This window comes from Kitasatospora sp. NPDC054939, from assembly GCF_053610105.1.
On the sequence record NZ_JBSGXP010000061.1, the window covers coordinates 1 to 45,699 of the forward strand.

General features: G+C 74.9%; 37 protein-coding genes, 1 tRNA gene and 1 pseudogene. 24 read left to right on the plus strand and 15 right to left on the minus strand.

Features of this window, described 5'->3' with window-relative positions:
* Positions 1-26 precede the first annotated feature (26 nt).
* Together ACWGB8_RS19015 and malQ are read right to left on the minus strand one after the other, a co-directional pair.
* Complete coding sequence (locus tag ACWGB8_RS19015; protein WP_452214660.1) at positions 27-254, minus strand: hypothetical protein; 228 nt, start codon at positions 252-254, stop codon at positions 27-29.
* A 10-nt stretch (positions 255-264) separates the two neighbouring features.
* Positions 265-2,451, minus strand: coding sequence for a 4-alpha-glucanotransferase (gene malQ, locus ACWGB8_RS19020; protein ID WP_452214661.1), 2,187 nt, complete (start codon positions 2,449-2,451; stop codon positions 265-267).
* Positions 2,452-2,797: 346 nt separating this feature from the next.
* Between malQ and ACWGB8_RS19025 the strand changes: the two genes are divergently transcribed.
* Positions 2,798-6,685, plus strand: a complete 3,888-nt coding sequence (locus tag ACWGB8_RS19025) for a beta-N-acetylglucosaminidase domain-containing protein (RefSeq protein ID WP_452214662.1) — start codon at positions 2,798-2,800, stop codon at positions 6,683-6,685.
* Positions 6,686-6,935: 250 nt separating this feature from the next.
* Here ACWGB8_RS19025 and ACWGB8_RS19030 read toward each other — a convergent pair.
* Positions 6,936-7,445: pseudogene (locus ACWGB8_RS19030) on the minus strand (HNH endonuclease); the annotation flags it as partial.
* Between the two features lie 460 nt (positions 7,446-7,905).
* Between ACWGB8_RS19030 and ACWGB8_RS19035 the strand changes: the two are divergent.
* The 9 genes from ACWGB8_RS19035 (at position 7,906) to ACWGB8_RS19075 (ending at position 19,199) form a co-directional block, all read left to right on the plus strand.
* The gene (locus ACWGB8_RS19035) at positions 7,906-9,123 is read left to right on the plus strand and encodes a mechanosensitive ion channel family protein (protein WP_452214663.1); all 1,218 of its coding nucleotides are present in this window, start codon (positions 7,906-7,908) and stop codon (positions 9,121-9,123) included.
* A 222-nt stretch (positions 9,124-9,345) separates the two neighbouring features.
* A complete protein-coding gene (locus ACWGB8_RS19040) occupies positions 9,346-10,536 on the plus strand; it encodes an ROK family transcriptional regulator (protein ID WP_452214664.1) in 1,191 nt (396 codons plus the stop codon).
* Positions 10,537-10,745: 209 nt separating this feature from the next.
* Positions 10,746-12,101 carry an ABC transporter substrate-binding protein gene (locus ACWGB8_RS19045; protein WP_452214665.1) on the plus strand — a complete coding sequence of 452 codons (1,356 nt, stop codon included), beginning with the start codon at positions 10,746-10,748 and terminating at the stop codon, positions 12,099-12,101.
* A gap of 31 nt (positions 12,102-12,132) precedes the next feature.
* Positions 12,133-13,134 (plus strand): carbohydrate ABC transporter permease, encoded by a 1,002-nt coding sequence (locus ACWGB8_RS19050; RefSeq protein WP_452214666.1) that lies wholly within the window; start codon positions 12,133-12,135, stop codon positions 13,132-13,134.
* 21 nt (positions 13,135-13,155) lie between these two features.
* Entirely contained in the window at positions 13,156-14,070 is a 915-nt protein-coding gene (locus ACWGB8_RS19055) for a carbohydrate ABC transporter permease (protein WP_452214667.1), read from the plus strand.
* A complete protein-coding gene (locus tag ACWGB8_RS19060) occupies positions 14,070-15,404 on the plus strand; it encodes a 6-phospho-beta-glucosidase (protein WP_452214668.1) in 1,335 nt (444 codons plus the stop codon). The genes ACWGB8_RS19055 and ACWGB8_RS19060 overlap by 1 nt, the downstream gene beginning before the upstream one ends.
* A gap of 177 nt (positions 15,405-15,581) precedes the next feature.
* Positions 15,582-16,604, plus strand: a complete 1,023-nt coding sequence (locus tag ACWGB8_RS19065) for an N-acetylglucosamine kinase (protein WP_452214669.1) — start codon at positions 15,582-15,584, stop codon at positions 16,602-16,604.
* A gap of 125 nt (positions 16,605-16,729) precedes the next feature.
* Positions 16,730-18,031 (plus strand): MFS transporter, encoded by a 1,302-nt coding sequence (locus ACWGB8_RS19070; protein WP_452214670.1) that lies wholly within the window; start codon positions 16,730-16,732, stop codon positions 18,029-18,031.
* Between the two features lie 28 nt (positions 18,032-18,059).
* Positions 18,060-19,199, plus strand: coding sequence for an ADP-ribosylglycohydrolase family protein (locus ACWGB8_RS19075; RefSeq protein ID WP_452214671.1), 1,140 nt, complete (start codon positions 18,060-18,062; stop codon positions 19,197-19,199).
* 56 nt (positions 19,200-19,255) lie between these two features.
* Here ACWGB8_RS19075 and ACWGB8_RS19080 read toward each other — a convergent pair whose 3' ends face one another.
* On the minus strand, positions 19,256-19,843 hold the full coding sequence (locus ACWGB8_RS19080) for a TetR/AcrR family transcriptional regulator (RefSeq protein ID WP_452214672.1): 588 nt from the start codon (positions 19,841-19,843) through the stop codon (positions 19,256-19,258).
* Positions 19,844-19,902: 59 nt separating this feature from the next.
* Here ACWGB8_RS19080 and ACWGB8_RS19085 point away from each other — a divergent pair, with 59 nt between their 5' ends.
* Together ACWGB8_RS19085 and ACWGB8_RS19090 are read left to right on the plus strand one after the other, a co-directional pair.
* Entirely contained in the window at positions 19,903-20,658 is a 756-nt protein-coding gene (locus ACWGB8_RS19085; RefSeq protein ID WP_452214673.1) for an alpha/beta fold hydrolase, read from the plus strand.
* The gene (locus ACWGB8_RS19090) at positions 20,658-21,137 is read left to right on the plus strand and encodes an SRPBCC family protein (protein ID WP_452214674.1); all 480 of its coding nucleotides are present in this window, start codon (positions 20,658-20,660) and stop codon (positions 21,135-21,137) included. Before ACWGB8_RS19085 ends, ACWGB8_RS19090 begins: the two co-directional genes overlap by 1 nt.
* Positions 21,138-21,207: 70 nt before the next feature.
* Here the strand turns inward: ACWGB8_RS19090 and ACWGB8_RS19095 are convergent, their stop codons facing one another.
* The 3 genes from ACWGB8_RS19095 to ACWGB8_RS19105 all read right to left on the minus strand — a co-directional run bounded on the left by ACWGB8_RS19095 (position 21,208) and on the right by ACWGB8_RS19105 (position 23,038).
* Positions 21,208-21,948, minus strand: a complete 741-nt coding sequence (locus tag ACWGB8_RS19095; protein WP_452214694.1) for a DUF305 domain-containing protein — start codon at positions 21,946-21,948, stop codon at positions 21,208-21,210.
* A gap of 104 nt (positions 21,949-22,052) precedes the next feature.
* The gene (locus ACWGB8_RS19100; RefSeq protein ID WP_452214675.1) at positions 22,053-22,508 is read right to left on the minus strand and encodes a DUF6153 family protein; all 456 of its coding nucleotides are present in this window, start codon (positions 22,506-22,508) and stop codon (positions 22,053-22,055) included.
* A 53-nt stretch (positions 22,509-22,561) separates the two neighbouring features.
* Positions 22,562-23,038, minus strand: coding sequence for a hypothetical protein (locus ACWGB8_RS19105; protein ID WP_452214676.1), 477 nt, complete (start codon positions 23,036-23,038; stop codon positions 22,562-22,564).
* Between the two features lie 56 nt (positions 23,039-23,094).
* Here ACWGB8_RS19105 and ACWGB8_RS19110 point away from each other — a divergent pair, with 56 nt between their 5' ends.
* Positions 23,095-23,322 (plus strand): hypothetical protein, encoded by a 228-nt coding sequence (locus ACWGB8_RS19110; RefSeq protein ID WP_452214677.1) that lies wholly within the window; start codon positions 23,095-23,097, stop codon positions 23,320-23,322.
* A gap of 105 nt (positions 23,323-23,427) precedes the next feature.
* Here ACWGB8_RS19110 and ACWGB8_RS19115 read toward each other — a convergent pair.
* Positions 23,428-23,511: transfer RNA gene (locus tag ACWGB8_RS19115), tRNA-Leu, on the minus strand.
* Between the two features lie 86 nt (positions 23,512-23,597).
* Entirely contained in the window at positions 23,598-24,557 is a 960-nt protein-coding gene (locus ACWGB8_RS19120) for a GlxA family transcriptional regulator (RefSeq protein ID WP_452214695.1), read from the minus strand.
* A 93-nt stretch (positions 24,558-24,650) separates the two neighbouring features.
* Here ACWGB8_RS19120 and ACWGB8_RS19125 point away from each other — a divergent pair, with 93 nt between their 5' ends.
* Positions 24,651-25,247, plus strand: a complete 597-nt coding sequence (locus tag ACWGB8_RS19125; RefSeq protein ID WP_452214678.1) for a cysteine hydrolase family protein — start codon at positions 24,651-24,653, stop codon at positions 25,245-25,247.
* A 134-nt stretch (positions 25,248-25,381) separates the two neighbouring features.
* On the opposite strand, the gene ACWGB8_RS19130 is transcribed toward ACWGB8_RS19125, so the two are convergent.
* The 3 genes from ACWGB8_RS19130 to ACWGB8_RS19140 form a co-directional block, all read right to left on the minus strand.
* The gene (locus ACWGB8_RS19130) at positions 25,382-26,743 is read right to left on the minus strand and encodes a hypothetical protein (RefSeq protein WP_452214679.1); all 1,362 of its coding nucleotides are present in this window, start codon (positions 26,741-26,743) and stop codon (positions 25,382-25,384) included.
* A 215-nt stretch (positions 26,744-26,958) separates the two neighbouring features.
* Positions 26,959-27,474: a DinB family protein gene (locus ACWGB8_RS19135; RefSeq protein WP_452214680.1), complete on the minus strand. Its 516-nt coding sequence runs from the start codon at positions 27,472-27,474 to the stop codon at positions 26,959-26,961.
* Between the two features lie 79 nt (positions 27,475-27,553).
* Positions 27,554-28,129 carry a nucleosidase gene (locus tag ACWGB8_RS19140; protein WP_452214681.1) on the minus strand — a complete coding sequence of 192 codons (576 nt, stop codon included), beginning with the start codon at positions 28,127-28,129 and terminating at the stop codon, positions 27,554-27,556.
* 440 nt (positions 28,130-28,569) lie between these two features.
* Between ACWGB8_RS19140 and ACWGB8_RS19145 the strand changes: the two genes are divergently transcribed.
* The 10 genes from ACWGB8_RS19145 to ACWGB8_RS19190 all read left to right on the plus strand — a co-directional run bounded on the left by ACWGB8_RS19145 (position 28,570) and on the right by ACWGB8_RS19190 (position 42,238).
* On the plus strand, positions 28,570-30,045 hold the full coding sequence (locus ACWGB8_RS19145; protein WP_452214682.1) for a hypothetical protein: 1,476 nt from the start codon (positions 28,570-28,572) through the stop codon (positions 30,043-30,045).
* Between the two features lie 15 nt (positions 30,046-30,060).
* Positions 30,061-31,053: a glutamate ABC transporter substrate-binding protein gene (locus ACWGB8_RS19150; RefSeq protein ID WP_452214683.1), complete on the plus strand. Its 993-nt coding sequence runs from the start codon at positions 30,061-30,063 to the stop codon at positions 31,051-31,053.
* A gap of 84 nt (positions 31,054-31,137) precedes the next feature.
* Positions 31,138-32,622 (plus strand): hypothetical protein, encoded by a 1,485-nt coding sequence (locus ACWGB8_RS19155; RefSeq protein ID WP_452214696.1) that lies wholly within the window; start codon positions 31,138-31,140, stop codon positions 32,620-32,622.
* A 3-nt stretch (positions 32,623-32,625) separates the two neighbouring features.
* Positions 32,626-35,124, plus strand: a complete 2,499-nt coding sequence (locus ACWGB8_RS19160) for a tetratricopeptide repeat protein (protein WP_452214684.1) — start codon at positions 32,626-32,628, stop codon at positions 35,122-35,124.
* A 3-nt stretch (positions 35,125-35,127) separates the two neighbouring features.
* Positions 35,128-36,546, plus strand: coding sequence for a protein phosphatase 2C domain-containing protein (locus ACWGB8_RS19165; protein ID WP_452214685.1), 1,419 nt, complete (start codon positions 35,128-35,130; stop codon positions 36,544-36,546).
* Between the two features lie 61 nt (positions 36,547-36,607).
* The gene (locus ACWGB8_RS19170) at positions 36,608-37,960 is read left to right on the plus strand and encodes a VWA domain-containing protein (protein ID WP_452214686.1); all 1,353 of its coding nucleotides are present in this window, start codon (positions 36,608-36,610) and stop codon (positions 37,958-37,960) included.
* A gap of 58 nt (positions 37,961-38,018) precedes the next feature.
* Complete coding sequence (locus ACWGB8_RS19175; RefSeq protein ID WP_452214687.1) at positions 38,019-39,476, plus strand: FHA domain-containing protein; 1,458 nt, start codon at positions 38,019-38,021, stop codon at positions 39,474-39,476.
* Between the two features lie 176 nt (positions 39,477-39,652).
* Positions 39,653-40,570, plus strand: a complete 918-nt coding sequence (locus ACWGB8_RS19180) for an ABC transporter ATP-binding protein (protein ID WP_452214688.1) — start codon at positions 39,653-39,655, stop codon at positions 40,568-40,570.
* Positions 40,567-41,760, plus strand: a complete 1,194-nt coding sequence (locus tag ACWGB8_RS19185) for an ABC transporter permease (protein ID WP_452214689.1) — start codon at positions 40,567-40,569, stop codon at positions 41,758-41,760. Before ACWGB8_RS19180 ends, ACWGB8_RS19185 begins: the two co-directional genes overlap by 4 nt.
* 73 nt (positions 41,761-41,833) lie before the next feature.
* Complete coding sequence (locus tag ACWGB8_RS19190) at positions 41,834-42,238, plus strand: globin (RefSeq protein ID WP_452214690.1); 405 nt, start codon at positions 41,834-41,836, stop codon at positions 42,236-42,238.
* Positions 42,239-42,327: 89 nt separating this feature from the next.
* Here ACWGB8_RS19190 and ACWGB8_RS19195 read toward each other — a convergent pair whose 3' ends face one another.
* The 3 genes from ACWGB8_RS19195 to ettA all read right to left on the minus strand — a co-directional run bounded on the left by ACWGB8_RS19195 (position 42,328) and on the right by ettA (position 45,438).
* Complete coding sequence (locus ACWGB8_RS19195) at positions 42,328-43,095, minus strand: hypothetical protein (protein ID WP_452214691.1); 768 nt, start codon at positions 43,093-43,095, stop codon at positions 42,328-42,330.
* A gap of 97 nt (positions 43,096-43,192) precedes the next feature.
* A complete protein-coding gene (locus ACWGB8_RS19200; protein ID WP_452214692.1) occupies positions 43,193-43,636 on the minus strand; it encodes an acyl-CoA thioesterase in 444 nt (147 codons plus the stop codon).
* A gap of 137 nt (positions 43,637-43,773) precedes the next feature.
* Positions 43,774-45,438: an energy-dependent translational throttle protein EttA gene (gene ettA, locus ACWGB8_RS19205; protein ID WP_452214693.1), complete on the minus strand. Its 1,665-nt coding sequence runs from the start codon at positions 45,436-45,438 to the stop codon at positions 43,774-43,776.
* Between the last annotated feature and the right edge of the window lie 261 nt (positions 45,439-45,699).

Below are 45,699 nucleotides of genomic sequence, written 5' to 3' on the forward strand. Positions count from 1 at the left end.
GGGTTGCACGGGGTGTGGGCGCGCCGCTACTTCTTGCCCTTGCTGCCGTACGGCAGGGCGGCGAGGGCCGCGATGATCACGAAGGACGCGATCGGGATCACCACGAACAGACCGATGGTCTCGGCGACGCTCAGGCCGCCACCCGGTTGGTCGCCGTCGTCCCTGGTCAGGGCCATGGCAGGCGACGACAGCAGCATCATCAGCGTGGCCGTTGCGGTGACCGCACCGGCGCGCAAAGCGTTCCTCTTGTCCACGCTGCCCAACTTACCCGTCGCTTACCCCGGCCCGCGCGCCGGGGTCGGCCTTCCGGGCACCCGGGCCGGCGCCGTGCGGGCCGCCCCGGATGCCGTCCAGGGCCTCGGCCAGCGCCGCCGCGGCCGGGGCGGCCGCCACCGCGTCCAGGGTCACCGGAACGCCCGCGCCGTCCGCCACCGGCAGCCGCCAGTTCGGGTACTGGTCCCAGGTGCCGGGCAGGTTCTGCGGGCGCGGATCGCCCACCAGGTCCGGCAGCCAGACCCCGACCAGCTCGGCGGGCGTGCGCAGCAGGAACCGGTACAGCACCTCCGCGGTCGGCTCCCCGCCCTCCGCCAGCAGCCCCAGCCGGACCAGCTCGGCCCGCCAGTCCGCCAGCTCCGCCGCCGCCTCCGCCTGCTCCTCGCCCAGCGGACGGGCCAGCAGGCCCAGCCGGTGCCGCAGCTCCACGTGCTCGCCCGACAGCCGGGCGGCGGTACTGGGCAGGTCGTGGGTGGTCAGCGTGGCCAGGCTCTTCGTCCGCCAGCGGTCCGGCGCCAGGATCCGCGCCCGACCGTGCCCGTCGCGGTCCTCCCAGTCCCGTTCGAACCAGAGCACCGAGGTGCCGAGGACGCCGCGCGCCGCCAGCTCCTCCCGCACCCCCGGCTCCACCGTCCCGAGGTCCTCGCCGATCACCGCCGTCCCCGCCCGGTGCGCCTCCAGCGCCAGCACACCGAGCATCGCCTCCGCGTCGTACCGCACGTACGCGCCCTCGGTGGGCGCGTGCCCGACCGGCACCCACCAGAGCCGGAACAGGCCCATCACGTGGTCGATCCGGACCGCCCCCGCATGCCGGGCCGCCGACCGCAGCAGCTCCGCGAACGGGGCGTAGCCGGCCGCGGCCAGCGCGTCCGGGCGCCACGGCGGCAGGCCCCAGTCCTGGCCGTGCGCGTTGAAGGCGTCCGGCGGGGCGCCCACCGAGATGCCGGCGGCCAGCACGTCCTGCAGCGCCCAGGCGTCCGCACCGTCCGGGTGCACGCCCACCGCCAGGTCGTGGATCAGCCCGACCGGCATGCCCGCCGTCCGGGCCGCCCGCTGCGCACCGGCGAGCTGCTGCTCGACCTGCCAGGCCAGCCAGCGGTGGAACTCCACCCGCCCGGCCAGCCGGCCGGCGGCCAGCGTCACATGCGGGTCGGCCGGGTGGCGCAGGCCCTTCGGCCAGGTGTGCCAGTCGCCGCCGTGCTCCTCGGCGAGCGCGTTCCACAGGGCGTACCGCTCCAGCCACTCGCCCTCGGCGGCGGCGAACGCCCGGTAGGCGGCCTCCCGGCCGGCCCCCCGCGGCACCCCGTGCAGCACCGTCAGCGCCTGGCGCTTCAGCTCCCAGACCGCGTCCCGGTCGATCAGGCCGTCGTGGCCCAGCACCTCCGCGCGCAGCCGCCCGGCCCGCTCCGCCAGCGCGTCCACCTCGCGGCGCTGCCCGGCCGTCAGGTAGCCGTACTCGGGGACGGCCTCGATCCGCAGGTGCACCGGATCGGCGAACCGGCGCGAGGACGGCCGGTACGGCGAGGGGTCGGTGGGCGCCCCCGGCAGCGCCGCGTGCAGCGGGTTCAGCTGGACGAACCCGGCGCCCAGGCCCGCCCCCGCCCACTGCGCCAGCTCGGCGAGGTCCCCCAGGTCGCCCATGCCCCAGGAGCGGTCCGACAGCACGCTGTACAGCTGCGCGAGGAAACCCCAGCTGCGGCCCGGCAGTTGCGGCAGCACCTCCGGGGCGACGACCAGGTGCGCGGCCGCCTCCCGGCCGCCGGTCGTGGCGTGCAGCCGGTGGCGGCCCAGCGGCAGGTCGCCGGGGAGCCAGTGCGAACGGCCCTGCGGGAGGTCCCACCGGCCGCCGTCCTCCAGGTCGATCCACACCTTGGCGTCGCCCGGCACGTCCAGCGCCGTCCGCCGCCCGGCCCGCACCACCACGCACGGCGGCAGCAACCGGCCCGCCACCTCGGCCCGGTGGCGCTCCAGCGACTCGCGCACCGCCTCCGGCGTCCCCGCCGCCACCCCCATCGCACCGAGCACCGCGACCAGCGTCCGCGCCCCAGGCTCGTACGTCCCCTCCACCCCGTACGCCTGCGCCAACGCCAGCAGTTCGGGCGGCGGCGGCGAGGCGTCCTCCGCCGGCACCCCCTCCTGCCGGCTCCCAGCTCCATCCCGATCGAGGTAAGCGGCCATCCGCGGCTCCTGCGCTACTCGGCGACGCCCAACGAAGACAGCCACAGTCCTACCCGGGTGACGCCCCGGTGACCCGGCGCGACACGTCCAGGTCGGCCGGGCTTCCCCCGCCCGCGAGCCGGCCGGGGGTTGTGGCGGCCCGGGGGCGGCGGCGTGAGCGGGTCTTCGCGGTTCCTGCACGGGCGTCAACGCGACCCCCCGGCAGGCATTACGGACAAAGTCGGCATCACGGTCGGCGACGTTGACACCGGGGAACCCAACTGGTGGGCTTTGGCGGCGATGTGGTTCCAGGCCTGGCGAGGAGGCTCCTGTGCAAGCCCGAGTGTCCGTGGCCGCCGGTCGGCGATTGAGGCTGCAGCTGGATCAGAGCCCGGCCCTGCGCGAGGTGCTGCAGCATCCGGCCGCGATCGCCGCACGGCGGGCGACGGCCCGTACGGCACGACAGCTGGCGCCCAGGGCGGCGGACCGGCTGATCGCCGACCTGAAGGGGACTCCCCCGCTGCTGGCCTCGGTGCGCGCCGAGCGGGCGGCTGCCGCCCGGCCCGGCGGCGCGCCGTCCCGCACCCTGCGGCTCGCGGCGACGCTGTCGGCGGCGGCCGTGGTCGGCGGGCTGCTGACGGCCGGGGCGCCCGCGTACGCGTACCCGACGGCCCCGGGGCCCGAGGTGGTGAGCAGTGCGCCGCAGACGCCGCTGGGCAGTGTGAGCGATCCGCAGGTGTTCCCGCGCCCGCAGGAACAGCGGGTGGGCGGCCGGGCCGTCACCGTGCCCGGCGCCGTGACGCTGGTGACGGCGCCGAAGGCGGACAACGGCGCGGTGGACGCGGTGCGCGAGGTCCTGACGGTGGCCGGCGCCGACTCCCTGGTGCCGCGCGCCGAGGCGGCCTCGCCCGCCGCCGGTGAGCTGGTGGTGTACATCGGCGGGCCCGCCGAGGGCTCCGACGGCACGGTGGAGCGGGTGCTGCGCGACCTGGCCGTGGCGGCCGGCGGCACGGAGTCCTCCGCGCCCTCGCCCGCCGGGCTGCCGTCCGGCGGCTACGTGCTGTCGGCGGGCCAGCTGCCGGCGGCCGGCGGCGGCACGTACGGCGTGGTGGTGCTGGCGGGCACCGACGCGACGGGCACCTTCTACGCGGCGCAGAGCCTGCGCCAGCTGCTGGCCGCCGTCCCGGCGGGGCAGGGGCAGCAGGCGGCCGGGCAGGGCGCCGAGGCGGGCCTCGGGCTGCCCGGGATCACCCTGCGGGACTGGCCGACGGGGGCCGCGCTGCGCGGCACCGCAGAGGCGTTCTACGGCACGCCGTGGACCCGGGCGCAGCGGCTGGAGCAGCTGGACTTCCTGGGCCGCACCAAGCAGAACTTCTACCTCTACGCGCCCGGTGACGACCCGTACCGGCTCTCCCGCTGGCGCAACGCCTACCCGGCCGAGCGGGCGGCCGACCTGCGGGCGCTGGGCGACCGCGCCCGGGCGAACCACATCACCCTCGGGTACGCGATCGACCCGGGCCAGTCGTTCTGCTTCAGCTCCGGCAAGGACGCCGACGCGCTGATCGCCAAGCTGGACGGGCTGCGGCAGCTCGGCTTCACGGCGTTCCAGCTGCAGTTCCTGGACGTGTCGTACGACGAGTGGCACTGCGACGGCGACCGGTCGAAGTACGGCAACGGCCCGGCCGCCGCCGCCAAGGCGCAGGCCGAGCTGGTGGGCAAGGTGCAGGCGCGGCTGATCGCCAAGCACCCGGACCTCGCGCCGCTGTCGGTGCTGCCGACGGAGGCGCACAAGCAGGGCTCCACCCCGTACCGGCAGGCGCTCGCGGGCGCGCTGCCGAAGGAGGTACAGGTCGCGTGGAGCGGCTCCGCGGTGATCCCGGAGCGGATCACCGCGGCGCAGACCGCGGAGACCGGCGCGCTGTACGGGCACCCGCTGGTCACCATGGACAACTACCCGGTGAACGACGCCACCCCGGACCGGCTGTTCCTCGGGGCGTACACCGGGCGCGACCCGGAGGTGGCGACCCGGTCCGCGGTGATGCTGACCGGCGCGATGCAGCAGCCGGTGGCCTCCCGGATCGCGCTGGCCACGGCCGGCGACTTCGCCTGGAACCCGGTCGGCTACCGGGCGGAGGAGTCCTGGCAGGCCGCGCTGCGCTCGCTGGCCGGGCCCACCGGCGGCAGCGGCTCCGGGGCGGCGATGGCCGCGGTGACCGCGCTGGCCGGGAACAGCTCGTCCTCCCCGCTGGCCAAGCAGGAGTCCGGCTACCTGACCCCGCTGCTGGACCGCTTCTGGGCGACCGTCGAGCCGACCGGCGGCACCACCCCGGACCTCGCGAAGCTGATAGAGGCGGCGGCCCCGCTGCGGGAGGCGTTCGCCGCGATGGCCACCGCCCAGCAGACCCTGGCCGCCGACCGGGCGACCGCCCCGCTGGCCGCCGAGGCGGCCCCCTGGCTGAACGCACTGCGCGGCCACGGCCTGGCCGGGCAGGCCGCCCTGGACATGCTGCTGGCGCAGCGCGGCGGCGACGGCGACGCGGCCTGGAAGGCCCGGATGGAGCTGGGCAAGCTGCGCGATCAGGTCGAGCAGAGCCCGGCCACGGTCGGCGCCGGGGTGCTCGGCCCGTTCCTGGAGCGCGCGGCGAAGGCCGCCGACACCTGGGCGGGGGTGGCGGGCGGCGGTGCCACCGCGACCACCTCGATGGGCACCGCGCACGACCACCTGCCGGCCCTGATGACGGACGGCGCCGCCGATACCTTCTACTGGAGCTCGGGGCCGCCGCAGCCCGGCGACTCGGTCGGCCTGGACCTCGGCGGCGGTCGGCCGGTCGGCTCGGTGACCGTGCTGATGGGCTCGTGGGGCAACGGCCCGGACGGCGCCAGCGCGGTGGACGACTACATCCGCGAAGGCGTGCTGGAGTACACCACCGGCGCGGGCGGCTGGAAGAAGCTGGCCGACGTCCGCCACCAGAAGTCGGTCACCGCGCAGCTGCCGGCCGGCACGGTGGTGCGGGCGGTGCGGCTGCGGGCCACGGCGGCGCAGAAGACCGCCGTCGCGGTGCGCGAGTTCACCGTCACCGCGCCCGACGAGACGCCGAGCAGTGTGAGCGGCGGCCCTGCCGCGGCACCCGGCTCCTCGGCCGCCGCGGTGCTGGACGGCAACCCGGACACCGCGTACCGGGCGGCGACCGCGCCGACCGCCGCGGACGAGCCGCTGACCGTCGAGCTGGGCGTGGACCGCCCGCTGGACCGCCTGACCGTGCTCACCGACCCGCGCGTCCGGGCCACCGCGACCGTCTCGGTGCGCCGCTCGGACGGCAGCTGGGCCGAGATCGGCACCGTCCAGCCCGGCTACAACGAGCTGCCGGCGGGCGGGCTGCCCGCGGGGGCGATCCGGCTGGCCTGGCACCCGGGCGGGGAGCCGCCCGTGGTCAACCAGGTGGTGCCCTGGTACGCGGACACCCCGGTCGCCCGGCTCAGCCTCTCCGACGCCACGGTGGACGCGGTGATCGGCGCCGCCGCACCGGTGCAGACCAAGGCGGTCGTCGAGGCGGTCCGCCCGGACGGGGTGGGCGGCGAGCTGCGCACCGAGGTGCCGACGGTCGCCAAGGGCCTGACCGTCGTCCCGGCCTCCGGGGCGACCGTGCCGCGCGGCGGCAAGGTGGGCGTTCCGTTGCTGGTCAGTGCGGCTCCCGGGACGCCGACCGGGACGTACCAGGTGCCGGTGCTGTTCGTGGCGGGCTCGACGACCGTGAAGCAGGTGCTGCAGGTGCACGTCGTGCCGCCGACCGGCGGACCCGACCTCGCGACGACCGCGAAGGTCACCTCCTCGGGCGACGAGACGCCGACCTTCCCGGCCTCGGCGGTGGCCGACGGCGACCCGAAGACCCGCTGGTCCTCGCGGGCCGAGGACGACGCCTGGGTGCAGCTGGAGCTGCCCAAGGCCACCCACCTGGGTTCGGCGGTGGTGCACTGGCAGTCCGCGTACGCCGCGGCGTACCGGATCCAGGCGTCGGCGGACGGCGTCAGCTGGACGACCGTCGCCACCGTGGACGACGGCCGGGGCGGGCACGAGACGGTGCGCTTCGACGCGCCGGGCGCCAAGTACCTGCGGGTGCAGGGCGTGGCCCGGGCCACCAAGTACGGCTACTCGATCTACGGCATCGAGCTGTACGCGGTCACCCCGGCGACGACCCCGACAACGCCCGCCGCGGGCGGCACCCAGGCCGTCCCGCCGGCCGTGCCGCAGCCCTGACGGCCGGCCCGCCGCCCGACGGACGGCGGGCCGCCGGCGTCCCCTGCTGCGGGGGCGCCGGCGGCCCATGAGGCGTACCGGGTGCGGACTGGCAGGCCCTTGTGTGTCGGGGTCAGGCGGAGAGCGGTTCGGGCTGCTCGCCGCGGCGGACGGGGGCGGGGTGGCCGGGGCCGTGGGCCCGGCCGAGCGGTGCGGGACGGCCGGTGTCGGTATGGTCGTGGTGCTCGTACTCGCCCCACTGCGGGGCGCGCAGCTGGTCGGCACCGCCGTACGGCTCCAGGTAGGGCCGCCAGCGCGGGTCCCGGATGCCGGTGCCGATGATCCGCCAGGCGAGGCCGGACGGCGGGGCGGGCGGGCGCTTCATCCGCCAGCCGAGTTCGGTGAGGTGACGGTCGGCCTTGGTGTGGTTGCAGCGGCGGCAGGCCGCCACCACGTTGTCCCACCGGTGCTGGCCTCCCCTGCTGCGCGGGATGACGTGGTCGACGCTGGTGGCGGCGGCCCCGCAGTAGACGCAGCGGCCGTGGTCGCGGGCGAAGAGCGCCCGCCGGGTGAGCGGGACGGGCCCGCAGAACGGGACCCGGACGAAGCGGGTCAGGCGGACGACGGACGGCGCCGGAAGGGCGCTGGTGGCGCTGTGCAGTACGACTCCGGAGTCCTCCAGGCTGACCGCCTTGTGGTTGAGGACCAGGATGAGTGCGCGGCGCATCGATACGACGCCGAGTGGCTCGTACGACGCGTTGAGGACCAGGACATGCGGCACGGATGCCTCCTTGGACGCCTGCGGCGCGTGGCTCGCGCCGGGACGAGCGGTTGGACCACGCAACGGGTGCGTGATCTCCCCCAGTGTCGCCTTACGCCTTTGTACGGCGCCACCACTCCTGTGTAACGGAGCCGAAGTGAACTTCCGGGTGTGGCTTCCGTCATATCCCGTATGCCCGGGTGGGGGACGGGTTGCACCCCGGTGGGCGGCCGCCGCGGCGGCCCGGCTGGCCGGGGCGGGGCCCGCTCCACCGGACGGAGCAGCACCGCAGCGGCCGCGGCCGGGCCGGTCCGCGGGGGCGGTCGCGGGTGCGGGAGGGGCGGCCGGGGGGCGGTCGGGGGCGTTGACGGGGCGTCCGACCAGGTACGGCGCTCCCGCGGACAGGCCTTAGGCTGGGCCGGACGGTCCGGACCCCGGTGGCCGCGGACCGCGCCACGCTCCCTGCAGGAAGGTCCCGCCCGTGTCCTGGTCCGGTGCCGCCGGTCCCCTGGCCGACGCCGTTTCGACGCCGAGTCCGTCCTCCACCCCGACGGGACCCTCCCTGCCGCAGCTGGACCTGAGAATCCCCACCAGCGCGGAGGAGGTCACCGACTCCACCAAGCAGGCCGCCAGCTGGCTGGACTCGCACTGGCAGGAGTGGGTGGCCGGCGGGATCCGGATCGTCTTCATCATCGTGCTGGCGCTGGTCCTGCGCGCGGTGGTGCGCAAACTGATCACGCAGCTGATAAGCCGGATGACCAAGCCGGCCGAGCACGACTCCGACGAGCCCGGCCGGATCGGCGGGCTGCTGGCCAACACCGGGGTGGTGAACACCGAGCGCCGCCGGCAGCGCTCCGAGGCGATCGGCTCGGTGCTGCGCAGCGTGGCCTCGTTCACCATCCTCGGCACGGCCGCGCTGATGGTGCTCTCGGCACTCGGGGTGAACCTCGCGCCGCTGCTGGCGAGCGCCGGTGTGGCCGGTGTGGCGATCGGTTTCGGCGCCCGCAACCTGGTGACGGACTTCCTCTCCGGGGTCTTCATGATCATGGAGGACCAGTACGGCGTCGGCGACGAGATCGACACCGGCGTCGCCACCGGCACCGTGCTGGAGGTCGGCCTGCGGGTCACCAAGCTGCGCGGGGCCAACGGCGAGATCTGGTACATCCGCAACGGCGAGGTGAAGCGGATCGCCAACATGAGCCAGGGCTGGGCGACCGCCACGGTGGACGTCCAGGTCGGCTACAAGGAGGACCTGGTCCGGGTCGAGGAGCTGATCCACGAGGCGGCGGAGGCGCTGGCCAAGGAGGCGCCGTTCGACGAGCTGGTCTGGGAGCCGGTGACGGTGCTCGGGGTGGACTCGGTGGCCGTCGACTCGGTGGTCCTGCGGGTGGAGGCCCGCACCGCACCGGGCAAGTCGCTGAAGGTTGCGCGGGCGCTGCGGCAGCGGATCAAGGACGCCTTCGACGCGGCCGGGATCAAGGTCAAGGAGGACGCGCCGGTGGCCCCCGTCGCCGCGGCGGCGGGCGCGGCGACGGCCGCCGCGGTGGTGCTGGCCACGGCGGGCGCGGCCGCCCCGGCCCCGGGCGCGGACGCCGGTCCGCCGTCCGCGCTGGCCGACCCGACCTCCGCGCGCTCGCTGGCCGCGGCGCCGATACCGGCTCCGGTGAAGCCCGCGGACGACAGCCCCAAGCTGCCGTAGCGGCGGCGGCCGCAGGGAAGTGCGCACGGGCCCCGTCCCCTCCCCGGGGGCGGGGCCCTCGCACGTCCGGGGGCCGGGCGGGCGAGGGGGGCGGGGGCCCGGGTAACGCTTCGGCATCCACCGCAGGAACGCCCATTGACACCCTCCCGACAGGGCCCGTACGGTCCTGTTTCCGGAAGGACTGGAAAGTTTCCTAACAGTTCGGGGAGGAGGATCTACCGCATGAGCAGAACCAGCGCGAAGACCCCCCTCGCCGGCTCCCCCAGCCTGCTGCGGGCGATCAACGACCGCGCCGCCCTCGAACTGCTGCTGGAGAACGGACCGCTCTCCCGGACCCAGATCGGCACCCTGACCGGCCTGTCCAAGCCCACCGCCTCCCAGCTGCTCGCCCGGCTGGAAGCGGCCGGACTGGTCCTGCCGGTCGGCACCGCGGCCGGCCGCCCCGGCCCCAACGCGCAGCTGTACCAGGTGAACCCGGCCGCCGGTCACGTCGCCGGCCTGGACGTCACCAACAGCTGCGTACGGATCGCGGTCGCCGACATCACCGGGCGCACCCTGGCCGAGCACACCGCCCCCACCAAGGGCTGGCCGGCCGCCGGGACCGCCGCCCGGGTCGCCGAGGAGGTCCGCGGCACGGTCGCCCGGGCCGGACTCGCCGAGGACAGCCTGCGCGCCGTGGTCATCGGCGTCGGCGGGGCGCCCGACCCCGTCACCGGCAAGCTGCGCTACGCCTCCCACCTGCCCGGCTGGCACTCGCCGCGGCTGGTGCAGGAGCTGTCCGAGGCGGTCGCGGCCCCGGTCTCGATCGAGAACGACGTCAACCTGGCGGCCGTCGCGGAGCAGGCCTCGGGCGCGGCCCTGGGCTGCGAGGACTTCGTCCTGCTCTGGGCCGGCGAGGGCACCGGCGCCGCGATCGTGATCGCCGGACGGCTGCACCGCGGGTTCACCGGCGGCGCCGGGGAGGTCGGCTACATGCCGGTGCCCGGTTCGCCGGTCCGCTCCGACGTCCGGCGGCGCAACAGCGGGGGCTTCCAGGAACTGGTAGGCGCACCGGCCGTCCGCTCCCTGGCCCGCGAGCACGGGCTCGCCGCCCCCACCGCCGAGGCGTCCGTCGCCCTGGCCCTGGAGACCCCGGGCGCCGGCGACGACTTCCTCGCCGAACTCGCCGGCCGGCTCGCCGTCGGACTGGCCGTCATCGTCTCCGTCGTCGACCCCCAGCTGGTGGTGGTCTCCGGCGGCGTCCCGACCGCGGGCGGCGAACGGCTGCGCGTGCTCGTCGAGGACGAGCTCGCCCGGATCTCCATCGCCCGCCCCGAGGTCCGCAGCAGCGCCCTGCCCGGCTCGCCCGTGCTGCTCGGCGCCCTGCAACGCGCCCTGGCCGCCGCCCGCGAGGCGGTCTTCTCCACCCACTGACCCGACCGCCGACCCCTGCACCGCCCGACTCCGGCACCGCCCGGACCCGGCACCGCTCCCCGACTCCTGCACCGCACCGCGCACCACCCGGCACCGAACACCGCGCACCACCCGGCACCGCACCGCGCCGTACCGCACGTCTCCCAACCCCCCGAACGCGGGACCCGAGGCAATGACGCCTGCCCGCGCACCCCCAGGAGGACCTCGAAGTGCACTCCACCACCTCCCGCAGAGGCCGCCGTACGCTCGCCGCCGTCACCGGCAGCGCCGTCCTCGCCCTGCTCGCCACCGCCTGCACCGGCACCAACAGCTCGGGCGGCTCGGACGACTCGGCCAGTGGCAAGGACGTCACCATCACCTTCTGGCACGGCTGGAGCCAGGAGTCCGAGGTCAAGGCGATCGAGGCGAACATCGCCGCCTTCCAGAAGGCACACCCGAACATCAAGGTGAAGACGGTCTCCGCCATCACCGACGACAAGATCAACCAGGCCCTGCGGGCCGGCGGCGACGACGCCCCGGACGTCGTCTCCTCCTTCTCCACCGACAACGTGGGCAAGTTCTGCTCGTCCAAGGCCTTCGCCGACCTGAAGCCCTTCCTGGAGAAGGACCGGATCGACCCGGCCAAGACCTTCCCGGCCACGGTGCTCAACTACACGCAGTTCCAGGGCAACCAGTGCACCCTGCCGCTGCTCACCGACGCCTTCGGCCTGTACTACAACAAGACCGCGTTCGCCGCCGCGGGCATCGCCGGGCCGCCGAAGACCTTCAGCGAGTTCGCCGAGGCCGCCGCCAAGCTGACCATCGTCGAGGGCGACGGCTTCAAGCAGCTCGGCTTCATGCCGAACTACCACGGCTACGAGACCACCGTCGGCCACTACCTCGGCCAGTACGGCCCCGCGTACTTCACCCCCGACGGCAAGTCCAACGTCGCCGCCGACCCCAAGTTCGCGGCGCTGTACACCTGGCAGAAGGGCCTGGTCGAGAAGCTCGGCGGCTTCGAGAAGCTGGAGAAGTTCCGCTCCACCCTCGGCGAGGAGTTCTCCACCAAGAACCCCTTCCACACCGGCCAGGTCGCCATGGCGATGGACGGCGAGTGGCGCACCGCCTTCCTCGCCGCCGACAAGCCGGCCTTCGAGTGGGCCACCGCGCCGTTCCCGGTGCCGGACGACCAGAAGGACAGCTACGGCCGCGGCTACCAGAGCGGTACCGTCATCGGCCTCGCCCGCACCAGCAAGAAGCAGACCGCCGCCTGGCAGCTCATCAAGTACCTGACCACCGACACCGACGCGGTCGTCGGCTTCGCCAACGCCATCCGCAACGTGCCCAGCACCTTCGACGCGCTCAACTCGCCGAAGCTGGTCAGCGACCCCAACTTCAAGACCTTCCTCGACATCGCGAAGCACAAGGACTCCAACACCACCCCCGCCAGCATCAACGGCGGCGCCTACCAGACGACGCTGCAGAACCTCGGCTACGACTTCGAGGCCGGCAAGGTCACCGACATCGCCAAGGGCCTCGCCGACGCCGCCAAGCAGATCGACGCCGACATCGCCCAGGCGAAGTAGGCGACACCGACCGGCACCCTCGGAGCTCCCCATGGCACTCGCGTTCGGCACCCGCAGGGGCACCGGACCGACCGGACCGGCGGCGCCCTCCGCGCAGCAGCACCTGCTGCGCCGGAAGCGCCGCCGGCAGGCGGCCCGCACCCTCGCCTTCCTCTCCCCCTGGCTGATCGGCTTCGGCGTCTTCTTCGCCTACCCGCTGATCTCCACCGTCTACTTCTCCTTCATGCAGTACGACGGGTTCACGGCCCCCACCTTCTCGGGCCTGAAGAACTGGAACTACGTCTTCAACGACTACGCGTTCTTCTGGCAGGGCCTGCGCAACACCCTCTGGCTGATCGTCTTCATGGTCGCCACGCGGGTCGCGTTCGGACTCGGCATCGGCCTGCTGATCACCCGGATCAAGACCGGCACCGGCTTCTTCCGCACCGCGTTCTACCTGCCCTACCTGGCACCGCCGGTGGCCGCCACCGTCGCCTTCGCCTTCCTGCTCAACCCCGGCACCGGCCCGGTCAACCACTTCCTCGGCGAGATCGGCCTGCCGCAGCCCGGCTGGTTCTCCGACCCCGACTGGTCCAAGCCCGCCCTCACCATGCTCGCCCTGTGGGGCATCGGCGACCTGATGGTCATCTTCATGGCCTCGCTGCTGGACGTCCCCAAGGAGCAGTACGAGGCGGCCGAACTCGACGGGGCCGGCCCGTTCCAGCGCTTCCGGTACGTCACCCTGCCGAACATCTCGCCGATCATCATGTTCGCGGTGGTCACCGGCGTCATCCAGACCATGCAGTACTACACGCAGGCGATCGTCGCCGGGAAGGTCGCCAGCGGCATCGCCGGCAACTCCGGCCAGACCTTCGAACCCGGCTACCCCCAGGGCTCCACCTGGACCCTGCCGCAGATGGTCTACAACCTCGGCTTCCAGCGCTTCGACACCGGCTCCGCCTGCGTCGTCGCCCTCGTCCTGTTCGCCATCGCGATGGCCGTCACCTCTCTCCTGCTGCGCCGCAAGTCCGGCTTCATGGCGAGCGACGACTAGCGAACCAGTGAGGACCCCGTCATGACACTCAGCCCCACCCTGCCCCCCGCGAAGACCCCGCCGGCCCGGACCGCGCCGACCGTGCGCACCGCCGCCGCCCGGGCCGCCCGCCGGCGCGCCCTGCTGAACTGGGTCGCCGTCCACTCGCTGGCCGTCGCCGCCGCGCTGTTCTTCCTGCTGCCCTTCGTCTTCGCCTTCCTCACCTCGGTGATGACCGACGGCCAGGCGCTCACCACCGACTACTGGCCCACCTCCTGGGAGTGGGGCAACTACGCCGAGGTCTGGGAGACCCCGAACTTCCTGACCTGGTGGCGCAACACCCTGCTCTACGCGGGCCTCGGCACCGTCCTGACCGTCGTCTCCAGCCTGCCGGTGGCGTACGCGCTCGCCAAGTTCCGCTTCCGCGGCCGCAACCTCGCCCTGATGGCCGTCATCTCGATGATGATGCTGCCGCCGCAGGTCACCGTCATCCCGATGTACCTGTTCTGGTCGAAGCAGCTGGACCTCAGCGGCACGCTCTGGCCGCTGATCATCCCGATGGCCTTCGGCGACGCCTTCGCCATCTTCCTGCTGCGGCAGTTCCTGCTCACGATCCCCAAGGAGTACCTGGAGGCCGCCCGGATCGACGGCTGCGGCGAACTGCGCACCCTGCTCCGGGTCGTCCTGCCGATGGCCAAGCCGGCCGTCGCCGCCGTCGCGCTGTTCCAGTTCTTCTACTGCTGGAACGACTACTTCGGCCCGCAGATCTACGCCAGCGAGAACCCCGACGCCTGGACGCTCTCCTACGGCCTCGCCTCCTTCAAGAGCGCCCACCACACCAACTGGAACCTCACCATGGCCGCCACCCTGCTGGTGATGGCCCCGGTGATCCTCCTCTTCTTCTTCGCCCAGAAGGCCTTCATCGAAGGCGTGACACTGACAGGGGTCAAGGGCTGATGTCCGCACCGAAGTCCTCCGCCCGGCAGTCCACCACCGCGGGCCCCTCCCCGCTCAAGCTGGCCATCGTCGGCGGCGGATCCACCTACACCCCCGAGCTGATCGACGGCTTCGCCCGGCTCCGCGACACCCTGCCGATCGGCGAACTGGTCCTCGTCGACCCCGCCGCCGACCGGCTGGAGCTGATCGCCGGACTCGCCCGGCGGATCTTCGCCAAGCAGGGCCACGGCGCCACCGTCACCACCGCCACCGGCATCGCCGCGGGCGTCGACGGTGCCGACGCCGTCCTGCTGCAGCTGCGGGTCGGCGGACAGGCCGCCCGCAACCAGGACGAGACCTGGCCGCTGGAATGCGGCTGCGTCGGCCAGGAGACCACCGGCGCGGGCGGACTCGCCAAGGCGCTGCGGACCGTCCCGGTCGTCCTCGACATCGCCGAACAGGTCCGCCGGGCCAACCCCGACGCCTGGATCGTCGACTTCACCAACCCCGTCGGCATCGTCACCCGCGCCCTGCAGACCGCCGGCCACAAGGCCGTCGGCCTCTGCAACGTCGCCATCGGCTTCCAGCGGCGCTTCGCCGGACACCTCGGCGTCGACCCGGAACGCATCCGGCTCGACCACGTCGGCCTCAACCACCTCACCTGGGAGCGCGGCGTCACCCTGCTCGACGCCCCCGGCGCCGCCACCGGCCGGGAGGTGCTGCCCGAACTGCTGGCCGGCTTCGGCCGGGAGATCGCCGACGACCTCCACCTGCCGCAGCGCCTCGTCCAGCGGCTCGGCGTCGTGCCCTCCTACTACCTGCGCTACTTCTACCAGCACGACGCGGTCGTCGAGGAGCTGAAGGCCAAGGGCTCCCGGGCCGCCGAGGTCGCCGCGATCGAACGGCGACTGCTGGAGCTGTACGCCGACCCCGCCCTCGACACCAAGCCCGACCTGCTCGCCGAGCGCGGCGGCGCGTTCTACTCCGAGGCCGCCGTCCAACTGATCGCCGCCCTGCTCGGCACCGGCGGCGGCACCTCCGTCCAGGTCGTCAACACCCGCAACGACGGCGTCCTGCCCTTCCTGCCCGACGACGCCGTCATCGAGGTGCCCGCCGAGGTCGACGCCGCCGGCGTCCGCCCGCTCCCCCAGCGCCCCGTCGAGCCGCTGTACGCCGGCCTGATCGCCGCCGTCACCGCGTACGAGCACCTCGCCCTCGACGCCGCCCTGCGCGGCGGCCGCGCCCGGGTCTTCGACGCCCTGCTCGCCCACCCGCTGGTCGGCCAGTTCGAACACGCCGAGCAGCTCACCGACCGGCTGCTCGCCCACAACCGCGAGCACCTCGCCTGGGCCTGAGGCGTGCCCGACGGATCCCGCCGGGGCGCGCGGACCGTCGGACCCGCCCGGGCCCGCTCCTTCGGCACGCCCTGGGGGACAGCCCCTCCGGCCGAGCCCGCCGCGTCCGACCGGAACCGGCGGGCCGGCCACCCCGGCCGGGACGACGGCCGGGCCACGTACGAGTCCGGGGACCTGATGACCCACCAGCCCGAACCCCTCCTGCACGGCGTCCTCGCCATCGACGCGGGGAACTCCAAGACCGACGTCGCCCTCATCGGCGCCGACGGCACCGTCCGCGGCAGCGCCCGCGGCGGCGGCTTCGCCCCCCAGCGGATCGGCGGCGCCGCCGCCGTCGCCGGCCTCGCCCCGCTCGTCGAGGCCGCCGCCGCCCGGGCCGGCCTGGCCACCGGCGGCCCCGCACCGCTCACCGGCCACGTCAGCGCCTGCCTCGCCAACGCCGACCTCCCGGTCGAGGAGGAGGCCCTGCGCGCCGCGCTCGAAACCCACCCGTGGGGCGCCCGCAGCACCGTCGCCAACGACACCTTCGGCCTGCTGCGGGCCGGCACCGACGGGCCGTGCGGCGTCGCCGTGGTCTGCGGCGCCGGCATCAACTGCGTCGGCCTGCTGCCCGACGGCCGCACCGCCCGCTTCCCCGCCCTCGGCCTGCTCACCGGCGACTGGGGCGGCGGCGCCGGCCTGGCCGGCCACAGCATGTGGCACGCCGTCCGTGCCGAGGACGGCCGCGGCCCGGCCACCGCCCTCGCCGAGGCCATCGCCGCCCACTTCGGCCTGCCCAGCGCCTCCGCCGTCGCCGAGGCCGTGCACCTCGGCCGGCTCGACCCGGACCGGCTGCACGAGATCGTCCGGGTGCTGTTCGCCGTCGCCACCGCCGGCGACGCCACCGCGCTCGCCCTCGTCGACCGGCAGGCCGACGAGATCACCCGGCTCGCCGTCGTCGCCCTCACCCGGCTCGACCTGCTCGGCACCCCCACCCCCGTCGTCCTCGGCGGCGGCGTGCTCGCCGCCCGGCAGCCCCTGCTGCTCGACAACGTCACCGCCCGCCTCGCCGACGCCGCCCCGCTCGCCGAACCCCGCGTCGTCACCGCACCCCCCGTCCTCGGCGCCGCCCTGCTCGGCCTCGACCACCTCGGCGCCGGCCCGGAGGCCCAGCGGCGGCTGCGCGCCGCGTACGACCCCGCGGGGGCGCCGGTGGGCTGACGGGCGCGCACGGGTACGGGTACGGGGCCCGGCCGGGGAATGGCGCCGTGACGGGGAATGGTGCCGTGGTCCAGCAGGCGGGCGGACCTGTCGCCGGGCGGGCGGATCCGCTTCAGTTGCTGCCCATGGACGCAGTGCGGACCGACCAGGCGGCGCAGGAGCCGGAGCAGGGACGGGGACAGGAGCAGGAGCAGGGGCAGGGGCACGGACAGGGACAGCGGCGGAAGCAGGGCCGGGAGCAGGGCAGGGGACCCGGGCCGGACGAACCGGCCGACCGGCGGCGCTGGCTGATCCTCGCCGTCGGGATGACCGCCATGATCGCCGCCTCCGCCTTCCAGAACGGCGTGCCCTACCTCATCCCCGCCCTGCGCGACGAAGGCCTCCCGCTGAGCAGCGCCGGCCTGCTCGCCGCCTGCCCCATCGCCGGACTGGTGCTCACCGTGACCGCCTGGGGCGCCGCGGCCGACCGGTGGGGCGAACGCTGGGTGATCGCCTCCGGCCTCGGCCTCGGCGCCCTGGTCGTCCTCGCCTCCACCCGGGTGCACGGCGCCGTCGCCCTCGGCTCCTGCTTCGTCCTCGCCGGCGCCGCCGGGGCGTCCGTGCACGCCTCCAGCGGGCGGCTGATCCTCGGCTGGTTCCCGGCCCGCGAACGCGGGTTCGCCATGGGCCTGCGCCAGACCTCGCTCCCGCTGGGCATCGTGCTGGCCGCCCTGCTGATCCCCCCGCTCGCCGCGCACGGCCGGGGCGCCGCGCTCACCGTCCTCGGCGTGCTCGGCCTGCTCGCCGCCCTGCTGGTCGCCGCCCTCGTCCGCGACCCCGCCCGGCCGCCCGCCGACCTCGCCGAACGCAGCGGCTCCCCGTACCGGACCCCCGTGCTGTGGCGGCTGCACGCGGCGGCCACCCTGCTCGTCGTCCCGCAGTTCACCGTCGCGGTGTACGCCCTCGTCTTCCTCGTCGACGAACACGGCTGGGTCCCGCAGACCGCCGGCTGGCTGCTCGCCGGGGTCTCGGCCGTCGGCGCGGGCGCCCGCCTGGCCGCCGGACGCTGGAGCGACCTCGCCGGCAGCCGCACCCGCCCGATGCGCCTCCTCACCCTCGCCACCGCAGCCGTCCTCGCCGCCCTCGTCCTCGGCACGCTCACCCGGTCGGCCGCCGCCACCGCCGCCCTGCTCGCCGCCGGCATCGTCACCGTCAGCACCAACGGCCTCTCGTTCACCGCCGTCGCCGAGTACGCCGGCACCTCCTGGGCCGGCCGCGCCCTCGGCATCCACGTCAGCACCCAGAACGCCCTCGCCGCCGCCACCGCCCCCGCCATGGGCGCCGTCATCGCCACCCACGGCTACACCTGGGCCTACGCCCTCACCCTCGCCTTCCCCCTGGCCGCCACCGCACTCGTGCCCACCGACACGGCACGGGCCGACGCATAGAATCGCGCGACACCGACGGGGGACACGCATGCCGGACATCACCTGGGACCAGCTCACCGCCTACCGCTCGCGCATCCGCGGCTGCCTGCTCGGCGGCGCGATCGGTGACGCCCTCGGCCGCCCGGTCGAACGGGCCGGCCTGGCGCAGATCCGCGCGACGTACGGCCCGCAGGGGCTCACGGACCTCATGCCCGACGAGGACGGTGCGACCGGCCGGATCTCCGACGACACCCAGCTCACCCTGTTCACCGCCGAGGGCTGGATGACCGCCTACGACCGCATCCGGGAGAAGGGGATCAGCGGCGCCGAGGTCCTGATCGTCCACGATGCGTACCTGCGCTGGCTGGAGACCCAGGACCACACCGCTCCCCCGCCCCGCTCGCCGGCCCTCCGCCACCACATCGGACGGCTCCGCGACGAGCAGTGGCTCTACGCCCGCCGCGGCGCCGGTCGCAGCTGCCTGGACGGCCTCCGCCAGGGCCACACCCCCGAAGCACGCGCACCGATCACCGGCCTCCCCGGCCCGGTCAACCCCGGTTCGAAGGGCGGCGGCGCCCTGGCCCGCTCCGTCCCGTTCGGCTTCACCGACACGGACCCGCGGCTCTGCTTCGAACTCGCCGCCCGCTGCGCCCAGACCAGCCACGGCCACCCCACCGCGTACCTCTCCGCAGGCGCCCTGGCCGCGACCGTCCGCCACCTCCTGCTCGGCTCCTCCCTCGCCGACGCGGTCGGGCGGAGCCTGGAGCTGCTGGGCCACTACCCCGGCCACGAGGAGACCGGGGCGGCCCTGCGGCGCGCGCTCGCCCTCGCCGCGAACGGGCCTGCGACACCGGACACCGTCGACTCCTTCGGCTCCGGCTGGACGGCCGAGGAGATCCTGGGCGTCGCGGTCTACGCGGCCCTCGCGCAGAGCCGGTCCTGGCCGGTGCACACCCGCTTCGAGTCCGGCCTGCTGCTGGCCGTCAACCACTCGGGCACCAGCGACTCCTCCGGCGCCGTCTGCGGCAGCCTGCTCGGCGCCCACTACGGCGACGTGATGCTCTCCCGGGCCTGGCTCGCCCGCCTGGAGGGGCGCGCCACGATCGCCACCCTCGCCGACGACTTCGCCGCCCTCGTCCACCCGGGCGACCGCCGCCGGTGGTGGCTCGCCGAGCCGCCGACGCCGTAGCCCCGGCGGGTTGTGACGGACGGCGGGATCCGTCCTGTCACTGGCGGCACGCGGACTCAGGCCGGGGCGATGCCGTGGAGGACGGCGGTGACGGCGCGTCGGGGGAAGTCGGGTTCGAGCGGGGTGCGGCGGAGGACGGCGCGGACCCACACCGCGCCCGCCAGCAGGTCCATCAGGAGGGCCGGGTCGGTGCCCGCGGGGAGTTCGCCGCGGGTGACCGCGCGGTCCAGGACGACCTGCTCGCGGGCGAGCCGGTCGGCGAAGAAGTCGCGGACGGAGTCGGCCAGTTCGGGGCTGCGGGTGACGGCGCCGAAGACCGGGACGGCGAGTTCCGCGGTCGGCGGGGCGGTGAGCAGGCCCACCACCTGGCGGACCAGGGCCTCCAGGTCGCCGCGGAGGCTGCCGGTGTCGGGGACGGCGAGTTCGAGGCGGCGCGCGCCGGTCAGGGCGGCGCTCACCAGGGCCCCCTTGGACGGCCAGTACCGGTACAGGGTCGTCTTGTTGACGCCCGCGCGCTGGGCCACGCCCTCGACGGTGAGCCCGTCGTAGCCCTGTTCGGCGAGCAGGTCGAGGGTGGCGTCGAAGATCGCGCGCGCCTTGCGCGGGGCGGGGGCGGCTCCGGGCGGGGCGGGTCGGTCGGCCATGGCCGGAAGTTATCACGAATGCGACGCAACGTTGCGTTGGATTGGGTACGGTGTCGCCCATGGAGTCCCTGCAGGCCGCAGCCCGCGGGTTGCCCGTCGTCCTCGTCCACGGCATCCGGGTGAGCGGCACGATGTGGTCCCCCGTCATGACGCGCATCGCCGCGCGCACCGGGAACCGCCACCCGATGCTGGCGCCCGACCTTCCCGGCCACGGCAGCCGGCGCGGCGAACCGTTCACCCTCCCGGGGGCCGTCGCCGCCGTCGCCGAAGCGATCGACGAACTCGGCGGACGGGCCCTGCTGGTCGGGCACTCGCTCGGCGGCTACACGGCACTCGCCACCGCCCGGGAGCACCCCGACCGGGTGGCCGGCCTGGTCGCCGTCGGCAGCACCGCCCGCCCGCGCGGCCCGCTCCTCGCCGCCTACCGCGGCGCCGCCCGCCTCGCCGCCGACCACCCCGCCACCGCCGACCGGATCAGCCGCTGGGCGTTCCGGCAGGCCCTGCCCGGCCCCGTCGGGCGGGCCGTCGTACGCGGCGGCCTCTCCTCGGCGGTGATGCCCGACGCCGTCCGGGCCGTCGCCGCACTCGACGCGCCCGCCGCGCTGCGCGCGTACCCGGGACCGGTCTGGCTGGTCAACGGCGAACGCGACCCGTTCCGCAGCGACGAGCGGCGCTTCCTCGCCGCCTGCCGCGACGGCCGCCTGCACCTCGTCCCCCGGCGCGGGCACATCGGCGTGCTCGCCGAACCCTCCGCCCTCGCCCGTACCGTCCTCGACGCGGCCTCCGTCGCCGCCACCACTGTGGGAGTGCCGTGATGACCGAACGCCTCTGGACCGTCGAGGAGTCGCTGGAGTTCCCCGCGCCGCCGGCGGCCGTGTACCCGCTGGTGGCCGACCTGCGGCGGACCAAGGAGTTCAGCTCGGAGGTGTTCGCGATCTGGCAGCGCGGGCGCACCTTCGTCGGCTTCAACCGGCGGGCGTTCTTCGTCTGGTTCACCGTCTGCCGGATCGTCACCGCCGACCCGGGCCGCGAGTTCGCCTTCGACGTCACCTCCTTCGGCCTGCCGATCGCCCGCTGGGGCTACCGCTTCGAACCGGTCGACGGGGACGCCTCGCGCACCCTGGTCACCGAGTACTGGATCGACCACCGCCGCGGCGGGCACGGCGCCCGGATCGCCGAACTCCTCGGCCTCGTCTTCACCGGCACGCCCGCCGCCGACCGCGCCGACCGCAACCGCGCCGGCATGCGCGCCACCCTCCGCCGACTGCACGCGGCGGTGCAGCCGGCGGCGTAAGTGTTGTGCGCTGCGCAGGAAGTCGGTCGGTCCGACTTCCTGCGCAGCGGTGGGCCGAGGCCCGGGGCGGCTACTTGGCCAGCAGCTGCTTCATCAACGTGATCTCGGCCCTCTGCGCGGACGCGATCTCCCCGGCCATCGCCTTGGCCGGCCCGTACGCGCCCTGCGCCTTCTCGGCCTCGGCCATCACCACGGCCCCCTCGTGGTGGGCGATCATCAGGGTGAGGAACGCCCGGTCGAAGTCCGCCCCGGACGCCTTGGCGAGCTGCTCCAGCTCGGCCGGCGTCATCATGCCGGGCATCGGAGCGCCGCCGTGCCCCGCGTGCCCGCCCGCGTCGGCGGCCGGGACCTGCTCGCCCCAGGCGGTGAGCCACCCCGTCATGGTGACGATCTCCGGGTCCTGCGCGGCCCGGACCTCCCGGGCCAGCTGCTTGACCTGCTCGGACGACGCCCGGCCGACCGCCAGGTCCGCCATCGCGACCGCCTGGCGGTGGTGCGGGATCATCTGCTGCGCGAACGCGGTGTCGGCGGCGTTGTGCGACCCTGCCGGTGCCGCAGACGACGCGGACGGCGCTGCGGCCGAGGTGGGCGCCGTGGGTGTGGCCGACGCCGCGGCCGAGGTGGGCGCGGGAGCGGGCGCCGAGGTGCCGGCGCCGTGCGCGCCCGCGTGGCCCGTACCGCCGCCGTCGCTGCCGCACGCGGCGAGGACGAGGGCGGCGCCGACGACGGCCGCCGCGGTCAGCGCGCGACGGGCAGGGCGGGCAGGGCGGGCACGGCGGAAACCGGGGATACGGTCGGCACGGCGGATCATGGACGAAGAGCTCATGGTGGAACGACTCCTGCGTGAGGGAGTGGGAACGAGGACACGGCTGATCGCACGCGGACCCGGTGCACCCGGTCCGCGCACGGCCGCGCCTATATGCGCAGGAGTTGAAGATCGGCGAGCGAGGGCGGAGCCCGCCCCGCCGTCGACGGGTCGAACGCCGCCGCCCCCACGGCCACCGGCAGGTCGGCCGGCACCGCCGGCAGTCCGGCGGCGAGCGGCGGCGGGTTGAACGGCGCCGCGAGCGCACCCGCCAGGCACATCCCGCCGGCGTGCGCATCGTGTTCGTCGCCGCCCCCGTGCTCGGCGGGCGGGCACGCGTGCCCGGCCGCCGCGTGCTCCCCGGAGTGGCCGGGGGCCTGGTGGGCGGGGCCCGGATGGGCGGGGCTCTCCCCGGAGTGGCCGGGGCCCGGATGGGAGGCAACAAGCGCCACCGGCGGGGACACCCCGCCCGGCGAGGTCAGCCCGTGCATGCCCAGCACCCCGAGCAGCGCAGCCAGCACCAACAACCCCCGCAGGGGCGCGCGCAGACTCCGCTCGGCGTACATGCGGCACATCCTAGGCGCCCCTCACGCCCGCCGCGGGAGCGGCCCGCGCACGACTACTGCAGCATGACCGATGCGGCGCCGACGATCTGCTCGGCGGGCGGCAGCTCCACCGTCACCGGGCCCGCGTCCTCGGCGGCCGGGCCGGCGGCCTGCTTCTTGTACACGGTGACGAACACTCCCGGAACGATCGACGCGCAGTACGGGTGATCCACGCCCCGGAACAATGACGCCCCGCCCATCACTGCGTCAACGAACTTGTCGGGACGGCGATCGACCACGCAGGCTTGTCCTCGTTCCGCACCGGTACCCGGTGCCGGGAAGCGGCGAATCGGGGGGCCGAATTGCGCAGTCGGGTGATGGAAGCGCTCCGTTGGGACGGGGCCGTCCACCTGGTCAGTCTCTTCGTGGTCTCGCAAACCGCGAAGGAGGCACGGGAGTTCGCGGAATTGTGGGGCGACAGGGCGTCCGGAGTCGACCTCTTCGTGCTGCGGGACGACATCCCGGAGAACCCGCACCTGTCCGTCGTCCATGCCTACGACTTCCTGCTCCCCCAAGTTCCGCACGAATTCCGGGAACTGCTGGAGGGTTGCCTGCAACTCGCCTGCGAGGAGGCCGGATCGGTGGCCTGGACGGCCTTCGAGGGTCCTTCCACTTCGACCACCTCCTCACCGACGACATCGCCGGCCAGGTGTACGGCGTGTGCGCCGCGGGCGATCCGCCGCTGGTCGTCCTCGACGACGACCCGACAGGCCGGGCCGCCCTGCTGGGCCGGATGCGCGCCTACCGGAAGCTGCTCGCCTCGTCGGGGGCGTGACGTCCGTCGGCCCCGCTCGGCCCGCGCGCCACGGTGCGCGGGGCCGACGGCCGGGGAAAGACGAACGAGCCCCACCCGGAGATCCGGGTGGGGCTCGTTCTTCTGTGCGCGAGGGGGGAGTTGAACCCCCACGCCCTTTCGGGCACTGGAACCTGAATCCAGCGCGTCTGCCTATTCCGCCACCCGCGCATCTGGGTGATGGGGTTAATCGTAGCCCATCCGCGGGGGTGCTCCGAACCACTTTCGGGCCGGGTGCGGACGCCGGCGTCGAGGGTCTACTCCCCCGCCGTTGCGCCGCGGAAGGTTCGGCGGTACTCGCGGGGGGCCACGCCCACCCGGGCCGTGAAGACCGGTCGCAGCGAGACCGCCGAGCCGAAGCCGACCCGGGTGGCGACGGTGTCGACGGGCAGGTCGGTCTCCTCCAGCAGTCGCTGGGCGGTGAGCACCCGCTGTTCCAGCAGCCAGCGCAGTGGGGTGGTGCCGGTGGCGGCGGCGAAGCGGCGGGCGAAGGTGCGTTCCGACATGTGGGCGAGGCCGGCCATCCGCCCGACGGTCCACGGGGCGTCGAGGGCGGCGAGGACCTCGGCGCGGGTGCGGGCGAGCGGGTCGTCGCGGTCGCCGGTGTCCTCGGGGACGGGCGAGGGGATGAACTGGGCCTGCCCGCCGGCCCGGAAGGGCGCGGTCACCATGGCACGGGCGATGGCGGCGGCGGCCTGCTGGCCGTGCGCGGTGCGGACGAGGTGCAGGCAGAGGTCGATGCCGGCGGCGACCCCGGCGGAGGTCCAGAGGTCGCCGTCGCCGGTGAACAGCACCTCGGGGCGGACGTCGACCCGCGGGTGGCGGCGGGCCAGGTCGGGGGCGAGCGCCCAGTGGGTGGTGGCGGTGCGGCCGTCGAGCAGGCCCGCCTCGGCGAGGACGAAGGCGCCGGCGCAGAGCGAGGCGATCGGGACGCCGCGGGCGTGGACGGTGCGCAGCGCGTCGAGGACGGCGGGGTCGCGGGGCGCGGCGGGCTCCTCGACGCCGGGGACCAGGACGAGGTCGCAGTCGGCGAGGGCGTCCAGGCTGTGGTCCGGGACCCGTTCCAGCCCGCCGCCGAGCCGGACCCGGGCGCCCGCGGGGCCGCAGATCCGCAGGTCGAAGGGCGGGAGGCCGGTCCGGCTCGGGCGGTCGGCCCACACCTCGCCGATCACCGCGTAGTCGAAGGCGCGCACCCCGTCGAAGATCAGGCAGCCCACTCGTCGCACCCCGGAAGCCTATGGCAGGAATCGATCGATGGGTGGCTCCTCCGCCCATCACGCCCGCCACCGGGCCGGGCCGAGGATGGAGCCATGACGAACACCGACGCATTCGACGCCCCGCTCGCCCTCGACCCCGACGCCGTCCTGGTCGTCGTCGACGTCCAGAAGGGCTTCGAGGACAGCGCGTTCTGGGGGCCGCGCGACAACCCGGAGGCCGAGCGGCGGATCACCGCGCTGACCGACGCCTGGCAGGCCACCGGCCGGCCGATCGTCGTCGTGCAGCACGCCTCGAAGGCCGGTCCGCTGGCGCCGGGCACGCCGGGGTACGAGCTGAAGGACGCGGTGGCCGCGGTGCCGGCCGACCTGCGCATCACCAAGCAGGTCAACTCGGCCTTCTACGGCACCCCGGACCTGCACGCCTGGCTGCAGGGGCGCGGGGCCCGGCAGGTGGTGATCACCGGGATCATGACCAACGTGTGCAACGAGACCACCGCGCGGATGGCGGGCAACCTCGGGTACGACGCGGTGTTCCCGATCGACGCCATGCACACCTTCGACATGGCCGGCCCGGACGGCGTGACGGTGCCCGCCGCCGACCTGGCCCGCGCCACCGCCGCGGTGCTGCACGCGATGCGCTTCGCCAAGGTGGTCACCACGGAGGCGGTGCTCGCGGCGGCGAAGGGCTGACCCCGGTGGGCCCGCCCCGACCGGGAAGCCGGCGGGGGCGGGCCGCTTTCGGAGCGGGCCGTCGAAGCGGGCCGTCGGGAAGGTCCCCCGGGCGAGCGGCTCCGGATGGGCGAGCGGCTCCGGGCGAGCGGGGCTCAGCCCTTCTTGGAGAGGAACTCGTACGCGCCCTTGGCCACGTCGTCGAGGTACGGGCCGGCCTGGAACTTCGGCTCACCGGTGTGCCGGCCGACCGAGACGTTGCTGACCAGCGTCGGCTTGCCGTCCTTGACGGTCAGCCAGCCGCCGCCGCTGGAACCGCCGGTCATGGTGCAGCCGATGGCCAGCATCGGCGGGCGGCTCGGCTCGTACGAGAGGCGGACGGGCCGGCCGCTCTCGCAGCGGTTCAGCTCCATGCCGTCGAACGGCGGGGCGGCCGGGAAGCCGTACTCGGTGACGGCCAGCTGGTCGCGCGGGGCGTTGAACCAGACCGGAACGGCGCCGCCGACCGTCTCCTCCAGCGACTTGCCGCCGGGCGGCTGCACCCGCACGATCGCGAAGTCGTAGTGGGTGGCCGCGTCGCCGTACTTGCCGCCCTCGGCCTTCCACTGCGGCGAGGTGACGGCCTGGGTGGCCGGCCAGACGCCGTAGGGGGCGTACTGGGACTCGTCGGCGTTCTTGCCCTTGCTGAGCGCTCCGCTGCTGTTGAACGCGGGGATGAAGGTGATGTTGCTGTAGAACTGGCCGCCCTTGCCCTGGTGGATGCAGTGGCCAGCGGTCCACACCAGGTTGCTCTTGCCGGGCTTGGCCGGGTCGGCGACGACGGTGGCGGAGCACTGGGCGTGGTTGAGGCCGCCGGCGGCCTCGGCCCCGGAGCCGGGGGCGTCCGCGAAGAGCTTCCCGTGCACCGCGTACTTGGTGTACGGGTGCGGGACGGGCTGCGCGTTGACGGTCTTCGGCGGCGCGTCGTTGCCGTCGTCCCCGGGCTGCTGCGGGGCCTGGGTCGCCGGGGCCTTGCTGCCGGGGGCCTGGGTGGCGGGCGGGTTCACCGGCGCCTCGGAGGCGGGCTGCTGGGTGTTGGACGGCTTCGGCGCGGGCTGCGACGGGGCCTTGCTGCCCGGGGCCTGGGTGGCGGGGCCCTGGGTGGCCGGCGGGTTGGGCGCCGGGGTCTTCGGGGCCGGCGGCGGCAGCGGCTCGTCGGGCTTGGCCTGCAGGAGCTTCTCCAGCGTCCAGAAGCCCTTGGCGGCGGCGGGGAGGGCGTAGTCCTTCGCCCACTTCTCCCAGTCCTCGAACTTCCAGCCCTTCAGCTCTTCGAGGTTGGCCGGGAGGCCGAGGCCGGGCGCGCCCGCCGGAACGGTGGCCGCGGCGTCGCCGGAGCTGTTCTCCGGGCCGCAGGCCGAGGTGGCGAGCAGGCTGAGGGTGAGCACGGAGGCGCCGAGGGCGGCGCGGGCGGTGCGGGTGGTCCGGCCGTTGCGGCCGGCGCGGCCGTTTCGGCGCATGGTGGAGCCTGACGATGACATGGCGTTCTGTTCCCCCTGTGTGAAAGCGTGCGGCGCGCCACTGCGGTGGCGTTCGCACTGCGCGGGGGAGTATGCCACCCCGGTCCGACGGACCGTCATCTGCCCCGGGCGGACCGGACCCGACCGCACCGCGCGGGCCGCACCGCACCACCCAACCCCCGGCCGTACGGTCAGCGGCCCTGCGGCCCTGCGGCCCTACGGCCGGCGCCTGGTGGTCAGCGGCCGACCGCGCCGTCCAGTTGCTCGCGCAGGATGTCGGCGTGCCCGGCGTGCCGCCCGGTCTCCTCGATCATGTGGACGAGCAGCCAGCGCATCGACGGCGCCTCGCCGTCGGGACGCAGCGAGCGCACGCCGGGTCGGTCGAGGTCGGGGGCCGCCGCGATGACCTCGTTGGCGCGGGCGATCGCCTCGCGGTAGGCGGCCACCGCGGCGTCGACGGTCTCGTCGCCGGTCGGGAGCGCGTCGTCGTCCCAGGGTTCGACGTCGTCACCGCGGTAGGCCCAGAGGAACCAGTTGAGTTCGACGGCGGTGAGGTGGCGCACCAGCCAGAGCAGGCTGGTACCGGAGGCGACGCCGGGCCGCCGGGCCTCCTCGTCGGAGAGTCCGACGGTCTTGGAGACCACCGCCTCGCGCAGGTAGTCGAGGAAGGTGAGCAGGGTGGTCGGCTCGTCGGCGTTGAGGCCGGGCGGGCGGACGTCGGTGCGCCGGCGCGGCGCGGTGCTGTCGGTCACCGCGTCACCCTAGCCGCCGGGCACGAATGACCGACCGTCAATTAGCATCCACCGCATACCGGCCGTCAGATCCCGGACGTCAGATCCCGTGCTCGCGGACCCACGCGGCGAGGAGGCGGGAGCAGTCGTCCACCGACTCGCGCCAGGTGCGGTCGGCGCCGGCGCCGGCCTCGTCGCTGACGTGCTTGACCAGGCGGATCGGGACGCCGGCCCGGCCCGCGACGGCGGCGAGCGCGTAGCCCTCCATGTCGACCAGGTCGGCGCGCTCGGCCAGCCGCTCGCGGGCGTCGGGGTCGGAGACGAAGAGGTCGCCGGTGGCGAGGACCGGGCCGGCGTCCGCGGTCAGGGCGATCGGGGCGCCGTAGGTGCGGCCGGTGAGGGCGTGCAGCACGGGGGTGTCGATGTCGTGCTGCAGGACCGAGGAGACCTCGTGGGTGCCGCTCCAACCGGGGCGCAGGGCACCGGCGGTGCCGAGGTTGACGATCTCGGAGGGGTGGGGGCCGGACGCCAGCACGGTGGCGAGGGCGGCGGCGGCGTTGACCTTGCCGATGCCGGTGAGCAGCACGGGCAGGTCCTCGCCGAGGTGGGCGGCCTCCTCCTGCACGGCGACGACGAGCAGCGGGCGGTCGGCGGAGATCGTTCCAAGCATGCGCATGCCGCCCATGGTACGGACCCGCCGGGAGCCGCCCACCGGGTCCGCCGGCGCGACGACGAGCAGCGGGCGACCGGGCACCGGGCACCCGATCCGCGGGCGAAGGGTCCGCGCGTACCGGGGGTCTCCGGTGGAACCGCGCGGGGGTCGGGGCGCGTCGCCCTGATCGCCCCCGCCCACCGGGCGGCCGTCCCGGCCGGGGCGGAGGCCCGGCCGGGGGCTCACGGCGGACGCCCGGGGTGAACACCCGGTGCGGAGGCCGACCGGGAAGCGCACGGCGGAACCTCAAGATCGGCGCAAGTCGCGTGTGATCGCCGAACGCGGCGGCCATACTGCTGGCAACGGCCGGGCCCCGAGCGAAGGGGCGGGGCCCCAGGGGAGAGTGGGTCGGGGTGGCGACACCAGGACGTACGGAAGGACCGGGAGCGGCGACGGCGCCACCGGTGAGCGGTGCCGCACGCCCGGGCACGGACCCGGACACGGGCGCCGACACCGGTACGAGCGCGAGCACCGGCACCGGCACCGCCGCGAGCACGACCGCGGCCGCGCGCAGCCGTACCGCCGCGCGCACGGGCCGGACCGGCCTGCGCGCCCGTTGGAGCCGGGCCACCCGGACCGCCCCGGGCCGGCTCCGCCTGGCGGGGGTGTTCCTGGTGGTGCTGACGCTCGGGTCGGGCGCGCTCACCGGCTGGCAGCTCGACGCCCGGGCCCGCGCGGCGGACCGGGTGGTCTCGCACAGCCAGCCGCTGAGCCAGGCGGCCTCGGACATCCGCCGCTCGCTGGCCGACGCCGACGCCACCGCCGCGACCGGCTTCCTGCTGGCGGGCGCCGAGCCGAAGTCCGTCCGGGAGCGGTACGAGGAGGACCTCGCGACCGCCTCCCGGCTGATCGCCGAAGCGGCGGCCCGGACCACCGCCTCCTCCCCCGCGCAGCGCTGGCTGGCCGAGCTCAACCAGCAACTTCCGGTCTACGCAGGGCTGGTGGAGAGCGCCCGGGCCGGCAACCGGCAGGGGTACCCGCTCGGCGGCGCCTATCTGCGGTACGCCTCCGAGCAGATGCGCGGCACCCTGCTGCCGGCCGCCGCCGCGCTCGCCGACACCGAGGAACAGCAGCTCGCGGACGACTTCCGGGCCGCCCGGTCGGTGCCGTGGGCCGCGTACGGGCTCGGGACGGCGGTGCTGCTGGCGCTGGTGTGGGTGCAGCTGGTGCTGTTCCGGCGCACCAACCGGGTGTTCAACCCCGGGCTGCTGGGGGCGACGGCCGCCGTGCTGGCGGGGCTGGTCTGGCTGACCGCCGCCGGCCTGGGGGCGGGCGGCTCGCTGCGGGAGGGCGAGGAGAAGGGCACCGCGCCGCTGCGTGCGGTCAACGCGGCCCGGATGGACGTGCTCAGCGCCCGGCTGGCGGAGAACCTGCACCTGGTCGCCCGGGGTTCGAGCACCCGGTACGCCGAGCTGTGGACGGCCAACACCGGCCGCCTCACCGGGGCGGCCGGCGCGGACGGGGCCGGGGCCGCCGAGGGCGCCGACCGCGGTGACGGCACGCTGGCCAAGGCGCTGCGGCTGGCCCCTCCGGAGGCGGCGCCCCGGGTGCGCGAGGCCCGGCAGCTGTTCGACGAGTGGACCGCGCGCCACCGCGCCGCGGCCGCGCTGGAACTCGACAAGGGCGACTACCAGGGCGCGCTGGACGCCACCGTGACGGCCGACGGGGCGAAGGCCGGGCAGACCTCGGACGCCTCGTTCAAGGCCACCGACGCGAAGCTGGCGCAGGCCGCCGCGAGCGAGCTGGAGCGCTTCCGGTCGGCGACCGACGGGACGCCCGGCGTGCTGCGCGGCGCGGCCGTGGCGGCGGGCCTGCTCGCCCTGGCGGCGGCCGGCTGCGCGCTGCGCGGCCTGGGCCGGCGACTGGCCGAGTACCGGTAGAGGGGGAGGACGCAGATGCGCAGAGGCATATCCGACACCTGGCTCCGGAGCCGCTGGACGGCCGCGGCGGCGCTGCTGGCCTGCGGCGCGGTGGTGCTCGGCACCGGCGGCCCGCAGCCGGCCGCGCCCCGGTCGGCCGGTGCCGCCGGGACCGCGGCGGGCCCGGCCGCGGCCGTGGCGGAGGAGGCAGGGGAGCAGGCCCCCGCCGCCGATCCCGCCTGCGACGTCACCCGGAGCGTGCCGCCGAGCACCGTGGACGGCCCGTCCGTGCAGGCGATCAAGGCCAAGCAGAAGCTGGTCATCGGTGTCGACCAGAACAGCTACCGCTGGGGCGCCCGCAATCCCAACACCGGGGAGATCGAGGGCTTCGACATCGACCTCGCCAAGGCCATCGGCACGGCCGTGATGGGCAGCCCGGACAAGGTGCAGCTGAAGGCGGTGCCGACGGCCGAGCGGATCAAGTTCATCCAGGACGGCAAGGTCGACCTGATCGTCCGCACCATGACCATCACCTGCGACCGGCTGGAGCAGGTCGCCTTCTCCCGGCCGTACTTCAACACCCGCCAGCGGGTGGTGGTGCCGCAGTCGTCGACGGCCCGCACGATCGACGAGGCGGTGAACGGCCGGACGGTCTGCGCCGCGATCAGCTCCTCGGCCGAGCTGGAGCTGAAGTCCCGTCCGGCGGTCGGCAAGGTCGTCGCGGTGGAGAACCACCTGGACTGCCTGGTGCTGATGCAGCTGGGGCGGGTCGACGCCACCATGACCGACGACGGCCTCGCCGCCGGGCAGGCCGCCCAGGACCAGACCGTGCGGGTGGTGGACGGCGAGGTGCGCCCGGCCGTGATGGGCGTCGCGATGCGCAAGCAGGACCCGGACCTGACGGCCCGGGTGAACCAGGTGCTGGCCGACTGGTACGCGAGCGGTTCCTGGCGCGCCTCGTACGAGCGCTGGCTCGCGCCGTACATGAAGAACGACGCCGATCACTACTGGCCGGGCGCGTCCCGCTAGGGTCACTGCCGGAGAGGGACCGGGATCGTCCGGAACGGGACCGAGGAGAGGACGAGGGCGTTGGCGGCAGCTGCTGGCCCGGCGATGAGCCGGGAGGAGGTGGACCGCGCACTGGCACGGCTCGGCGCGGAGCGCGACGCCGTGGAGGCGGCGCTGCTCGCGCTGCAGGACCATCCGGGCCTGCGACTGCTCGACGGCGCCGAGCTGTCCGGGCGCACCGAGGAGCGCTGGTCCGTCGCCGGGCAGGGCCTGCCGCTGCTGTGGGCGCTGTTCGACCGGTACGCGGAGGCGCTGGCCTCGGCGCGCGCGGTGCGGGCCCGCAAGGCCCGGCCGGGCGGGCCCGAACTCGCCGAACTGAGCGAGCTGCTGGCCGGCCCGGCGGTCACCGTGCCCGGCAGCGCGCTGCCGGACGGACCGCAACTGCTCGGCGCCACGCCGAAGTTGGTCGAGCAGATCAGCCTGGCCGACCTGCTGGCGCGGATGAACTCCTGGTACGCGACCGTGCTGGAGGTGGTCAGCGCCGCCGACGCGGTCTGGTCGGCACTGCCCGCCCGGATCGACCTACTGCTCGCCGAACTGGGCCGGGTGCGGACGCTGGCCGCCTCGCTGGGCGTCCGGGAGGGCGCGCACCCGCTGGCCGACGACCTGCTCGGGCTGGAGCTGGACCTCACCGCGCTGCACGCCGAGGTGCGCAGCGACCCGCTGGCGCTCTGGCGGCCGGCCCGGGTGCCGGCCCAGCGCGGCACCGTCCCGGACGGCACCGCGCTGGCGGGCCCGGCCGGGGTGGTGGACACCGAGCGCTTCGACCGCGCCGGGCGGGCCCTGGACGAGATCCGGCTGGAGCTGGAGGACGTCCTGCGGCTGCGCGACGACGCCGAGGAGCGGCTGCAGGGCGTCGGCGACCTGCTGCAGCGGGCCGACGCGACGCTGGCCGAGGCCCGGCGGGCGCGCGGCGAGGTGCTGGCGAAGATCGCGGCCACCGAGGTGCCGGCGGTACCGGGGCCGGCCTCGGCACTGCGCGAACGGATCGTGGTGGCGCTGGAGTTGCGCCAGAGCGGGCAGTGGCACCGGCTCGCCCCGCTGCTGGAGGCGCTGGAGGACGCGGCCGCCAAGGAGCTCGGCCGGGCCCGGCAGGCGCTGACCGAGGTCACCCAGCCGCTGGCCGTCCGGGCCGAACTGCGCGGCCGGCTGGACGCGTACAAGGCGATGGCCGCCCGGACGGGTGTCGCGGAGGACCCCGAGGTCGTCGAGCGGTACGAGAAGGCCCGCTGGCTGCTGTGGAGCGCACCCTGCGACCTGCGGGCCGCGGCGGGCGCGGTGCTCCGCTTCCAGCAGGCGGTCCGGCCGGTGCGCGCCGAACCGCCCGCGCCGGACGTCCGGCCCGTCCAGGACGGGCAGGCCGGGCAGACGGGGCAGGCGGGCGAGGACGGCCGGGCGGGTGACGACGCCCGGGCGGTCCAGGACGGACCGGGTGCGGCAGCGGTACCGGGCGTGACAGCGGGACCGGGTGTGACGGCGGGGCCGGGTGGGGAGCCCGAGGACGAGAAGCCGACGGAACTGGGGGGCTAGGCGATGGGCGAGGCGTGCGTACGGCCGGAGTGCACCGGCAACGGGACGATCGACGGCGACGGCTACTGCGACGAGTGCGGCCTCACCGCGGTCGCGCCCGCCCCGGCCCCCGCCGCGCCGGGCCCCGAGCCCGCGGGCCCCGGCTCGCCGTGCCCGCGCGACTGCTCCGGCACGGTCGACGGTGACGGCTACTGCGACGAGTGCGGGCTGACCCCGCCGGGCGGCGCCGCCACCTCGCGCACCGAGCCGTACGTGCCCTCGGCCCGGGTGTCGCCCGACTCCGCCCGTTCCGGTTCGGCCCGCTCCGGCTCCGCCCGCACGCTCTCCGGCCGCTCCCGCTCGCACCGCTCCGGCCGCACCGGCAGCGGCCGCTCGGTGTCGGTGCGCAGCAGCCGGGGCAGCGTCAGCGCCGGGACCCGGCACAGGCTGGGCGCCGGGCTGGTGACCGTGCCGACCGTGCCCGCGGCCGATCCGGCGGCGGCGGTGCTGACCGACCCGCAGGTGCCCGAGCGCAAGCGGTTCTGCTCCAAGTGCGACGCCCCGGTGGGCCGCGAGAAGCAGGGGCGGCCCGGCCGTCCGGACGGCTTCTGCACCAAGTGCGGCACACCGTACTCGTTCACGCCCAAGCTGCGCCGCGGCGACCTGGTGGGCGGGCAGTACGAGGTGGTCGGGTGCCTGGCGCACGGCGGGCTCGGCTGGATCTACCTGGCGGTGGACCGGCGGGTCAACGACAAGTGGGTGGTGCTCAAGGGCCTGCTGGACACCGGGGACGAGGACGCGCTCGCGGTGGCCGTCGCCGAGCGGCGCTTCCTGGCCGAGGTGGACCACCCGAACATCGTCCGCATCATCAACTTCGCCGAGCACCCGGACCTGCGGACCGGGGCCACCGACGGCTACATCGTGATGGAGTACGTCGGCGGCAAGTCCCTGAAGGCGATCGCCGACGAGCGCCGGCGGCCGGACGGGCGGCGCGATCCGCTGCCGGTGGAGCAGGCCGCCGCGTACGCGCTGGAGGCGCTGCCGGCGCTGGGGTACCTGCACGCCCGGGGCCTGGTGTACTGCGACTTCAAGATCGACAACGTGATCCAGAGCGGCGACACGCTCAAGATCATCGACATGGGCGCCGTCCGCCGCTTCGACGACGACGGCCCGATCTACGGCACCATCGGCTACCAGGCGCCCGAGATCGCCACCGACGGCCCCTCCCCCGCCTCCGACCTGTACACGGTGGCCCGCACCCTCGCCGTGCTCACCGTCGACTTCCCCGGCTACAGCACCACCCACCGCGACACCCTGCCCGGGCCGGAGGAGGTCCCGGCCTTCGCCGCGTACGAGTCGTACTACCGCTTCCTGGTCCGCGCCACCGACCGCGACCCGGCCCGGCGCTTCGCCTCGGCCGAGGAGATGGCCGATCAGCTCACCGGCGTCCTGCGGGAGGTGCTGGCCCTCCAGGACGGGCGGCCCCGACCGGCCCTCTCCACGCTGTTCGGACCCGAGCTGCGGGTGGTCGAGACCCGGGTGGTCGGGCCCGGCGGGCCCCGTCCCGCGGGTGCCGCCACCGCTGCTCCGGGGACGGCCCGGCTCGAACCCCGGGAGGCGGCGCTCGCGCTGCCCGTCCCCCGGGTCGACCCCGCCGACCCCAACGCCGGCTTCCTCGCCACGCTGGTCGCCGCCGACCCGCAGGAGGCGCTCGCCGCACTGGAGGCCGCCCCCGCCGACTCGGTCGAGCGCCGGCTGCGCGAACTCCGCGCCCACCTGGAGCTCGCCAGGATCGCCGACGCCGACCGCACCCTCGCCGCCCTGGAGCAGGACCACCCGGAGGACTGGCGGGTCGTCTGGTACCGCGGCCTGCGCGCCCTCGCCGGGGAGGGCGGCCCGGACGGCGACGCCGCCGCCGAGGCCTTCGACGCGCTCTACGACGCCTTCCCGGGCGAGGCCGCGCCCAAGCTGGCCCTGGCGCTCTGCGCCGAACTGCTGGGCGGCCACGAGGACGCCGCCGAGTTCTACCGGCTGGTCTGGGACACCGACCGCAGCTACGTCAGCGCCGCCTTCGGGCTGGCCCGGGTCCGCCTGGCGGCGGGCGACCGGCCCGGCGCCGTCCGGGTCCTGGAATCGGTGCCGGCCACCTCCAGCCACGCCACCGCCGCCCGGGTCGCCGCCGTCCGCGCCCGGCTGCACGAGCGGCCCGCCGGCGACCCGCTCGCCACCGATCTCACCGCCTGCTCCGACCAACTGGCCGCGCTCGCGCTGGACGACCGGAGCCGCGAGGAACTCTCCGTCGAGCTGCTGGACGCCGCCCTCGGCTGGGTGCGCGCCGGCTCGCCGGACCCCGACGGCGCGGGCACCGGGCCGACCGTGCTCGGACGCCCGGCCGTCGAACGGGAACTGCGCTTCGCCCTGGAACACTCCTACCGGGTACTCGCCCGGTTGGCCGACCGGGCGGAGACCAGGATCGACATGGTGGAGCGTGCCAACCGCGCCCGCCCCAGGACGTGGGTGTAGCCAATGCCGCAGCAGACCCTTTGCCCGAACTGCGCCGAGCCGCTGGAGCCGGAGGACGCGTTCTGCGGCTCCTGCGGCACCAGCCGCGACGGGCGGCCGGCCCCGGGCGCGATGCCCGCCAGTTGGAGCGCCGACGCCGCGGCCCCCGGCGTGCCCGCACCGGGCGGACCCGCGGACGGCCCCGCAGCGAACGGCACCGGAGCGGGCGGCACCGGACCGGACGGTGGTTCGGCCGAGGACCACCCGCCGACCCTCCAGCTGCGCCCGGTCGTGCCGAGCGGCCCCGCCTGCGTGCACTGCGGCGTCCACACCGTCACCGCCGACGGCTACTGCGAGACCTGCGGCGGCGCCCAGCCCCGCCCGCGCGACCACTGGGAGCGCGCCCTGTCCGACGTGGCCGGGGTCAGCGACCGGGGCGTGCGCCACCACCGCAACGAGGACTTCTTCACCGTCGCCGCCACCTCGCTGCCCGGCGGCGAGCCCGTCGTGGTGGCCGTCGTCTGCGACGGCGTCTCCTCCTCCGACCGCCCCGACCAGGCGTCCGAGACCGCCGTGGACGCCGCCTCCGAGTCGCTGCTGAGCTCGCTGGAGCAGGGCGCCGACTTCGACCCGGCGATGCGCCGCGCGGTCGCCGACGCCGCCCGCGCGGTCGCCGACCTCGCCCACGACGGCAACGCCCCGCTCCGGCCCGACACCAACGCGCCCGCCTGCACCTTCGTCAGCGCCATCGCGTCCGGCGGCCGGATCACCATCGGCTGGGTCGGCGACACCCGCGCGTACTGGATCCCGGACGACCGGGTCTCCGCCGAGCCGTTCCGGCTCACCCAGGACGACTCGTGGGCCGCCCGGATGGTCGAGGCCGGGCTGATGGGCGAGGCCGAGGCGTACGCCGACCCGCGCGCCCACGCCATCACCGGCTGGCTCGGTGCCGACGCCGAGGAGGTCGTGCCGCACACCCTGGACTTCACCCCGCACGTCCCCGGAGTGCTGCTCATCTGCACCGACGGCCTGTGGAACTACGCCGAGGCCGCCACCGACCTCGCCTACTTCGTCCGCCAGGACGCCCGCACCGACCCGCTGGCCGCCGCGCAGACGCTGGTCAAGTTCGCGGTCGCGGCCGGCGGGCACGACAACATCACCGTCGCCGTCCTCCCGGTCGACCCGCCCGCGGCCGCGGCCCCGGCGGGCGCCGGGCACACCCGGACGGACACCGCGCTCGACCTGCCGGTGGTGGCCGCCGCCGCGGCGGACGAGGAGGAGGACCACGACCCGACCCTCCCCGACCTGCCGGTGATCGGCTCGCCCGCCGCCCCGCTGCCCGGACCGCCGCCGGCCGTCCCGCCCGCCCCGGCCGGACCGGTGCCCGCCGCACCGCCCGTACCGCCGGTGCCCCCGCAGCCCCCGCACCCGCCGAGGGACTGACCGGCACCGCGCCCCGCACCGACCGCTCACACCGACGACCACCGACGGGAGCCACCGGCCCATGGCAACACTGGCCAAACCGAACCTGCCCAGGTTCGACGTGGAGATCTTCCAGAACGAGTACCTCGCGGCCGGCGCCCGCGAGGTGAACGCCATCGTCGCCGTCACCGCGACCGGCGGCGGCACCACCGGCGGGCGCCCGCTCGGAACGACCGACGCGGCGGCGCAGACCGCGCAGTCCTCGGCCGTGGTGATCATGGTCGACTGCTCGGGCTCCATGGACTACCCGGCGAGCAAGCTGCGCGGCGCCCGCGAGGCGACCGCCGTCGCCGTCGACGCCGTCCACGACGGGGTCGCCTTCGCGGTCGTCGCCGGTACCCACGAGGCCCGCGAGGTCTACCCCGGCGACGGCACCCTGGCCATCGCCTCCCCGGTCACCCGCGCCAAGGCCAAGGAGGCGCTGCGCCGGCTCACCGCGGCCGGCGGCACCGCCATGGGCACCTGGCTGGCCAAGGCCGACCAGCTGTTCCTCACCCGACGCGACCTGGCCATCCGGCACGCCATCCTGCTCACCGACGGCAACAACGAGCACGAGGCCTCCGCGGACCTCGACCGCGCCATCGAGCGCGCCACCGGCCACTTCACCGTGGACTGCCGGGGCGTCGGCACCGACTGGCGGGTGGACGAGCTGCGCCGGATCTCCTCCGCCCTCCTCGGCACCGTCGACATCGTCGCCGAACCGGACGGCCTCGCCGAGGACTTCCGCACGATGATGGCCAAGGCGATGGCCAAGCAGGTCGCCGACGTCGCGCTGCGGATCTGGACGCCCGCCAACGCGGTGGTCAAGTTCGTCAAGCAGGTCGCCCCCGCGGTCGAGGACCTCACCGCCCGCCGCACCGAGGCCGGTCCGCGCGCCGGCGACTACCCCACCGGCTCCTGGGGCGACGAGAGCCGCGACTACCACGTCTGCGTAGAGGTCCCGGCCTCCGCCGTCGGCAACGAGATGCTCGCCGCCCGGGTCAGCCTGGTGCTGCCGCCCGCGGTCTCCGGCGGCACGCCCGACGTACTGTCGCAGGGACTGGTCAAGGCGCTGTGGACCGACGACCTGGCCTCCTCCACCCGGATCAGCCCGCAGGTGGCCCACTACACCGGGCAGGCCGAGCTCGCCGCCTCCATCCAGGCGGGCCTGGAGGCCCACCGGGCGGGCGACCTCGACCTCGCCACCGCCAAGCTCGGGGCCGCCGTCCGGATCGCCCACGCGACCGGGAACGAAGGGACTTTCCGACTCCTGAAGAAGGTGGTCGACGTGGTCGACCCGAAGGAGGGTACGGTTCGGTTCCGTAAGGACGTGAGCGAGGCCGACTCCATGACCCTGGAGACCCGGTCCACGAAGACCGTGCGCGTGAAGAAGTGACCCGGGCCGAGGCCCGGCCGGACAACGGCCCAGCTGGCTGGAAATGAGGGGGGACCTGATGCCGATCTGCCCGAGGGGCCACGAGTCGCAGGCCGAGGACTGGTGCGACTTCTGCGGCTTCCCGATGACGCCTCCGGCGCCGCTGCCGCCGCCGCCCGGGGGCCACCCGGGCGTGCCGGGAGCCGGACCGCAGGGGGCCGGGCCCTTCGGCGGACCGGTGCCGCCCGGCGCCCCCGTACCGCCGGGTGCCCCCGTACCCCCCGGCGCGCCGGGTCCGCTGGGCGCCCCCGTGCCGCCCGGTGCGCCGGTGCCGCCGCCCGCACCCGGGCCGGCCCCGCAGGCGTACCCGGACCTCACCGAGGGCCTCACCGTCTGCCCGATCTGCCGGACCCCGCAGACCGGGCGGTTCTGCGAGGAGTGCGGGTACGACTACGACATCTCGTCGCCGTCCGCCCGCCGGCCCGCCGCCGGCGGCCCCGTCCCCCCGCCGGCGCCCGCCCCGCTGAACATCCCGGCCTCCTACGGCGGCGACCTGCCCGCCGCCCCGCAGGCGCCGCAGCACCCGCAGGGGCCGGACGGCTTCGGCCACCAGCAGCCGGGCGGCTACCCGGGCGGGCCCCGGCAGGCCGCCCCGGCCCCCGCGCCCGCGCCGCCGTACGGACACTCGGACCCGTTCGCGCAGCCGGAGGCCTTCGGGCAGCCCGAGCCCTACGGCCGCTCCGAGCCGTACGGGCAGTCGGAGCCGTACGGGCAGCCCGCCCCCGCGCCGTACGAGGCGTACCAGGGCGGCGGCGCCGGCTACCAGGGCGGCCCGGCCGAGGCTCCGCGCGAGGACTCCGGGCCGGTCTACGCCAAGCCCGGGCCGACCGGACGCGGCGAGGAGTTCGGCACGTCCTTCCACCTCGCCCCGCCGGTGCCGCCGCCGGGGCAGCCCCAGGCCGCCCCGCACGAGCAGCCCGCCGCACACGGTCAGCCGCAGCACGGACAGTCACAGCATGGGCAGCCGCAGCACGGACAGCCCCCGCACGGACAGTCGCAGCACGGGCAGCCGTTCGCCGGGCCCGCGCAGCCCGCGCAGCCCGAGGCGCCACAGCCGGAGCAGACGCGCACGACCTGGCTCGCCGTCGTGTCCGCCGACCGCGACTACTTCACCGACATGATGATCCGCAGCGGCCCGGAGGCGGCGGGCCTGTTCTTCCCGCCGTACTGCCCCGAGCGCCGCATCCCGCTCACCGGGCGCGGGCAGCTCCGGATCGGGCGGCGCAGCCAGCACCGCGGCACCGTGCCGGAGATCGACCTGTCGGTGCCGCCGGAGGACCCGGGCGCCTCGCACCAGCACGCGCTGCTCGCCGAACAGGCCGACGGCAGCTGGGTGCTGGTCGACCAGGACTCCACCAACGGCACCACGGTCAACGGCGGCGCCGAGCCGATCGCCCCGCACACGGCGATCCCGCTCAACGACGGCGACCGCATCCACATCGGTGCGTGGACGACCATCACGCTGCACCGCGCCTGAGCACACGGGCGGAGGACCGGGCCACCCGGTCCGGCCCTCCGCCCGCCGCTCCGCTCCCCGCCGGCCGCGAGGCCCCCTGCCGCTCCGCCGACCGCCGGGCACCGCAGTAAAATGATCTTCAAAAGGGCGTCAGGACCCTGGTTCGCACGCCCCCTTCGGCCCTACGCTCATCGCACATGACTGCAGCGATATCCGCCGACGGAATCCGTCAGCGGTACGGGGACGTGCAGGCCGTCGACGGGGTGTCACTCACCGTCGAGGCCGGCGAATTCTACGGAATCCTCGGCCCGAACGGGGCCGGGAAGACCACCACACTGGAGATCCTGGAGGGGATCCGCAAGCCCGACGAGGGCCGCATCGAACTGCTGGGGATGGCGCCCTGGCCGCGCAATCCGAAGCTGCTGCCGCGCATCGGCGTGCAGTTCCAGGCCTCGGCGTTCTTCAACAAGCAGACCGCACGCGAGACCATCCGCACCTTCGGCTCCTTCTACGGCGTCGGCGCCAAGCGGGCCGACGCGATGCTGGAGCGGGTCGGCCTCACCGAGTCGGCCGGGGTGATGACCGACAAGATGTCCGGCGGCCAGGCCCAGCGCCTGTCCATCGCCTGCGCGCTGGTCCACGACCCGGAACTGGTGTTCCTGGACGAGCCGACCACCGGACTCGACCCGCAGGCCCGCCGCAACCTCTGGGACCTGCTGCGCGGCATCAACGCCGAGGGCCGCACCCTCGTCCTGACCACCCACTACCTCGACGAGGCCGAGGTGCTCTGCGACCGCGTCTCGGTGATGGACCGCGGGCGGATCCTGCGCACCGGCGCACCCGCCACCCTGATCCGCGAGATCGACGACACCGTGCGGATCAGCGTGGAGTCCGGCCAACTCGCCGTCGACACCGCCCGCACGCTGCTGGCCGGGGCCGGCGCCGAGACCGCCTCGATCGAGGACGACGGCGTCTCGCTGGTCATCGCCACCCGCCTGCCCGGTCCGGTGCTCGCCGTGCTCGGCGACCGCAACGCCCTGCGCGGCCTGGAAGTGCGCGGCGCCACCCTGGAGGACGTCTTCCTCCAGCTGACCGGACGGGAGTACCGCGCATGAGCGCCGACCGGAACACAGACACCCGGCAGGAGACCCGGCCCTCCGACCTCCCCGCGCAGCGCGCGGCCTCCCCGGCGGGCGGCGCCGGGGACCGCCCCCCGGCGGCGCCCGAACGCGAGCGGGCCAGCGCCTTCGTGAGCCTGTCCCGGGTGATGCTGGTCGCCTTCCTGCGCGACCGCACCGCGGTCTTCTTCGTGATGCTCTTCCCGCTGATGTTCCTGCTGCTCTTCGGCACCCTGCTGAAGGACGCCGGGACCGCCCACGCCAAGGTCGTCCAGGTCGGCGCCGTCCAACTGCTCGACTCGGTGCAGGGCGAGGGCCGGACGCAGTTGGAGAAGGTCCTCACCATCAGCCGTGAGGACGACGAGGCCGCCGCACTGGAGAAGGTCCGCAAGGGCGACCTGGACGCGCTGATCAAGCAGGGGCCGGGCGGGGCCGTGGTGCTGCGCTTCAGCGCCGCCGACCAGGTCCGCGCCGGCACCGTCCAGGGCATCGTCAACTCGGTGGTCCAGCAGGCCAATCAGGCCGCCACCGGGAAGCCGCCGGCCTTCACCCTGGAGTCCTCGCAGGTCGAGGACGGCGCGCTGAAGCCGATCCAGTTCCTCACCCCCGGCCTGCTCGGCTGGGCGGTGGCGACCGGCGCGGTGTTCGGCGCCTCGCTGACCCTGGTGTCCTGGCGGCAGAAGAAGGTGCTGCGCCGGCTGCGGCTGGCCCCGGTGAGCCCGTTCTCGATCGTGGCCTCCCGGGTCGTGGTGTCCGTGGTGACCGCGCTCGCCCAGACCGCGGTCTTCCTGCTCGTGGCCACCGTGCCGTTCTTCGGCCTGAAGCTCAGCGGCACCTGGTGGCTGATCGTGCCCCTGGTGGTGTGCGGCACGATCGCCTTCATGTCGATCGGCCTGCTGGCGGGCTCGCTCGCCAAGACCGAGGAGGCGGCCAACGGCATCTCGCAGATCATCGTGCTGCCGATGTCCTTCCTCTCCGGCTCCTTCTTCCCGACCGACGACATGCCGGGCTGGCTGAAGGCCGCCTCCGAGGTCCTGCCGCTCAAGCACCTGGTCGACTCCGCCCAGTCCGTGCTCTCCCGGGGCGGCGGCGTGGGCGACGCGCTGCCGACCATGGGCGGGCTGCTGCTGTTCGCGGCCGTCCTCACCGCGATCTCCTGGAAGTTCTTCCGCTGGGAGGACGCCTAGGTTCTCCCGCCCGTGGGGTCGTACGCCTTTGGTCCCGGTGTACGACCCCACGGGCGTCTGCGACCATGGTCGGGTGAACGAGATCCGGCGTGGCACGCTCAGCGAGGAGACCTTCTACGACCAGGTCGGCGGGGAGCCGACCTTCCGGCGGCTGGTCCACCGCTTCTACCAGGGCGTGGCCGAGGACGAGTTGCTGAAGCCGATGTACCCCGAGGAGGACCTCGGCCCGGCCGAGGACCGGCTGCGGCTGTTCCTCATGCAGTACTGGGGCGGCCCGCGCACGTACAGCGAGGAGCGCGGCCACCCGCGGCTGCGGATGCGCCACGTCCCGTTCAAGGTCGACCGCGCGGCGCACGACGCCTGGCTGAAGCACATGCGGGCCGCCGTGGACGAGCTGCAGCTGCCCGAGGACGCCGAACGCCAGCTCTGGGACTACCTGGTGTACGCGGCCGCCTCGATGGTCAACACCGAGGGCTGAGCCGCCTCCCCGGCCGCACGGCCACAACAACCACGCGGGACAGCACAGACGGGCCGGACAGGCGGGCCGGAGCAGGCGGGCCGGAACCGCTAGCGCAGCGCGCTGAGCCCGAGGCCGGCGCCCGGGGCGGCCGCCGTCCGGACTACGATCGAACCGGCCGGCGAGCTCAATCGCAGCCAGCCGCCCGCCCGGTGCACGGTCAGCGGGGCCCCCGGCCGCAGGAAGCCGATCACCTGGGCGGCGTGCGCGGCCCGCAGCGGCAGCTCCGGCACGGCCGCCAGCGGGCGGGACCAGATCTCGTCGGCCAGCTCGTCCAGGACCCGGCGCGAGCGGTGGTGCTCCGGCACCGCCTCACTGCGCTCGCGGAACTCCCGGACGGCGGCCGCCACTTCCGGGACCACCTCGGCCGCACCCGGCTCGGCGACCGGGCGCCAGCCGGTGCGCGGCGGCAGCAGGCCCGCCCAGGCCGGTCCGGTGACCGGGGCCGGCAGCACGACGGCGCCCGTCCCGGTGTCGATGCCGTCCAGCAACTGGCCCGCCGAGACCGTGGCGTCCACCGCCGCGACCTCGCCCGACAGCCGCGCGGTCCGCACCGCCAGCACGCCCGAACCGCCCAGCGGCAGCCGTCCGAAGACCGCCAGCACGCCCTCGCCCGGCTGCTGCGCCCCGGCGGGCTCCGCTGCTCCGGGCCGCATGCCCTCGTGCGTGCGGTCGCCGCCCGAACCCGGCCGGCTCATCGCCTGCAGCCGCACCGCCGCCGCGCGGTCGAAGCGCAGCAGGCGGACCAGGAAGGCGGCCAGGTCGGCGGCCCCACCGGCGTCGGCGAGGGCGAGTACGGCGGGGGTGGTGCTGGTCAACGGTGCTCAGCTCACATCGGGTTCGGTTCGGTCCGCCCCGGGCCCGGTGGGCGGACCGGGCGCGCCGCCCGTCGCCCGGGCGGGCCCGGGGGGTTGCTCAGGCAGCGGCGACGGCCGGCTGCTCCTCCATGAAGCGGGTCAGGAACTCCCGCTCCACCGCGCTGATCCGGCGCGGCCGGCCCTCGGCCAGGTCGTAGGGGACGACCACGGTCGACGCCCGCACGTACACCGTCTCGGTGCCGTCCGGGGCGGTGTCCTTGACCTCGTACGACACGGTCAGCGAGGCGCCGCCGATCCTGGTCACCCAGGTCTCGACGGTGACCGGCTCGGGCCGGTGCACCAGCGGGCGCTTGTAGTCGATCTCGTGGCGCGCGACCACCGAACCGCCCGCGAACTCCCCGGCCCCGGCCGCGGCGGCCTGGGTGAACATGAAGTCGATCCGGGCCTCCTCCAGGTAGCGCAGGAAGACCACGTTGTTGACGTGCCCGAACGCGTCCATGTCGGACCAGCGCAGGGGGCAGGCGTAGATGTGGCGTGCCACGGAACGTCTCCTCACTTCTCGTTACCCGCAAGTAGCTTACGGGCGGCGGCCCGGCGGGTGCCCTGGGGCAGCCTGCCGGGCCGGTGTTGCGGCCGGATGTCGCCCCCGGGTCGGCTTCCCGACCCGGGGGCCGATCCTCAGCCCCGGGTCAGCTTCTTGTAGGTGGCCCGGTGCGGACGGGCGGCGTCCGCGCCCAGCCGCTCGATCTTGTTCTTCTCGTACGACTCGAAGTTGCCCTCGAACCAGAACCACTTGCTCTCGCCCTCGTAGGCGAGGATGTGGGTGGCCACCCGGTCCAGGAACCAGCGGTCGTGGGAGATGACCACGGCGCAGCCGGGGAACTCCAGCAGAGCGTTCTCCAGCGAGGAGAGGGTCTCGACGTCGAGGTCGTTGGTGGGCTCGTCGAGGAGCAGCAGGTTGCCGCCCTGCTTCAGGGTGAGCGCCAGGTTCAGGCGGTTGCGCTCACCGCCGGAGAGCACACCGGCCGGCTTCTGCTGGTCCGGGCCCTTGAAGCCGAACGCCGACACGTACGCGCGGGACGGCATCTCGACCTGACCGACGTTGATCCAGTCCAGGCCGTCGGAGACGACCTCCCAGAGCGTCTTCTTCGGGTCGATGTTGGCGCGGCTCTGGTCGACGTAGCTGATCTTGACCGTCTCGCCGACCTTGACCTTGCCGCTGTCCGCCGTCTCCAGGTCCTGGAGCATCTTGAACAGCGTGGTCTTGCCGGCGCCGTTCGGGCCGATGACGCCGACGATGCCGTTGCGCGGCAGGGTGAAGCTGAGGTCGTCGATCAGGATCTTCTCGCCGAAGGCCTTGGAGAGGTTCTCCACCTCGACGACGACGCTGCCCAGACGCGGGCCCGGCGGGATCTGGATCTCCTCGAAGTCCAGCTTCCGCATCTTGTCCGCCTCGGCCGCCATCTCCTCGTAGCGGGCCAGACGGGCCTTGGACTTCGCCTGGCGGCCCTTGGCGTTGGAGCGGACCCACTCCAGCTCTTCCTTGAGGCGCTTGGCGCGCTTGGCGTCCTTCTGGCCCTCGACCTTGAGACGCGACTGCTTGGTCTCCAGGTAGGTGGAGTAGTTGCCCTCGTAGCCGATGGCCCGGCCGCGGTCGAGCTCCAGAATCCAGCCGGCCACGTTGTCCAGGAAGTACCGGTCGTGGGTCACGGCGACGACGGTGCCCGCGTACTTGGCCAGGTGCTGCTCCAGCCAGTTCACCGACTCGGCGTCCAGGTGGTTGGTGGGCTCGTCGAGCAGCAGCAGGTCGGGGGCCTCCAGCAGCAGCTTGCAGAGCGCGACACGGCGCTTCTCGCCACCGGAGAGCTTGGTCACGGCCCAGTCGCCGGGCGGGCAGCCCAGCGCGTCCATGGCCTGCTCCAGCTGGGCGTCGAGGTCCCAGGCGTTGGCGTGGTCCAGGTCCTCCTGGAGCTTGCCCATCTCGTCGAGCAGCGCGTCCGAGTAGTCGGTGGCCATCAGCTCGGCGATCTCGTTGAAGCGGTTGAGCTTCCCCTTGATCTCCTTGACGCCGTCCTCGACGTTCTCCAGCACCGTCTTGGTCTCGTCCAGCGGCGGCTCCTGGAGGAGCATGCCGACGGTGAAACCGGGCGAGAGGAAGGCGTCGCCGTTCGAGGGCTGCTCCAGGCCGGCCATCATCTTCAGCACGGTGGACTTGCCGGCGCCGTTGGGGCCGACGACGCCGATCTTCGCTCCGGGGAGGAAGCTGAGCGTCACGTCGTCAAGGATGACCTTGTCTCCGTGCGCCTTGCGCACCTTGCGCATCGTGTAGATGTATTCCGCCACGTGAGATCGCTCCGGCGTCGTCGGGAGTAATTCGGCTTGCAGCCTTCCATTGTGCCGCACCCGGCCGTACTCCCCGAACGGCCCAGTACCCCGGGACGCCCGCCCCCGGCGGGCACCAGGGGCGATCCGGGAGCGACCCGGGAGTGATCCGGCCGGGATGCGGCGGGGATGTGGAGGTCGGGCCCGGCGGGGATGCGGCGGGGCCCGGCGGCCGGGCCCGGGAACGCGGAACGGCCCGGCCCCCCGCAGTGGCTGCGGGGG

What these genes read in the sequence shown, in the direction of transcription:
- malQ (WP_452214661.1), bottom strand. Translation starts at nt 2,451, where the DNA reads ATGGCCGCTTACCTCGATCGGGATGGAGCTGGGAGCCGGCAGGAGGGG.
- ACWGB8_RS19040 (WP_452214664.1), top strand. Translation starts at nt 9,346, where the DNA reads ATGAGCAGAACCAGCGCGAAGACCCCCCTCGCCGGCTCCCCCAGCCTG.
- ACWGB8_RS19050 (WP_452214666.1), top strand. Translation starts at nt 12,133, where the DNA reads ATGGCACTCGCGTTCGGCACCCGCAGGGGCACCGGACCGACCGGACCG.
- ACWGB8_RS19055 (WP_452214667.1), top strand. Translation starts at nt 13,156, where the DNA reads ATGACACTCAGCCCCACCCTGCCCCCCGCGAAGACCCCGCCGGCCCGG.
- ACWGB8_RS19060 (WP_452214668.1), top strand. Translation starts at nt 14,070, where the DNA reads ATGTCCGCACCGAAGTCCTCCGCCCGGCAGTCCACCACCGCGGGCCCC.
- ACWGB8_RS19065 (WP_452214669.1), top strand. Translation starts at nt 15,582, where the DNA reads ATGACCCACCAGCCCGAACCCCTCCTGCACGGCGTCCTCGCCATCGAC.
- ACWGB8_RS19070 (WP_452214670.1), top strand. Translation starts at nt 16,730, where the DNA reads ATGGACGCAGTGCGGACCGACCAGGCGGCGCAGGAGCCGGAGCAGGGA.
- ACWGB8_RS19075 (WP_452214671.1), top strand. Translation starts at nt 18,060, where the DNA reads ATGCCGGACATCACCTGGGACCAGCTCACCGCCTACCGCTCGCGCATC.
- ACWGB8_RS19080 (WP_452214672.1), bottom strand. Translation starts at nt 19,843, where the DNA reads ATGGCCGACCGACCCGCCCCGCCCGGAGCCGCCCCCGCCCCGCGCAAG.
- ACWGB8_RS19085 (WP_452214673.1), top strand. Translation starts at nt 19,903, where the DNA reads ATGGAGTCCCTGCAGGCCGCAGCCCGCGGGTTGCCCGTCGTCCTCGTC.
- ACWGB8_RS19090 (WP_452214674.1), top strand. Translation starts at nt 20,658, where the DNA reads ATGACCGAACGCCTCTGGACCGTCGAGGAGTCGCTGGAGTTCCCCGCG.
- ACWGB8_RS19095 (WP_452214694.1), bottom strand. Translation starts at nt 21,948, where the DNA reads ATGATCCGCCGTGCCGACCGTATCCCCGGTTTCCGCCGTGCCCGCCCT.
- ACWGB8_RS19100 (WP_452214675.1), bottom strand. Translation starts at nt 22,508, where the DNA reads ATGTACGCCGAGCGGAGTCTGCGCGCGCCCCTGCGGGGGTTGTTGGTG.
- ACWGB8_RS19105 (WP_452214676.1), bottom strand. Translation starts at nt 23,038, where the DNA reads ATGGACGACGGACAGGTGCGGGTTCTCCGGGATGTCGTCCCGCAGCAC.
- ACWGB8_RS19125 (WP_452214678.1), top strand. Translation starts at nt 24,651, where the DNA reads ATGACGAACACCGACGCATTCGACGCCCCGCTCGCCCTCGACCCCGAC.
- ACWGB8_RS19130 (WP_452214679.1), bottom strand. Translation starts at nt 26,743, where the DNA reads ATGTCATCGTCAGGCTCCACCATGCGCCGAAACGGCCGCGCCGGCCGC.
- ACWGB8_RS19140 (WP_452214681.1), bottom strand. Translation starts at nt 28,129, where the DNA reads ATGCGCATGCTTGGAACGATCTCCGCCGACCGCCCGCTGCTCGTCGTC.
- ACWGB8_RS19150 (WP_452214683.1), top strand. Translation starts at nt 30,061, where the DNA reads ATGCGCAGAGGCATATCCGACACCTGGCTCCGGAGCCGCTGGACGGCC.
- ACWGB8_RS19155 (WP_452214696.1), top strand. Translation starts at nt 31,138, where the DNA reads ATGAGCCGGGAGGAGGTGGACCGCGCACTGGCACGGCTCGGCGCGGAG.
- ACWGB8_RS19160 (WP_452214684.1), top strand. Translation starts at nt 32,626, where the DNA reads ATGGGCGAGGCGTGCGTACGGCCGGAGTGCACCGGCAACGGGACGATC.
- ACWGB8_RS19165 (WP_452214685.1), top strand. Translation starts at nt 35,128, where the DNA reads ATGCCGCAGCAGACCCTTTGCCCGAACTGCGCCGAGCCGCTGGAGCCG.
- ACWGB8_RS19170 (WP_452214686.1), top strand. Translation starts at nt 36,608, where the DNA reads ATGGCAACACTGGCCAAACCGAACCTGCCCAGGTTCGACGTGGAGATC.
- ACWGB8_RS19175 (WP_452214687.1), top strand. Translation starts at nt 38,019, where the DNA reads ATGCCGATCTGCCCGAGGGGCCACGAGTCGCAGGCCGAGGACTGGTGC.
- ACWGB8_RS19180 (WP_452214688.1), top strand. Translation starts at nt 39,653, where the DNA reads ATGACTGCAGCGATATCCGCCGACGGAATCCGTCAGCGGTACGGGGAC.
- ACWGB8_RS19185 (WP_452214689.1), top strand. Translation starts at nt 40,567, where the DNA reads ATGAGCGCCGACCGGAACACAGACACCCGGCAGGAGACCCGGCCCTCC.